Origin of the sequence: Brevundimonas sp. A19_0 (assembly GCF_017744255.1) — a bacterium.
Taxonomy (GTDB): Bacteria; Pseudomonadota; Alphaproteobacteria; order Caulobacterales; family Caulobacteraceae; genus Brevundimonas.
In genome coordinates, this window is sequence record NZ_JAGHQP010000013.1 from 1 (window position 1) to 55,093 (window position 55,093).

The following is a 55,093-nucleotide window of genomic DNA, read 5'->3' on the forward strand; positions in this document are numbered from 1 at the left end:
GAGTGTCGGCGCCGATGTGGTGCTGCCCGACTCGGCCGTGGATTCCGGCCGCGACCCCTATGCCACCGGCCCATCGCCCGTCGGGGTGCGCGTGCCGTCCGGTGCCCTGCCGCCGCCCCCGCCGCCGCCCTCGGGCAATGCCCCCATGCCGCCCATCGCCAGCGGCTCGACCGCGCGCAACGGGCCGCTGGACTGGCCGGTGCGGGGCGAGATCCTGCGTCGCTTCGGCCCCGTCGGCATGGGCGAGCGCAACAACGGCATCAATATCGGCGCGCCGCTGGGCGAGCCGGTCCGGGCGTCGGCCGCCGGACGGGTCGGCTATGTCGGCGACACCCTGCCGGGTCAGGGCCTGACGGTTCTGGTGCTGCACCGCGACGGCTGGCGGACGGTCTATGGCCATCTGGGTTCGACGCTGGTGCGTGAAGGGGACGACGTGGAGGCCGGCCAGCAACTGGGCACGGTGGGCGATACAGCCGGTGACGGACGCCCCTCGATCCACTTTGAGGTGTGGCGCATGCAGGGCGATCAGCCGGTGCCGCTGGACCCTGTGACGCAACTGCCGCGATAAGTCGCGTTCGCGGGCCCTCAGGTCCGTTGCATTCAGGCGTCCGGCCCCCTAGAGCCTGATCGGCTGAGGAGGAATCGCTTCGCGATCCCGCTGAAGCCGTGAATCAGGCTCCAGGAATTTCCGAGTGCATGATTCACGAACGCGTCGGAACCGCGAAGCGGTTCCATCTTATTCGATCATGCACTAGGTTCCGCGCCACATTCGAGACACGAGGCCGGACAACGATCCGTGCCGGGAGAAACCATGACAGCTCAAGACCCCATCCTGCTGATGGCCGTGGCGGCCGACGGCGGCATCCTGCCGCTGCTGGTGAACTTTCTGCCGTTCATCGCCATCTTCGTCCTGTTCTACTTCCTGCTGATCCGTCCGCAGCAGAAGCGGATGAAGGCGCACCAGGAACTGGTGTCCTCGGTCAAGCGCGGCGACACCATCGTGCTGTCGAGCGGCATGATCGCCAAGGTGACGCGGGTCGAGGCCGAGGAAGTCATGGCCGAGATCGCCCAGGGCGTGAACGTGCGGGTCGTCAAGACGATGATCACCGAGGTGCGCGACCGCACCGCGCCGGCCATCGAACGTAAGGCCAAGAGCGCCAAGGCCTGACCAGGGCCGGCCTTCGGGGAAGCGAACCATGATCCATCTGTCGCGCTGGAAGGTGATCCTTCTGGCTCTGTCCCTGGCGTTCGGACTGCTGTTCGCCTACCCCAATCTGCTGACGCCGGCCCAGCGCGACGCGCTGCCCGACTTCCTGCCCAAGAATACGCTGAACCTGGGCCTCGACCTGCAGGGCGGGTCCTATCTGCTGCTCGAGGTCGATGTGACCGAGATGCAGTCCAAGCGGGTCGGCAATACGGTCGAGGATGCCCGTCAGGCGCTGGGTGAGGCCGGGATCACCCCGGTCTCGATGCAGACCGAGGACACGGGCGTCGTGGTCACACTGGCCAGCGATGCGGACGTGGACGCGGCCTTTACCGCCCTGCGCGACGTGGTCGGACGCACCTCGGCCGGCGGCGTGCCGGACCGGCAGCTGAACCGTTTGTCGGGCAACCGCCTGCGGGTGGCCTTCACCGACGCGGCCCTGAACAGCATGGGCCCCGATGCCGTGACCCAGTCGATCGAGGTGGTGCGCCGCCGGATCGACAGCCTGGGCACGCGCGAACCTTCGATCACGCGCCAGGGTGCTGACCGCATCGTCATCCAGGCCCCCGGCGAGAGCGATCCCGCCGAGCTGGAGCGGGTGATCGGCCAGACGGCGCAGCTGACCTTCCAGATGGTCGACGAGGACAACAGCATCAACGACGCCCTGCAGGGCCGGGTGCCGCCCGACGCCGTACTGATGAATGACGAGCTGGGCACGCCGCTGCTGGTCAAGCGCCGCATTCTGGTGTCGGGCGAGAACCTGACCCGGGCGTTCGTCACGACCGACCAGAATGGCCAGACGGCTATCGGCTTCAACTTCGACAGCCAGGGCGCCCGTCGTTTCGGCGAGGCAACGGCCTCGAACATCGGACGCCGGTTCGCCATCATCCTGGACGGCAAGGTGATCTCCGCTCCGGTGATCCGCAGCGCCATCCTGGGCGGTTCGGGCGTGATCGAGGGCAATTATTCGATCGCCTCGGCCTCCGAGATGGTCAGCCTGCTGAACGGCGGGGCGCTGCCGGCGCCGCTGAAGGTCGAGGAGCGTCGGACCGTGACCGCCGAACTGGGCAAGGATGCCGTGGATCGCGGCATGCGGGCCACGGCGCTGGGCTTTGTCGTGATCGTGGTCTTCATGTTCCTGGCCTATGGGGTGCTGTTCGGCGGCATCTCGGTGATCGGCCTGGCCCTGAACGGCCTGCTGATCCTGGCGGCCATGTCGATGACCCAGGCGACCCTGACCCTGCCCGGTATCGCCGGTCTGATCCTGACCTTCGCCGTGGCCGTGGACGCCAACGTTCTGATCTATGAGCGGATGCGTGACGAGGCCCGACAGGGCCGCAGCGTGATCGCCTCGCTGGACGCCGGCTTCAACAAGGCCATGGGCACGATCGTCGATGCCAACCTGACGACGCTGGTGGCGGCGATCATCATGTTCTTCTTCGGGGCAGGCCCGGTGCGCGGCTTTGCCTGGACGCTGTCGATCGGCGTCTTCACCTCCATGCTGTCGGCCGTTCTGGTCGCCCAGGTGGGACTGGCCTGGTGGCTGAAGGTCGCCAAGCCCAAGAAACTGCCGGTCGCGGAGTAAGCCGATGCGTGGATGGCCTCTTATCAAGCTGCTGCCGACCAAGACGAACTTCAAGTTCGTCAAATACTCGCGCCTGTTCGGCGTGCTGTCGGTGGTCCTGTGTATTGCCTCGATCATCGGGTGCTTCACGCCCGGCCTGAATATGGGCATCGACTTCAGCGGCGGCGCGTCGCTGGAAGTGTCGAAGCCGGCCGGCCAGACCATTGACCAGGAAGAGGTGGCGTCGGCCGTCAGCGCCCTCGGCCTGCAGGACGTCGGGGTGCAGGGCATCGCGCGTCTGGACAATAACCAGGTCGACGGCTCGACGGTGCTGCTGCGCTTCCAGCTGCCGGACGGCGCCGACCAGACCGAGGTCGTGCGCGACGTCGAGGCCGCCATCACCCAGACGGTGGGCGAGGTGACCTATTCCGGCGTGTCCGTGGTCGGCTCCAAGGTTTCGGGTGAGCTGTTCCGCTCGGGCCTGATGGCGCTGGGCCTCGCGACCGTGCTGATGTTCCTCTACATCTGGTTCCGGTTCGAGCCGCAGTTCGGCATGGGCGCCGTGGCCGGTCTGGTGCACGACGTGATCCTGACGTTCGGCCTGATCGTCATCATGCGGCTGGAGTTCAGCCTGAACATGGTGGCCGCGATCCTGACCGTGATCGGCTATTCGATGAACGATACCGTCGTCGTGTTCGACCGCCTTCGCGAGAACCTGCGCAAGTACAAGAGCATGCCGCTGGGCGAGGTGATCGACCTGTCGATCAACGAGACCCTCAGCCGGACGGTGATCACCGGTGTGACCGCCGTCATGGTGCTGGCCGTACTGGCCTTCCTGGGCGGCGAGGTGCTGTTCGGCTTCTCGATCGCCCTGATGTTCGGCATCATCGTCGGCACCTATTCCTCGGTCTATGTGGCCGCGCCGATCATCCTGCTGTGGGGCGTGAAGCGGGGCGAGTTCGCCGAGGAAGCCAAGCCGATCAAGCTGGGCGGCGCCAGCCGCCCGTAAGGCGGAAGCGAGCGTGAGTGACTCTCCTGCGGTCGATCTGGACGCCCAGGTCCGGACGCTCGATCCGGACCGCTGGCTGGCCAGCCGGTTCGTCAGCGACGAGGCGCGGCGCGCGGACCTGATTGCCCTGTATGCGTTCGAGGCCGAGCTGATGGTCATTCCGACGCGGGTGACCCAGCCGCTGCTGGCCGAGATGCGCTATCGCTGGTGGGCCGACCAGATGGAGGGGGTGATCTCGAACACCCCCCGCATCGGCCATCCCGTTCTGGAAGCCCTGACCCGCGCCGTACAGCGGCACGGGCTGGACCGCGCGCCGCTGGACGCGCTGATCGAGGCGCACATCGGTCGGGTGCACGGCGAGCCCCACGATCTGGACGCCTTCTACGTCGGCCCGATGCAGGCGGCGGTGCAGATTCTGGCCGGGCCGGGCCATGAGGTGGCGGTGGTCGAGGCCGGACGGGTGCGGGGCCTCTCCCAGACCGGACGGACCGATGAGGCGCGGGCGCTGAGGCCTGCGGCCAATGCGGCCCTGAAGGCGCTGCCGACCGAGGCCTTTCCTGCCGTGGCCCCCGCGGCCCTGAGAGACCCGACGGCGCCCGAGCCGGTCAAGCGGCTAAGGCTCGTCTGGGCCAACCTGAGGGGGCGGATCTAGTCCGCCATGGGCAGCCGGGCGACGTGGGGCTCACCACTGACCAGCCAGACGAGGATGGGCGGCTGGCCTTCGGTGACCACCTCGACGCCGCGCTGGACCAGCGGATAGCGGGGGACGCAGGGCGCGACGTCCGCGCCCTGATCCATGTCGCAGGCGGTCAGATAGCGGTCGCGCTCGAGCGGGCGGATGCGGCGCTCCGCCAGAGGGCCAGTGGGCTGCTGGTTGGCGGTAATGACATTGAGGCTGCGGTTCGGGGTTTTCGCCAGCACGAACTCGACGTCATGGCGATAGCTGTGGGGCCGCAGGGCAATCAGGACGGTGTCGTCCTGGCCGTCATAGTCGACGTCCCAGCGGACCGCGTCGGCAGGCGCTGACAGGGCAGCGCTGGAGCCGGCCCCGGCGGTGGCTTCGGCCCGGGTGGTGACCACAGGCTTGTCATACAGGTACGGCGACCCCCGGCAGACGGCGTCGCTGATCAGGCTCTCGGCCGAGTGGGGGATGGCGTGGACCACTTCGTCGATCGTCGCCTCGCCCAGCATTCGGCCTTCGGCGTCGAAGACCTGAACCTGCTGCATGCGGATGCTGCCGTCGCAGTCGGTGGTGCCGGTGACCAGGGTCACGGCCTGATCGCCGACGACCGCGCCGTGGTTGACCTGGAGATAGCGGACGGGGCGCTCTTCCCGGCGCGAGGGGCTGCCCTGCGGCAGCATGTCGGCCTCGAGCAGAAACAGGGAGGTGCCGTCAGGCTGTTCTGCGGTCGGGACAAAGTCGATCAGCTGGCGCCAGGGCCCGTCCTGCGGGTCCGGAGCCGGGACAAGAAGGGCGAGGGCGGCCAGCACGCTGATCATGATCGTCACTCCGTAATTCCGGCCGCAAGCCTATGACCCGCAACGTCCTTTGCCTAGCCGCGATCAGGAACGGGAAGGACGCGGAAACCCGGTCGCCTCGCGCGGCCAGACCCGGCCGGTGGGCGACTGGTCGAAAGCCCAGCGGATGAAGCGGGCGGTGGTCAGGGCGCTGTTGCGGACGAATGGACGGGGCAGGGCGGGCCGAGGGCCATGCATCGCCTGGGCCCAAGGGGGCAGGAGGTCAAAGCCGGCCTGCATGATGACCCCGGCTGCCGCATCGACGGCGGGCGAGCCGATCCGCTGGCGCATGACCAGATCGGCGACCTCGCGGGTGCGGGCATCGGCGCGCAGCTGGGGGTGATACGACTGGATGAGGGCCTCCGCCTCGGCGCGGCTGCGAGGCAGGGGATCGGCGCCCAGGGCCTGACCGACGCGGGCCATTTCGTCGAAATAGGCATCCTGTTCGGCCAGCGGCATGTCGGGCCGGGCATAGCGGATCCAGGCGTCGAGGAAGCTGATCGTCTCGGTCACATGGACCCAGGCCAGCAGGGCAGGGTCGGACACGCGATAGGCCGTGCCGTCGGGCAGGGTGCCGCCCAGCTTCGCATGGATGCGGTTGACCTTGTCGATGGCGGCCTGACCGGCCTCCGCATGGTCATAGGTGGTGACGGCGATGAATTTGGCTGTGCGACGCAGCCGCCCGTGCATGTCCGCGCGAAAGTCCGAATGATCCCAGACCCCGGCCAGGACCGCCGGGTGCAGCATCTGGAGCAGCAGGCCCGACACCCCGCCGATCATCATGGTCACCACGTCGCCGTTGACCTGCCAGGCGACTGAGTCCGGCGGGAACAGCGCATCGCCCCGCCGCATAACCGGCCGCTCGCCCTTCTCCGCATCGTTGAACACATCGCTGATGCGCTTGCGGATGGCGGCGCGGACAGGGTGGAGCAGCATGATCAGGCCTGACCCGCGGGCGGCTGGAGGGCGAGGATCTTGCGGTCGAGGCGGGTGATCTCGGACTCGAGGCGCGCCTTTTCGGAGGCCATGTCGACCGGCGTGCCGTCGTCGTAGGTGATCTGCGCGCCCTTGGCGATCAGGTCGAGGCGGTGGATCAGGGTGACGCGGCGCTCGATCATGCGCGCCAGCTCGCTGTCGGTGCCGGTCATGCCGCGTCCCGCCACGCCTTGAGCGACTCCATGGCGCGGATACTCATCAGGCGTTTCTTGGCGCGGCCGCGATCCTTGGGCGGGATCTTCTTGCCGTCCTCGTCTAAGCGCGGCGCCTCGAGCGGCGGCAGCAGGCCGTAGTTGATGTTCATCGGCTGGAATTTCGAACCTTCCAGATGGCCGCCGGTGATGTGTTCGACCAGGGCGCCGATGGCGGTCTCGGGCGGCGGGGGCGCCAGATCGCGGCCCAGAGCCTGGGCGGCGGCGAGGCGACCGGTCAGCAGGCCGAGCGCCGCGCTCTCGACATAGCCCTCGACCCCCGTCACCTGACCGGCGAAGCGCAGGCGGGGCAGGGCCTTCAGCCGCAGCTGTCGGTCCAGCAGTTTCGGGCTGTTGAGGAAGGTGTTGCGGTGCAGGCCGCCCAGCCGCGCGAACTGGGCGTTCTGCAGGCCCGGGATCATGCGGAAGATGTCGGTCTGGGCGCCGTATTTCAGCTTGGTCTGGAAGCCGACCATGTTGAACAGGGTGCCGAGCGCATTGTCCTGACGCAGCTGGACGATGGCGTGGGCCTTGACCGTCGGATTGCGCGGATTGGTCAGGCCGACGGGCTTCATCGGGCCGTGACGCAGGGTCTCGCGGCCGCGCTCGGCCATCACCTCGATGGGCAGGCAGCCGTCGAAATAGGGGACGTTCTCCCACTCCTTGAACTCGGTCTTGGGGCCGGCCAGCAGGGCATCGATGAAGGCGTCGTACTGCGCCTTGTCCATCGGACAGTTGACGTAGGCCGCCGCGTCACCGCCGGGCCCGGCCTTGTCATAGCGGGACTGGCGCCAGGCGATGTCGAAGTCGATCGAGTCGGCGTGGACGATGGGGGCAATGGCGTCGAAGAAGCTGAGCGACTCCTCGCCCGTGGTCTTCAGGATGGCGTCGGCCAGGGCGGCCGAGGTCAGCGGGCCGGTGGAGACGATGACATTGTCCCAGTCCTCCGGCGGGATGCCGGCGATCTCCTCGCGCACGACGGTGATCAGGGGATGATCCATCAGCCGCGCGGTGACCGCTTCGGAAAAGCCCTCGCGGTCCACGGCCAGGGCGCCGCCAGCGGGCACCTGATGGGCGTCGCCGCAACTCATGATGATCGAATCCAGCGCCCGCATCTCGGCGTGCAGCAGGCCGACGGCATTGTATTCCCAGTCGTCCGACCGGAAGGAGTTGGAACAGACCAGTTCGGCCAGGCCGTCGGTCTGGTGGGCGTCGGTCTTGATGCCGGGCACGCCCCGCATCTCGTGCAGGATGACGGGCACGCCCGCGCGGGCGATCTGCCAGGCGGCTTCCGAGCCGGCCAGGCCGCCGCCGATGATGTGTACGGGAGAGGGGGAGGGAGAGGTCATCGCGGCTTTCTAGACACGCCAGGAGACTTCGTCAGCAACCGTCTGGTCGCACAGGCGGCAGGGACGCTAGAATGGGCCGTGGGGGAGGCAGAATGTCGGCACTCAGGGCATCGATGACGGACGCGCGCCGGTTGCAGCCGGGCCAGGCCCTGGCCACGGCGGTCAGAGGCCTGCCGCGTCTGTGGGCCGCAGGCTGGCCCGGACTGGTGCTGCTGGGCCTGATGATTCCGCTGGGTCGCTGGGCGGCCGGGTCGGCTGCGGCCGCCACCCTCGTCCATGCCATGGGGGCCGTGCTGACGCTGGCGGTGTGGACCGGCCTGACGGCGGTGGCGCTGGATCGCGACCCGCCTGCCGGAGGGGTCGCGCTGGGCGCCCGGCTGCTGCGCGTGGTGGCGGCGGCGGTGCTGAACCTGATCTTTCTGGCGATGATTGCGGTGGTACTGGCGCTGGTCAGTCTGGCGATCTTCGGCATGTCCGGACTGGATATTGAGGCCATCCAGGCCCGCGACTGGGCCCGGGTCGGGCCGGTCTGGCAGATGGTGGCGCTGGGGGCCGTCGCCCTGATCGTGCTGGTCGTGCCCCTCCTGCTGATCGTGCGGCTGTCGCTGTTCGTGCAGGCGACCGTCGGCCGGGGGCAGGTGGTGTCGCTGAACACCATGGGGGTGGCGCAGGGCAGTTTCTGGCCGCTGATGGGGCTGTTCCTGATTCTGGCCGTGCCGCCGCTCGCCCTTCTGGGGTGGGCGGGCGCCCACGGGTTGATCGGGCTGGCGCTCGCGGGACTGATCGCGCTATGGCTACCCCTGTCGGCGGGGGCGCTGGCGGCCGCCTACGGGCAGCTGGAATACTGGACGCCGGACTTTTCGGGCCACCTCGGGGGAGGGTGAGATGAAGACATTCGATATCACGGAGGCGCTGGCCGAGCCCTTTCGTCAGGCCATGCGGCGCCCGATGGCGACGCTGGTCTGGGGCCTGGTGAGTCTGTTGCCGAGCATCGGGGGCATCGCGCTGATGTTCCATCTGTTCGGCAGCGAGATGTTCTTCGAGCCGGACGTCCAGGGCGTCGAGGATTTGCAGGCCTTCTTCCAGTTCCAGAGCTGGTCGATGATGGTCAATCTGCTGGAATGGCTGGGTTCGATCGTCGTGATCACGGCCGTGACGCGGGCAACCTTTGCCGTCCGTCGCCGGGACAGCGCGTTTTTCCTGCGGGTCGGCTGGGACGAGCTGTGGGTTCTGGTCGCCAGTCTGGTCGTGGCGATTGTGGCGGTGATCGCGGTATTGATTCTGGCGGCCCTGGCGATCGGTCTGGGCGTGGCGATCTGGCAGTTGCCGGAGCTGGCGCGCGGGTTCGGCTATCTGATCCTGGGCGTTGCGGTGCTGCTGGCCATCCTGCTGGCGGCCGGACGCGCCTATCTGATCCTGCCGGCCTGTGTGTGGCACCACAAACTGGCCTTTGAGGAAGGCTGGAAGCTGGGACGGGGTAACACCTGGCGGCTGGCCGGGCTGCTGATCATGGTGGGGATTGTCAGCCTCGTCATGTCGCTGGTGCTGCTGGTGGTCGGGGTGATCCTGCTGATGATCGTCGGCGCTGTTCTGGGCGGCTGGTCAGCACCGGCCATCGACGACCCGGAGGCATGGTTCGAGAATATTTTCGAACAGCCGATGATCTGGGTCACCGTGGGCGTCATCATGCTGATACCGCTGGCCTGGGCGCAGGGCTTCTTCCAGCTGCTGGGCAATGCGCCCTTTGCCCATGTGGTGCGCGAACTGTCGACCGACACCGACATGGCTGACAGCTCATCCGAGTCCGTCTAGGGTCGGTATCTCATCGATCGGAGGGGATGACGATGTTCTCGGCAACTGACGCGGCCTTCGAGGGCTTTCGCGTGGTGCGGCGCAAGCCGGTGGTGCTCCTGTGGTGGGCGGGCTTCTACATGCTCAGCTTTGCCCTGATCTTTGCCCTGGCTGCGGGGCCGATCATCGGCATGATCAATGCGTTCGGCGATCTGGAGGCCATGGGTCCTGCAGCAACGCCCCAGGATTTTGAGCCTTTCATGGCCGCCTATATGGGGGTGATGCCGCTGATGGTTCCGCTCGGGATCCTGTTGGGGGCGGTGACGACCGCCGCCGTGGCACGCTCGGTGGTGGAGCCGGGCAAGTCAGCCTTCGGCTATCTGCGCGTCGGCATGGATGAAGTCCGCGTGGCCGTGGTGAGCCTGGTGCTGTCCATCGTTATCGGGATCGCCTCTTTCATCGCCTTCATGGTGGCCATCGGGATCGGGGGAGCGATGATCGCGGGTGATGTGCCCGGGGCCTGGCTGGTTGCCATTGTGCTGGGTATCGCCGCCGCCGCCGCGGTTGTCTGGCTTTCGGTCCGCCTGTCGCTCGCGGTGCCGATCACCGTGGCCGAGAAGAAGTTCGCCTTCTTCGAATCGTTCAAGATGACCGGAGGGCATGTGTGGGGCCTGATCGGAATGGCGATCATCGCCTTCGTCATGACGATCGTGGTGAGCATCCTGGCCTCGATCGTCTTCTTCCCGGTCAGCATGGGCCTGTTTGCGACCGTCGACTGGCAAGCGCTCGAGAATGCCGACATCGGCACCATCCTGCAGAGCGCGGGCCCGATGATCCTGGTCGCCATCGTGTTGCAGGCCATCAGCGCTGCCCTGCAGGCAGCGGTGACCTATGCGCCCTTCGCGGCGGCCTATATGGGCCTCAAGGGGACCGCCACTCACCTCTGAGACGGGCGAACCGCCCCGGGCGTCAGGCTTTCGCCCGGGCCTTTCGTCTGGCTGGTGCGGCCTCGGCCGTGAGGGCGGCCACGCGCGCCTTGCGGCGGTCCTCGTGGCGTTCGAGCACGGGCTTGAGGTAGCGGCCGGTCCAGCTGGCAGGATTGTCGGCCACCTGTTCGGGGGTGCCGGTCGCGACGATCTCGCCGCCGCCGTCGCCGCCCTCGGGGCCGAAGTCGAGCAGCCAGTCGGCCACCTTGATGACATCCAGATTGTGCTCGATCACGACAATGGTGTTGCCGGCCTCGACCAGTTCCTGAAGCACTTCCAGAAGCTTTTTGGTGTCCTCGAAATGCAGGCCGGTGGTCGGCTCGTCGAGGATGTAGAGGGTCTTGCCGGTGGCACGCTTGGACAGTTCCTTGGACAGTTTGACCCGCTGGGCCTCGCCGCCGGACAGGGTGGTGGCGGGCTGGCCCACCTTGACGTAGCCGAGACCCACGCGCTCCAGCGTCAGCATGCGGTCGCGGATCGGCGGCACGGCCTTGAAGAAGGTGGCGGCTTCTTCAACCGTCATATCCAGAACGTCGGATATGCTCTTGCCCTTGAAGACGATTTCCAGCGTCTCGCGGTTGTAGCGCTTGCCCTTGCAGACGTCGCAGGTGACGTAGACGTCGGGCAGGAAGTGCATCTCGATCTTGATGACGCCGTCGCCCTGGCAGGCCTCGCAGCGTCCGCCCTTCACGTTGAAGCTGAAGCGACCGGGGCCATAGCCGCGGGCCTTCGCCTCCGGCAGGCCGGCGTACCAGTCACGGATCGGGCCGAAGGCCCCGGTATAGGTGGCCGGGTTCGAGCGCGGGGTGCGGCCGATGGGGGACTGGTCGATGTCGATGACCTTGTCGAAATGCTCCATCCCCTCGATCCGGTCGTGCGGGGCCGGGGCGTCGGACGCATTGTGCAGGCGGCGCGCGGCGGCCTTGTACAGGGTCTCGATGGTGAAGGTCGACTTGCCCCCGCCGGACACACCGGTGATGCAGGTGAACAGGCCGACCGGGATCTCGCCCGTGACGTTCTTGAGGTTGTTGCCGGTGGCGCCCGAGATGCGCAGCATCCGCTTGCGGTCGACCGGGCGGCGGCCGTCCACGGGCAGTTCGATCTCGCGCTCGCCCGTCAGATATTTGCCCGTCAATGATTGAGGGTTGGCCATGACCTCGGCCGGGGTGCCCTGGGCGCAGATCTGGCCGCCATGGACGCCGGCGGCAGGACCCATGTCGATCACATGGTCGGCGGTCAGGATGGCTTCCTCGTCGTGCTCGACGACCAGCACGGAATTGCCGAGGTCGCGCAGCCCGCGCAGGCTGTCCAGCAGGCGGCTGTTGTCGCGCTGGTGCAGGCCGATGGACGGCTCGTCCAGCACATAGAGCACGCCGGTCAGGCCGGAGCCGATCTGGCTGGCCAGCCGGATGCGCTGGCTCTCGCCGCCCGAGAGGGTGCCGGAGTTCCGCGACAGGTTCAGATAGTCGAGGCCGACATTGTTCAGGAACCGCAGCCGGTCGGTGATTTCCTTGAGGATGCGTCGGGCGATCTCGGCCTGCTTCTCGGTGAGGGTCTCCTCGAGCGTCGAGAACCAGAGGTAGGCTTTCGAGATCGACAGGGCGCTGACTTCGGCGATGTCCTCGCCATTGATCTTGACCGACAGGGCCTCGGGCTTCAGGCGCTTGCCGCCGCAGGACTCGCAGGGGGTTTCGGACTGATAGCGGCCCAGCTCCTCGCGCACCCAGGCGCTGTCCGTCTCGCGCCAGCGCCGCTCCAGGTTCGGCAGCACGCCCTCGAACGGTTTGGAGACCTCGTATTTGCGGGCGTTGTCGTCATAGACGAACTTGATCTTCTCCTTGCCCGTGCCGCCCAGGATGACGTCGCGCGCCTGATGCGGCAGGTCGCGCCAGGGCTTGTCCATGGAGAAGCCATAGTGGCGGGCCAGGGCCTGCAGCGTCTGGGTGTAGAGGGGCGAGGGGCCGCGCGACCAGGGAGCGACCGCCCCCTTGTGCAGGGTCTTGTCGCCATCTGGCACGACCAGGCCGGCGTCGAAGGCCAGCTTGACGCCAAGGCCGTCGCAGGACGGACAGGCGCCGGTCGGGCTGTTGAACGAGAACAGCCGCGGCTCGATCTCGCTGATGGTGAACCCGGACACCGGACAGGCGAAGCGCTCGGAAAAGATGATACGGCGCGGCTCGGTCTCGCCCTCGGCGACACTGGCCCATTCTGCGACGGCGATACCGTCGGTCAGCTTCAGCGCGGTCTGCAGGCTGTCGGCATAACGACCCTCAAGGCCGTCCTTGGTGATCAGCCGGTCGACCACGACATCGATGTCGTGCTTGAACTTCTTGTCGAGGACCGGTGCGTCCTCGATGGGATAGAATTCGCCGTCGATCTTCAGCCGCTGATAGCCCAGTCGCTGCCATTCGGCGATTTCCTTGCGGTATTCGCCCTTGCGGTCGCGCACCACGGGCGCCAGCAGCAGGATGCGCTCGCCCTCGGGCAGGGCGGTCAGCTTGTCGACCATCTGGCTGACGGTCTGGCTTTCGATCGGCAGGCCGGTGGCCGGCGAATAGGGAACCCCGACCCGCGCCCACAGAAGACGCATATAGTCGTGGATCTCGGTGACTGTGCCGACGGTCGAGCGCGGGTTCTTCGACGTCGTCTTCTGTTCGATGGAGATGGCCGGCGACAGGCCCTCGATCAGGTCGACGTCGGGTTTGCCCATCAGCTCCAGGAACTGGCGGGCATAGGCCGAGAGGCTCTCGACATAGCGGCGTTGACCCTCGGCATAGATGGTGTCGAACGCCAGCGAGGACTTGCCCGAGCCGGACAGCCCCGTCATCACGACCAGCTGGCCGCGGGGAATATCGACGTCGACGCCCTTGAGATTATGCTCACGTGCGCCGCGCACACGGATGAAGTCGTGTTTTTCGATCATGCCTGTCCGGGAACGCAGAGAGGGCCGGACGGGTCCGGCGCGACGCCGGTATATGGGCATTGATTTGCCGATTTCAGCAAGAACAAATACGGAACTACGGGGTGTCCGTCAGGAAGGTGCCGGTTCTGAGGGTGATGTCGCAGCGCCAGTCGGTCGCGCCGTCCCAGCTGCAGCCGTCGGCGCCGAAGCGGTCGCGCTGGAGAGGTTCGGTCGTGCGCAGGGTGCGGCCATCGACGGCATATTCCGAACCCATGGCCTGGCTTCGGGTGGCGAGGCCGTCGTAGAAGGCCCTGGCCGGCTGGCCGGAGCAACTGAAGACCAGAAGCTCGGTGCCGGGGTCGGACGCCCGCGCATAGGTTCCGGCGTCGATGGCCTGACCGATGCAGTCGGCATAGAGGCGGGCGTGCGGCGGGGCGGCCAGTGTTGTGACCGGCCGAAGGTCCAGCGGATCGGGCGGCCCCGCCGGTGCGTGGGCACAGGCTGAAATCCCGGCCACAGCCATCAGAATCCCGCCCGCCGATCGCTTCATGGCCGCCTCCCGTCCGTTCGCCTGTGGCACGATCTCACGGCATCGTGCATCTGGCCAAGAGGGAATGGCGCTTGCGCCCATCGGCAATCCATCCCATTCTCCTGTCTTCGCGTGAGTAGTTTCTGGAGGCCAGACGATCATGATCAGCGCTGTGGAAATCGGTACCGCCCTTTCCCTCGTCGCCCTCGTGGTCGCCTATGTCTCGCTCCAGCCTCGCCCGAAACCCGTGCCCATCCGCGTTCGTGACGCTCAGCGGCGTCGCCGCCCGCACGCCTGACGGCCGCACCCTTTTTGACAATCTGAACCTGTCGCTGGGGCGCGAGCGCACCGGCATTGTCGGCCGCAACGGCACCGGCAAGACGACCTTGCTCGACCTGATCTCGGGCGACCGCGCCCCGGCCGAGGGATCGGTCGCGCGGGCGGGCAGCCTCGCGCGTCTTCGTCAGGAGGCCGACAGGGCGCCGGGCCGGACGGTCGCGGGTGTGCTGGGCGTGGAAGCGGCGCTGGCCCGCCAGCAGCGTATTCTGGCGGGGGAAGGCACGGCAGATGACCTGGCCGAGGCCGACTGGACACTGGAGACGCGGCTGGAGGAGGCGCTGGCCGCCGTCGGTCTGCGCGGGCTGGCCCTCGGCCGGGACGCCGCCCCCCTGAGCGGGGGTGAGCGCACGCGTCTGGAGCTGGCGGCGCTGGAGCTGGTCGGGGCGGATTTGATCCTGCTGGACGAGCCGACCAACCATCTCGATGAGGCGGGGCGCGCCCTGGTGGCCGAGCGACTGGCGACATGGCCGGGCGGGGCGGTGGTGGTCAGCCATGACCGGGCGCTGCTGCGTGGGATGGACCGGATCGTCGAGCTGTCGCCTCTCGGTGCGGCCGTCTATGGGGGGAACTACGACCTTTATGCCGAGCGCAAGGCCGTCGAACGCGAGGCCGCTGAACATGATCTGGCCGTCGCCGAAAGCGCAGTCGTTCGGACCGCCGCGGAGGCCCAACGCCGCGCAGAGAACAAGGCCCGGCGGGATCAGGTCGGGCGGCGCAAGGGCATGAAGGGCGACATGCCCAAAATGCTGCGCGACGCGAAGATTGAGCAGGCCGAGCAGTCCGGGGCCAGTCAGGTCCGTTTGGCGGCGAAGCAGGCGGAAGACGCGGAACAGGCACTGGCCGCCGCGCGTGAGCGGGTCGAACGGGCAAGGCGCATGAGCCTGCCCCTGCCGGCGACCGGACTGGCGACCGGGCGGCAGGTGCTGACCCTGGACCGGGTGGTCGTCGCGCCGGCCGAGGGCGTCCGCATCGGACCGGTCGATCTGAGGCTTGTCGGGCCGGAGCGGGTGGCCATCACCGGCGCGAACGGCTCGGGGAAGACGACGCTGCTGGACCTGATCGCGGGCCGGTCCGCGCCGTCAGAGGGGCAGATTGAGCGACCGGTGCCGCTGGCGCTGCTGGACCAGCACGCCAGTATCCTGCGCGATGAGGAAACCCTGATCGAGGCGTGGCAGAGGCTGAACCCCGGCGGCACCCTGAATGACGCCCAAGCGGCGCTGGCGCGCTTCCTGTTCCGCAATGTCGAGGCGCACAAGTCGGTCGCGACTCTGTCGGGTGGGGAGCGTTTGCGGGCCGCCCTGGCCTGTGTGATGACCGGCCCGGAACCGCCGCAGCTGCTGGTGCTGGATGAGCCCACCAATCACCTCGATCTGCAGGCCATCGAAGCGGTGGAGGCGGCGCTGGCCGCGTGGGACGGGGCACTGGTGGTGGTCAGCCACGACCGCGATTTTCTGAATGCGATCCGGATCGATCGCGAGCTCCGTCTGGACTGAGGCTCAGCCCCAGGACTCGACCGCGCCGCGGCGGCGAGCCGCGACGGGGGGCGCCGGGGGCTCCAGGCGGGGCCTGGGTTCGGGCTTGCCGTAGAACCAGCCCTGGCCGAGATCCACGCCGAGGCCGACCATCAGTTCGGCGACCTGTCCGGTTTCGACGCGTTCGGCCACGGTCTTGAGCTTGAGGCCCGCGCACATATCGACCAGGTGGCGGATCAGGGTGCGGGACTTTTCATCCTCGCAGGCGCGCATGACGAAGCCGCCGTCGATCTTCACCCCGTCGACGGTCAGATGGTTCAGATAGTCGAAGCAGGACGCGCCTACCCCGAAATCGTCCAGATAGATGCGGAACCCGGCCTTGCGGATCCGGGCCAGCCGCTTCTGGGCGCCCTCCAGATCGGCAATGTTAGCGGTCTCGGTGATCTCGAGGCTCAGGCGGCGGCGGATGTCGGGATCGTTGGCTGACAACCGCAGCAGGGCCTCGCCATAGGCGTCGGAATCCAGCGATCCGGCCGAGACGTTCACGGCGATATGGGTCAGGCCATAGCCCGGGCTCTTCATCTGCTGGATGGCCTTTTCGGCCACGACCAGATCAAAGCTGTCGATCAGGGCGAGGGTTTCGGCAAGGCGGATGGTGCTTTCGGGGCCGTCGCTGCCGGGGATGCGAGCGAGAGCCTCGAAATGGTGCACAGCGCCGGTGCGCAGGTCGACGATCGGCTGATAGTGCAGGGCAAAGTCGCGCGCCTTCACCATGGCGCGGAAGCTGTCCATCTGCACGAGGGTGCGGTCCAGCGTCTTGTGGAAGGTCACGTCGGGGGCGTCGAGCGCGCCATTGGTGATGCAGACCTCGAGCGCATGGCGCATGGCGCGCAGGGTGGCGTGGCGGTCCATGCCGTTGGTCAGATTGACCTGGCGGACGTCGGCGCCGACGTCGATGCCTTCCAGCGCGGCGACGTTGTGGATGGCATCCTCGACGACCGAGACGTCGCCGTCGCGGCGCAGCAGGGCATAGGCATTGCCCGCCAGATGCGAGGCGGAGGAGCCGTCGATCGACACGGATTGCAGGGCGTGGTGCAGATGGGCCTTCAGCCCATCTATCCGGTCCGGCTCGACGTTCTCGAGGCCCGTGACATCGACGAAGGCCAGATTGATCGCATCCGAGCCCGATGCCGCCAGCAGACCGCTTGTCTGACGCAGCAGGTCGTCGCGCGACAGCATCTCGGTGGGCTGGGGGGCTTCCAGGGCGAAGGGCTGGCCCAGCCAGGTGAGAGCGCACGACAGGTGAGGGGCCAGTTCGGGCAGGCTGAACAGGCGCAGGCGGACCCGGCGGAATGTGCCGCGGCCCAGGTCGTACATCAGATCGAGCGGCTCGCTGCGGGCGCCCGGCGTCAGGTCCGTCAGCGCGGCTTCAAGCCGCTCGACACTGCGGGCCTCAAACAGATCGGTCAGCGAGCGGCCGGTCCAGGTCGCCTCAGGGGAATGGCCGGCACAGGGAGCCGCCCCCATGGCCAGCACGATACGGCCCCCACCGTCGATCTCGACGAGGGTGTCCGCCGAAGCGAAGGCCAGACCCAGAAGACGACTGTTGAGAGGCATTGAGCCACTCTAGCGTGGCAGTCTTGAAGAAACCGGTGGCAAGTCTGGTTTACGAGAGGTTTCCGGGGCTCAGGCCGAGCGGTTGAAGGCCACCGCGCAGGCGTCGGTCGGGGTGGCCTGACCGGTGGCGCCATAGGCATTGGGGGCGCCGCGTTGCTGGCGGATTTCGGCGGCCAGGGTCTTCACCAGACCTTCCGAGATGATGCGGGCGGCCTCGACCGCGCGGGCGTGGCGACCGAGGATGACCTCAAACGCCTCGGTGGCCTTGATCAGGGCCGCGCGGTCGGCGGCCGGCGCATGGGCGAGGCCGGAGGGGTCGGCCTTGAGCTGGGCCGACTCGCGGCGATAGCGATTGGCCAGGTCCTGGGTCTCGGCCAGGCCTTCGGCGACGTCCTGCGGGCGCTGGGCCTCGAAGGCGGCCAGCTCGTCAGACAGGCGACGGGTCAGGGCCTGGGTCAGATCGATCAGCTGGCGCACGCGGGCCGAGGCATTCACGGTCAGGGCGGTGTCGATCATTCCGAAACTTCCTGCATCTGGAGCATGGTGGACATGACCTGATCGGCCAGGCCGATGCCGCCGGAGCGCGCGGTCTGCTTGGCCATTTCGTCGATCAGGAAGGACCGCCAGGTGCCCTCGGCCTCGCCGCCGCCGAACGGTGCCTCGGTCGAAATGCCCTCGAACATCGGGCGCAGCATCTGGGCGATGAAGGAGGCCTCGAAGTCGATGGCGGTCTCGCGCATGCGGTCCTGACGCAGGGCCGGGGTCTGGACCGGCCGAAGCAGGTCGGCGGGGAGAGAGATCGGATCGCTCATGCTCACATCACCTCGATGTCGGCTTGCAGGGCGCCCGCGGCCTTGATGGCCTGCAGGATGCTGATCATGTCGCGGGGCGTGACGCCCAGCGCGTTCAGGCCGGCCACCAGGCTGGAGAGGGAGGCCCCGCCGCCAACGATGCGCATCTGGGTGCCCTGATCCTCTTCGACCGTGACGGTCGAGGACGGGACGACCACGGTCTCGCCGTCGCTGAAGGGCGCCGGCTGGCTGACGAAGGGATCTTCCTGGACGCTGACGGTCAGATTGCCCTGGGCGATGGCGACGGTGGAGATGCGCACGGCATCGCCCATGACGATGACGCCATTGACCTCGTCGATGATCACCCGGGCGGGGGCATCGACCATGATCGGCAGGTTCTCGATGCGGCTGAGATAGCCGGCCATGCCCCAGCCCTGCGGCGCGCGGACGGTCACGACCGTGCCGTTCTCGGCCCAGGCCGTGCCGGGGTAGGCGTCGTTGATGGCCCCGGCCACCCGCTGGGCGGTGGTGAAGTCGGGATTGCGCAGGGTCAGGCGAACCTCGGGCTGGCGGCTGAGGTCAAAGCCGGTCTCGCGCTCGACGACGGCCCCGCCCGCAATGCGCCCGGCGGTCGGCACACCGCGCGTGACGGACGAGCCAGAGGCGCCCGAGGCCGACAACGACCCGGTCTGGATCGAGCCCTGGGCTACGGCATAGACCTCGCCGTCCGCGCCTTGCAGGGCGGTCACGACGACCGTGCCCCCCAGCAGGCTCTTGGCATCGCACAGCGTCGAGACCGAGACGTCGATGCGCGCGCCCGGCGTGGCGAAGGGCGGCAGTTCGGCCGTGACCATGACGGCGGCGATGTTCTTGGTGTTGGCGTTGGCGCCGCGAATGTTGACGCCCTGACGCTCCATCATCCCTTCCAGCGACTGGCGGGTCAGGGGGCAGTTGCGCAGGTTGTCGCCGGTGCCGTTCAGGCCGACGACCAGGCCATAGCCCACCAGCTGGTTGGAGCGGACGCCCTCGATCGAGACGATGTCCTTGATGCGCGACTGGGCCTGGGCGGCCTGCGGCAGGGCGACAAGCGCGACCGCACCGGCGGCGAGGCAGGAGGCGAGGCGGGCAAGAACTGACGACATGGGGGCGGTCCTGACAAACATGCCCGGAGGGATGCCAATTCTGTGCCGGAGCGAAAGTGTCGGAATTTCAGTGGTCTGATCTGTGAAGCTTGCACGCAGGTCTGCATTTTCTGCCGGGCCGTTAACCAAACCCTCACCTCGTGGCCCCAATCAGGAACCATGGTCCGGAGTGCCCGCACATGAAGATCACTGGTCCCCAGTCCAACACCCCCGCCGGTCGGCCCACGCGTACGGGTCAGGCCGCGGGCGGATTCAGCCTGGGCAGCACGGCGGGGGCGGCCTCTGCCAGCGCGAAAGCCGGTGTGTCCGGCCCGGCAGGTCCCACCAGTGTCGCCTCGCTGATGGCCCTTCAGGGCGTGGAGGGTGTCGATGGCCCGCAGGAACGGCGCCGGCGCGCCATCCGCCGCGGCAGCCGGCTGCTGGACCGGCTGGAGGCGCTGAAGCTGGCGCATCTGGCCGGGCAGGGCGGTGCCGAGGCCCTGTCCGCCCTGTCGCTGACCGGTCGCGAGGAACGCCCGGACGCCGAGGATGCAGGCCTGAATGCCGTGCTCGACCAGGTGGACCTGCGGGTGGCGGTCGAATTGGCCAAGGCCGCCGTCGCCGGGCGCTGACACCCGTCCAGGGTGCGGGGGAATTGTCACGGCTCACGGCATAGTGACCCGATAAAGCTGACCAAACCGGGGAATCGGCTTGAGACGACTCGTCGCCTTGCCTATAGGCCTGCATGCGCCACAGGGGGGCGTGAGAAGTGAGCGTGAGTGCGATGAACGCATTAGCGTCTGTGGTGACTGAAGGGACGGAAGTGTATCGCCCGTCCGACGACGAACCCTTCATGAACGAGCGGCAGCTGGCCTATTTCAAGGCCAAGCTGAACGCCTGGAAGGACGACATCCTGCGGGAGTCCCGCGGCACGGTCGTCAATCTGAAGGCCGAGACCGAAAACCATCCGGATCTGGTGGACCGGGCCTCGTCGGAGTCCGACCGGGCGCTGGAACTGCGGACCCGTGACCGGCAGCGCAAGCTGATCGCCAAGATCGACGAGGCCCTGCGCCGGATTGAGGACGGCTCCTACGGCTATTGCGAGGAAACCGGCGAGCCCATCAGCCTGGGCCGTCTGGAAGCCCGGCCGACCGCGACCCTCTCGGTCGAAGCCCAGGAACGCCACGAGCGCCGCGAGCGCGTCCACCGCGACGACTGAGGTCGCGGACGGGATGCGGGGCCTTGTCAGCATCCTGTTCGGTCTTCTTCTGCTGGCCACGGCGCCGCATGTCCGGGCCCAGCATGTCCCGGACATGCCCTTTCCGGCGGCGCTGCACGGCGATGCGTTCAGGCTGGACTCGCCCACCCTCGGTCGGGGGTTCGATATCTATGTCCGCCTGCCGCCGGAGTATGATCCGGAGGGCCCGGCCTATCCGGTCGTCTATCTGCTGGATGGCGACAGCCTGTTTCCCATACTGGCGGCCAATCACCTGTTCCTGACCTACGAGGAAGACCTGCCGGAAGTCGTGATCGTCGGCATTGCCTATGGCGGGTTCGACCCTTCGGTGAACCGCCGCAACATCGACTTCCAGTCGCCCGATGAGGGTGTTCCGCCCGAAGACGCCGGCGCCGGGCGCTTTCACACCTTCCTGACCGATGAGCTGATCCCTGTGGTCGAGGCGCGGTTCAACGTCGACCCCGACGGGCGCGTGCTGTTTGGCCAGTCCCGCGCCGGAAATCTCGTCCTCTATTCGGCGGTTGCCCATCCCGACGTGTTCCGGGGGCGGATCGCCAGCAATCCCTCCCTGACACCCGGCATGGGGTCGATCCTTGACGGGGCAGCTCCGGCCCGGCGGGACGACCTTATGGTCGTCATCACCAGTGGCGAGCGGGACAGGGCCGACCTGCCGGCGGAAGCGGCCCTCTGGGTCGACACCTGGTCCGGGCGGGATGTGCCGGATCGCCCGTGGGACATTCGCCTGATCCGGATCCCCGGTGGGACGCACGCCGCCAACTCGACGGATGCCTATCGGGCGGGCATGCTGTGGCTGTTCGCCGGCGACTACGCGGGCGATTGACCGCCCCTGTGCCTTGACTTCGACCGGGCGGGGCGCGACCTACGCGCCTCACGTTCAAGGTTTGTCGCTCCATGACTGTCAAAGTCCGTTTCGCCCCGTCGCCGACGGGTAAGCTGCACGTCGGCAATGTCCGCACGGCCCTGGTCAACTGGCTGTTCGCGAAAGGGCAGGGCGGGCAGTTCGTGCTGCGCATCGACGATACCGATCTGGCGCGCTCGACCGCCGAGTATGAGCGCGGCATCGAACAGGACCTGATCTGGCTGGGTCTGGTCTGGGACGAGCGGCACAACCAGTCCCAGCGCTTTGACCGCTACCGCGAGGCCGCCGAGCGGCTGAAGGCGGCCGGGCGGCTGTACCCCTGCTACGAAACGGCCGAGGAGCTGGACCGCCGCCGCAAGGTGCAGCTGTCGCGCGGCCAGCCGCCCATCTATGACCGGGCGGCCCTGCAGCTGACGCAGGTTCAGCGCGACGCCTATGAGGCCGAGGGGCGCCGCCCGCACTGGCGCTTCAAGCTGGACGGCCGCCGGGTTCACTGGGTCGATCTGGCGCGCGGTTCGGCCGAGGTCGACACGGCCTCGATGTCCGATCCGGTGCTGATCCGCGAGGACGGCCTGTTTCTCTATACCCTGCCATCGGTGGTCGACGATCTGGACATGGGCATCACCCATGTGATCCGGGGCGAGGACCATGTGACCAATACGGGGGCGCAGATCGAGATCTTCGAGGCGCTGATCGCCCTGGGCTGGACCGGCACCCTGCCGGGCTTTGCCCATATGCCGCTGCTGGTCGGGGCCGACGGGCAGGCCCTGTCCAAGCGGCTGGGGTCGCTGTCGATCTCGGACATGCGCGAGCAGGGCTATGAGCCGATCGCCATCACCAGCCACCTCGGCAAGATCGGCACGTCCGATGCGTTGGAAATCGCGCCGTCGATGGCCGAGCTGGGCGCGGGCTTCAGCTTCGACAAGATGGGCCGCTCGCCCGCCCGCTATGACACGGCGGACCTGGACCGGCTGAATGCGCAGGCGCTGCACGCCATGGACTATGACAGCGCGCGCGCGCGCCTGTCGGCGGCCGGCTGTGATCTGGGCGAGGATTTCTGGACCGCCGTGCGGCCCAATCTGGAGCGCTTCAGCGACGTCGAGGCGCTGGCGCGGATCGTCAACGGTCCCGTGACCCCGGTGATCCCGGATCCCGAGTTCGCCAGGGCGGCGGCGGAGACCCTGCCGGAGACCATCGATGGCGGAAGCTGGTCGGTGTGGACCGGAGAGATCAAGGCCCGGACGGGGGCGAAGGGCAAGGCCCTGTTCATGCCGCTGCGTCAGGCGTTGACGGGTCAGGACCATGGTCCCGATATGGCCGCCTTGATCCCGCTGATCGGGCGCGACCGGATCCTGAAGCGACTCTCCGGCGAGACGGCCTGACCGTCCCGCCGGAGGTCAGGATCGTCAGGCGTTGCAGGCGGCCAGTTCTTCGGCCGACAGGGTGGTGCCCTTCCAGGTGAAGGCGGTGACTTCGCCCAGACGGGCGACGGCGCGGCGGCACGCGCGCGTGGCCGGCTGGTTCGAGCCGCCGGTGGCCGTGCAGCTGTCACCTTCGCAGCGCCAGGTGGCGCCGTCGATGATCACGCGACCCGACGGGGCCGAGGCGGCGTCCGCCAGGGTGGCCGAGGTGTCGGCGACGGCGGCCGGGGTGGCCAGGGTGGGGGTGGCGACGGCCAGGATGGCCGCGATCAGAAGAGTGCTCATGGGGAGTGCTCCAGCTTGGACCGGGCAGGTCAGCCCGTGACGGCGCAATGTCCGTCTTTTTTGAAAACTGTCAAGGCTGGTGATCGCGGATTTGCGAAATATGACCGTCGATCACTTATCGATGATCATGTTTCATGTCCGGCGCATTGTCCATGCCCCCCAGAGCGTCCAGGGCCTCGTCGACCGTGCGGCATACTGTCCATGCCTGAAGGAAGGAAGGCGGGGTCATGCCTGCCTCGACCGTGTGCTCCATCAGTCGGAACAGGGTCTGCCAGAAGCCGTCGATGTCGAGGAAGATGACGGGCTTGCCATGCAGGTCCAGACGCTTCCACGACAGCAGCTCTATCACCTCCTCGAGGGTGCCAATGCCGCCGGGCGCCACGACGAAGGCGTCGGACTCGTCATACATGATCTGCTTGCGCTCGTGCATCGAGCCGACCACCAGGGTCTCGACATCATCGAACAGGCGTTCGCGGCTGCGCAGGAACTCAGGCATGACGCCCAGAACCCGGCCGCCGGCCGCATGGGCCCCGCGCGCCGAGGCGCCCATCAGGCCGACACCCCCGCCGCCATAGACCAGACGCCAGCCGCGCCCGGCGACGCCCTCGCCGAACGCCCGGGCGGCCTCGGTGTATTTCGGGTCCGCCGTCTCGGAAGAGCCGCAGAACAGGCAGACGGAACGGCCGGAGAAGGGCTGGATCTCGACGGAAGGGGCAGACATGAAACCTCGGGCAAGCGAACGAAGGAATGAAGGGTCGCGGCGACTGTCGGTCACCGGTTGTTTTTGCCATACAGGGCCTATGGCCCCGGCGAAACGCGCAATCGACACCCGATCTGTCCTGACCCCCCGCATCGGGGGCCTGCTCGGCCTTGGGCTGATGCTGGGGCTGGCCGCATGCGGCGGGGACGACAGCGCCGCCGGGCCCCCGGCCGCTCCGGTCACCAAGGCCGAGATGGACGGGGCCTCGCCCTGGATGATGCCCCCTTCGGTCAAGACCGTAGAGCGGGATGGTGCCGATCTCGTCATTTCAGGATTGGGCGACCCGGGGGGCCGCGTCGTGTTGAGGACGCCGGTCGGCCGCGCCTATGCGGCCGTGGCCGATGCCCGGGGCGTGTTCGCCGTGCGTCTCAGCGCGGCCGACGGTCTGGTGCTGACGCCCGAGGCCCAGCTGGGTCAGGACACGGTGCCGGCGGCCGGCCGGCTGGTGATCCTCGATTCGGGGGCGGGGACGGCGGTGACCCTGTCGCCCGGTGAAGCCAGCCGACGCCTCGGCCCGGCGCCGGCGCTGGCCGCAGTCGATCATGACGGGCGGGCGGTGATTCTGTCGGGCCGGTCCGATCCCGATTCGACGGTTCGCATCGACATGCCGGGCCGGGGACCGCTTCAGGTCCGCGCAGAATCCTCGGGCACCTGGCGCGTAACACTGGACGGGGGCACGCCGTCAGAGGTGCAGGTCGACGGCCATGCCTTTGCCCTGCCGGGGCTGGCGACGACCGGGCAGGGCGGGGCCAACTCGGCGGTGGCGGTGCTGACCCGGGAGGACGGCTATCTGCTGCAATGGCAGGCGCCGGACGGAGCGCCCCAGACGACCTGGTTGCCGCGCCGTTAACGACTTCTTAAGCCAATCGGCCGACCACGGGTTTCGGGATTCCTTTAGCGAGGCACCCACCATCACCAAGCCTTTTCAAAGCCCGGCGCGCTGCGTCGGGCTCTTTTTTTGTGCCGATGTCAGGGGAAGGGGAGTGGCTCCGCGGGTAGGATTCGAACCTACGACCAGCCGATTAACAGTCGGCTGCTCTACCACTGAGCTACCGCGGAACAGGAACTCAAGAGGGGGGCGCTATAGCAGCGGCCCGCCGGACTGTGCAACGATAAATCGACACCATGACCCCGATATTCCTGACCTCTTCCGACGATCCCCGCATCGCCGCCTTTCGCGATGTGCGCGAGCGCGACCTGACGGGCCGCGACGGCCTGTTCATCGCCGAGGGGGAGGTGGTGCTGAACGTGCTGACCTCGCCCTGGTCGCGCTGCCGGACCCGGGCGGTGCTGCTGGCCGAAAAGCGGCTGGAGAAGCTGGCCCCTGTGCTGGCGCGTCTGGATTCGGAGGTACCTGTCTATGCCGCGCCGCAGGACGTGCTGGATAGCATTGCAGGCTTTCATCTGCACCGGGGCATCCTGGCGCTGGGCGAGAAGCCCGATCCGATGGACCCGGACGCCTTTCTGGCCGCGCGGCCGGCGCGCTCGGTGCTGGTCGGCGCGGTCGGCATCGGCAATGCCGACAATATGGGCGGCATCTTTCGCAATGCGGCGGCGCTGGGGGCGTGCGGGGTGATGGTCGACCCCGGCTGCTGCGACCCCTTCTATCGCAAGGCCATCCGGGTGTCGGTGGGGGCGGTGCTGCGTACGCCCCTGATGGCCGGACTGACGGCGCAGGCGATGGTCGAGCGGGCCGAGGCGCACGGCTATGTGCCCCTGGCCCTGACCCCGGGCGAGGGGCCTGAGCTTGCGGCGCTTCCGGTGCCGGACCGGGCACTGGTGCTGCTGGGATCAGAGGGACCCGGCCTGCCGGCAGAGGTGCTGGCCCGGGCTCGCCCGGTCCGGATTCCGATGGCCTCCGGATTCGACTCGCTGAACGTGGCCGCGACCTCGGCGATTGTGCTGCACCACCTCACTCGCTCAGGAGGCGAATCACGGACTTGTTAGGGCGTTAACCCTTTGTACACCTTGATGGCCGGGCCGGAATGTGGCGTGAATAGGGCGTCCGGGGAGAGTGCCATGTTCAGTGAAGTCTTTGGTTTCGTCGTTCGCAATGCCCGTCTGGCCGTGACTGTCGGCGTGGTGACGGGGGCCGTCAGCGCGGCCACCCTGCTGGGATGGTTCACGGCGCCGATCGCCTGACCTTCGCCTGACAGACAAAACGCTCTAGACACGACCCCTACGGGTGGCATCGCGCCGCCGCAGGCTGAGGGTAGTTCGTGTCCGTCCAGACCATCCGCATCGATCCGTGGCAGGATCAGGAGCCCGGCACCTCGGGCCTGAGGAAGTCGACGCGCGACTTCATGCGTCCCGGCTATCTGGAAGCCTTCCTTCAGGCCGTGTTCGATGAGGCGGCACCCGCTGACGGCGATGCCCTGGTGGTCGGAGGCGACGGCCGCTTCTTTTGCCGTGAGGCGGCCGAAACGGTCGTTCGGATGGCGCTGGCCAACGGATTTTCCCGCGTGATTGTGGGGCAGGATGCCCTGATTTCGACGCCTGCGGCCTCGGCCCTGATCCGCAGGCGGGGGGCGAAGGGCGGGGTGATCCTGTCGGCCAGTCACAATCCCGGCGGCCCGGACGGGGACTTCGGCGTCAAATACAATACGGAGACCGGGGGCCCCGCGCCCACGACCTTCACCGCCGGTGTGTTCGCGCGCAGCAAGGCGCTGGAGGGCTATCGAATCCTAGAGGCCACCGCCCCCGACCTGTCGGTGATCGGCGAGACCCGGATGGGCGATGGCATCGTCGAGGTGATCGATCCGATCACGGATTATGCCGATCTGATGGAAACGGTGTTCGATTTCGACGCCATTCGCAGCCTGATCTCGCAACCGGGCTTCCGCATGGCCTTCGACGCCATGAATGCGGTCACCGGTCCCTATGCCACCGAGATTCTGGAGCGGCGGCTGGGTGCGCCTGCGGGTACGGTCATGCGCGGCCGGCCTCTGCCCGACTTTGGCGGCGGCCACCCCGATCCGCACCCGGACCATACGCCCGAGCTGACGGCGCGCATGTTCGGTACGGACCCGCTGGATTTCGCCGCAGCCTCGGACGGGGACGGCGACCGGAACATGATCCTGGGGCCCGTTACCATCGTCTCGCCGGGCGACAGTCTGGCCATCCTGGCGGCCCATGCCGATGTCGTGCCGCGTTATCGCGACGGGCTGAAGGGGCTGGCGCGCTCGCTGCCGACCAGCCGCGCGGCCGACCGGGTGGCCGAGGCGCTGGGCATCGAGATGCACCAGACGCCGACCGGCTGGAAATTCTTCACCAACCTGCTGGATGCCGGGCGCATCACCCTGTGCGGGGAAGAGAGCTTCGGTACCGGCTCGGACCACGTCCGGGAGAAGGACGGCCTGTGGGCGGTACTGTTCTGGCTGAATGTGCTGGCGGCGACCGGCAAGGGCGTGGGCGAGGTCGTGGCCGGCCACTGGTCCCGGTTCGGCCGGGACTACTACCAGCGGCATGATTATGAGGGGCTGGAGGTCGAACCGGCCCAGGCCTTCATGCAGGGCCTGCGCGACATGGCGGACGGGGCCGCAGGGCGCACCGTCGCGGGCTATGCCGTCCAGTCGGCCGAGGACTTTGCCTACACCGACCCGGTCGACGGCACGACGGTGACGAAGCAGGGCGTGACCGTGCATCTCAGCCCCGATGCGCGGATCACCTGGCGGCTGTCGGGCACCGGCTCATCCGGGGCGACGCTCAGGGTCTATCTGGAACGGTTCGAGGACCCGGCCGGGGACCTGCACCAGACGCCGGGCCAGGCGCTGGAGGCCGTGGCCGAGGTGGCCCGCGTGCTGTCGGACATAGAGGCCCGGCTGGGCCGCACCGCGCCCTCGGTCATCACCTGATCCCATCCGGATGGCGCAAACGAAAAGGCCCGGAGGGTGACCTCCGGGCCTTGCCGCGTCTGACAGGCGATGCCGTCAGTCTTCCTTGATGTTGTCGACCCCTTCGCCGAAGGCGGCGGCGGGCGAGGAAATGGTGGTCTCCTCGGTGATGTCGATGCCCTTGGCCAGCTTGGAGTGCCAGAAGCCGAAGGCGATGTAGATCACCGCGCCGACCGCCGCATAGCTGGCCAGCAGGATCAGCGGCAGCGGGTTGTCGTTCATGGCGTGCTGAATCATGGGCGACAGGTTGTTGTAGGCCAGGAACAGACAGGCGCAGATGCCGGCGAACGCCGTGTAGACGCCGCCCGGCACCCGGAACGGACGCTCCATCTCGGGGTGTTTGATGCGCAGATAGATCACGCTCAGACACACGATCGAGAAGGCCGTGGCCGTGCCCAGCGACACCAGATCCCCGAGGATCGAGATCGGCAGGAAGGCCGCCGCGATCGAGATCAGGACGCCCAGCACAATGGTGCCGATCCAGGGGGTGCGGAACTTGGGATGGATCACCGCAAAGGCACGCGGCAGCAGGCCGTCACGCGCCATGGTGTAGAAGATCCGCGTCTGGCCGTAGCAGAGCACCAGCATGACGGACGACAGGCCGGTGATGGCGCCGATCTTGATCAGGAAGCTGATCAGGTTCAGCTGACCGCCCGGCGCGACCGCCAGCGGCACATCGGCCCAGTGCAGGCCCATCCGGTCGATGGCAACCGCGATCGGGGCGGGCGAGGCCAGCTCCAGATAGGGGACCACGCCGGTCATGACGGCGGCCACCGCCATATAGATGACGGTACAGACGACCAGGGCGCCCAGGATGCCGACGGGCACGTCCTTGGACGGGTTGCGCGCCTCGGCTGCTGCGGTCGAGACGGCCTCGAAGCCCACATAGGCGAAGAAGATGATGGCCGCGCCGCGGAAGATGCCGCCCACGCCGAACTGGCCGGCCTGACCAGTCGGCTCGGGGATGAAGGGCACCCAGTTGTTCGGATCCACATAGGCGATGCCGACGGCGATGAAGGTCAGCAGCACCAGGATCTTGATGACCACGATGATGTTGTTGACGTTGGCTGATTCTGACACGCCCAGCACCAGCAGGCTGCAGACCGCGGCGATGCCGATGGCTGCGACCAGGTTGAAGGTGCCGGTCAGGGGGAAGGTCGTCGCCGCCCCGTCCTGGACCAGCTGCACCAGCGGCGTGGCCCATTGTGGCCCCTCGCCCCCGGCGTACTGGATCATGGGAAAGATGTTCTGGCTGATCCCGAAGTCAGACAGGATCGACACGACATAGCCGGACCAGCCGACCGCGACGGTCGAGGCGGCGACGCCGTATTCCAGCACCAGCAGCCAGCCCATGATCCAGGCGAAGACCTCGCCCAGGGTGCCATAGGCATAGGTGTAGGCCGAACCGGACACCGGCATGGTCGAGGCCAGCTCGGCATAGCAGAGTCCGGCGAGCGCGCAGGCAAAGCCCGCGATGACGAAGGACAGCATGATGGCCGGGCCGGCATTCGCCGAGGCCACCTGACCAGTCAGCACGAAGATGCCCGCGCCGATGATGGCGCCGATCCCGAGGCTCATCAGGTTGATGGGACCCAGGGTTCGCTTCAGCTCGCTCTTGGCGGCCTCATTCTGAATCTGGGCAATGGATTTCTTCAGGAACAGGCGGTTGCCGCCTCCTGAAACGGGCTGTGTACTCATGTTCGGAATGTTGCCTCCAGCGGGCGGTCCGAAGGGGCCACCACCGCTCCGAGGCGGAAGCTAGATCGGCCTCGAGTTTCGCGCAATCGTCATATTGCACGAGGCGAACGCCGGGATTCCGGGCATTAAGGGTTGATTCACCCGGTGGCCCCCGCCAAGGTCGCCGCCACAGTAAACAGATGACGCCGGGGCCACGGTCACCGGCGCGGGGGAGTAGATATGGCAGGAGCAGCACCTTCGGGGCAGGCTCACTGGTCGTCCAAGACGGCCTTCGTTCTGGCAGCGACCGGCTCGGCCGTCGGGCTGGGCAATCTGTGGCGCTTTCCGACGGAGGCCGGCACCAATGGCGGGGGCGCCTTTGTGCTGCTGTATGTGCTGTGCGTGGTGCTGATCGCCGCGCCGCTGCTGCTGTCGGAAACCCTGATCGGCCGTCACGGCCAGCGTTCGACCATCGGCAGTGCCGTGGCGCTGGCGCGCCAGTCCGGGGCCAGCCCGGCGTGGAGCGCGCTGGCGGTGATCGGCCTGATCGCCAACACCCTGATCCTGTCCTTCTACTGCGTGGTCGCCGGCTGGGTGGTCTACTTCATCGGCACCAGCGGCATGGGCCTGATCGAGGCGATCTCTGGCGGCCAGGCGCTGGCCGGGGCCTATCCCGAGCAGTCGCCCGATTCGATCCGGGACATGATGCCGACCCTGTTCGCCAATCCCGGCCTGCTGATCGGCATGCAGTCGATCTTTGTCATCCTCACCGTGCTGATCGTGGCACGAGGGGTGAAGGGCGGCATTGAGGCGGCGGCCGTGTGGCTGATGCCCGCCTTCTTCTTCCTGCTGATCGGCATCACCATCTATGCCGCCGTGACGGGTGACTTCGCCCGCGCGATCAACTTCCTCTTCACGCCGGACTTCAGCCGCATCACCGAACCGGGCGTGCTCAGCTCGGCGCTGGGTCAGGCCTTCTTCTCGCTGAGCCTCGGCGGCGGCGCCATGATCGCCTACGGCGCCTATGCCTCGAAGGACACCAATCTGGGCTCGACCTCGGGCACCATCGCCTTTGCTGACACGGCGGTCGCCATCATCGCCGGCCTGGCCATCTTCCCGATCGTGTTCAGCGTGGGCCTGCAGCCGGATGCCGGTCCGACCCTGATGTTCCAGACGCTGCCGACGGCCTTCCACCTGATGCCGGCCGGGGCGATCGTGGCCTTTGCCTTCTTCCTGCTGGCCTTCTTCGCCGCCCTGACCTCGTCAGTGTCGCTGCTTGAAATCTCGGTGGGCTGGATCACCGAGCGCTTCGGTGTCTCGCGTAGTGCGGCCTCATGGGGCATGGGTGTGGTGATCTTTGTGCTGGGTGTGCTGTCGGCCCTGTCGTTCAACCTGCTGGCGGACCAGCGGCCGATCCCGTTCATTCCGGGCTTCGAGAATGCCGGCTGGTTCGATGCCTTTGACGGCATCACGTCCAAGCTGTTCCTGCCGCTGTCCGGCCTGATCACGGCCGTGTTCGTGGGCTGGGTCGCCGACAAGAAGATCGTCAATGCCGAGACCGGCCTGACCGGTGGTGCCCTGTCGATGTGGCGTTTCCTGATTGCCTGGCTGTGCCCGCTGGCGGTGACCGCCATCCTGGTGATCGGCATGTTCCCGCAACTGCTGGGCTGACCCTGAGCCGGACGCCGTGACGACCACGCCTGGCCGCAATGCGGCGTCCGACCTGCCCATCCATGAGGTTCTGGACCGCCTGATCGCGGCGGTCCGGGACCACCCGGCCGTCGTGCTGGGCGCCCCGCCGGGCGCGGGCAAGACCACCGGTGTTCCCCTGGCCCTGCTGGACAGCGAAATCGGGAAGGCCGGCACCATCCTTGTGCTCGAGCCCCGCAGGCTGGCCGCCCGGGCCGCCGCAGAACGGATGGCCGATCTGCGCGGCGAGCCGGTCGGCGAGACCGTCGGCTATCGCACCCGCCTGCAAAGCCGCGTCGGTCCGAAGACCCGCATCGAGGTCATCACCGAGGGCATCTTCACCCGCAGGATCATCGGCGATCCGGGGCTGGAGGGGGTGGTCGCCGTCCTGTTCGACGAATTCCACGAGCGCAGTCTGGACGCCGATCTGGGTCTGGCCCTGGCCCGCCAGACGCAGGAGCTGCTGCGCCCCGACCTGAAACTTGTCGTGATGTCGGCCACCCTGAATGTGGCGTCCATGGTGCGGGTGCTGGACGGCCCGCCGGTGATCGAGGCCGAGGGCCGCGCCTTTCCGGTCGAGACGATCCATCTGGGCAGCAATCCTGCCGAGCGGCTGGAGGCGAGCGTCACCCGCGCCGTGCGTCGGGCGCTGGGCGAGACCGCAGGATCGGTGCTGGTGTTCCTGCCCGGCCAGCCGGAGATTCATCGGGCGGGGCGAGCGCTGTCGGAGGCCCGGTTGTCGCCCGATGTTGAGGTGGTGTCCCTTTACGGCGGGCTGGACCGCGCCGTGCAGGATCGGGCCCTGTCCGCGCCGCCACCCGGTCAGCGGCGTGTGATCCTGGCCTCCGCGGTGGCCGAGACCAGCCTGACCCTGCCCGGGGTCACGGCGGTGGTCGACAGCGGCCTGTCGCGGGTGCCCCGCTTTGATCCAGCCAGCGGCCTGACCCGACTGGCGACCGTGCGGGTCAGTCGCGCCTCGGCCGATCAGCGGCGGGGTCGGGCCGGACGCGTCGGGCCGGGCACCTGCTATCGCCTGTGGGACGAGGAGCAGAGCCGGGGCCTGATCCCCGGCCAGCCCGCAGAAATCCTTGAGGCTGACCTGACCGGGCTGGCGCTGGATCTGGCGCGGTGGGGCGCGCGCTCGGCGGAGGGGCTGGCCCTGATCGATCCGCCACCGGCGGGGGCGTTTGCCGAAGCGCGGGCGGTCCTGACCCGGTTGGGGGCGCTGGACGACAGGGGCGACCTGACCCCGCATGGCCAGCGGATGGCCGAACTGCCGATGAGCCCGCGGCTGGCGCATATGGTGGCGGTGGCCTCTGACCGGGGCGATGCCCTGACGGGAGCCCGCATCGCCGCCATTCTGGGAGAGCCGGGGCTGGGCGGCACCTCGACCGATCTGCGCGACCGGCTGGAGGCGCTGGAGCGGGATCGCTCCCCCCGCGCCCGCGATGCGCTGAAACTGGCCGATCGCTGGGCACGTCTGGCGGGGGGCGGAAAGGGGCAGGACGTGGATCCCGGTCTGCTTGTCGTCGAGGCCTTTCCCGAGCGGGTGGCCAGGGCGCGCGGCAAGCCGGGCGAGGTGCGGCTGGCCTCGGGCCGGGGCGCTTCGCTGGACCCGACCGATGCCCTGGCGTCGGAGCCGTGGCTGGCGGTCGCGGAGCTGAGCGGCGGGGTCAGCGGGGACCGGATCCGCCTGGCCTGTCCGGTCGATATCGAGGCCCTCGGCCACCGGATGGTCGAGGAGGAGCGGCTGGTGCGAACGCCTTCCGGCCGGATGGAGGTGCGCCGTCTCAAGCGGATCGGGGAGCTGGTGGTCGAGGAGGTCGCGCTGGGCGCGCCGGGCCGCGACCAGATCGGTGCCCTGTTGAAATCAACAGTTGATCGCGAAGGACTGAAGGGCCTGCTCTGGGGCGAGCGGGCGGCGGCGCTCCGGGCACGCCTGGCCTTTCTGCGCGGGCTGGACGACGGCTGGCCGGATGTGTCGGATGCGGGGCTGATGGAGGCGCGCGAGGTCTGGCTGTGGCCGCTGCTGGACGGCGTCCATGGCCTGGACGGCATTGCGGACGGCGCACTGGAGCAGGGGCTGCGTGCCCTGATCCCGTGGGACCGGGTGCGTGATCTGGACCGGCTGGCGCCCGCCCGGCTGGAGACGCCGCTGGGCTCAGCCGCCATCGACTATGCCGCTGAGGGCGGGCCGCGCGTCGATATCCGGGTGCAGGAACTGTTCGGCATGAAGAGCCATCCGACCGTTGGCGACGGGCGAGTGCCGCTCACGCTCGCCCTGCTGTCGCCCGCGCGCCGTCCGGTTCAGGTGACGAAGGACCTGCCCGGCTTCTGGACGGGATCCTGGGCGGCGGTGCGGGCCGAGATGCGCGGCCGCTATCCGCGGCATCCGTGGCCTGAGGACCCGGCCAATGCCGCGCCCACGAGCCGCGCGAAGCCGAGAGGGACCTAACGGTCCTCCGTCGCGGCATAGGCCATGATGCCCGTCGCGATGGCGAGGTTCAGGCTATCGGCGCGGCCGCGCATGGGGATTTTGACATTGACGTCGCAGGCGGCGGCGAGGGCGTCGGTCAGGCCGGCTTGTTCGTTGCCCATCAGAATCAGGCTAGGCCGGACGAAATGGGCGGAGGAGGGGGTGACGGTCGCATCAAGCCGCGTGCCGATCACACTGCCGGGCCAGCGCTTGCGCCAGTCGAGGAAGGCTGCGGGTGTGGTGCGCGTGATTGTCACCGCAAACACCGAGCCCATGGTGGCGCGCACGGCCTCGACCGAGAAGGGATCGACGCAGTCGCCGATCAGGATGACACCGCCACAGCCCGCCGCGTCGCCGGTGCGGATGATGGTGCCGAGGTTGCCGGGATCGCGCACCTGTTCCAGGGCGATCCATGCGGGGGCGCTGGCGGGGTCGAGGGCGTCCAAGGGGGTGTAGACCTGATCGAAGACGGCGAGCACCGTCTGCGGATTCTCGCGCCGGCTGATCTTTTCGAGGATGGGGTGGGTGACGGTGACCACCTCGCCGCCGGCCGCCTCGGTGGCAGCGCGGGCGCGGTCCAGCAGGGCGTGTGGGCGTGCCTCCATCCCGACCAGCAAGAGTTTGGGAGTATGCCCCATATCAAGGGCTTCACCGATAAACTTCAGACCCTCTGACAGGAACCGGCCGGTGGCCTCGCGCTCCTTGCGCATGTGGAGCGCGCGCACCGACTTGACGGTGTCATTGGTCAGGGAGGTGATCAGGCGGCCGCTCATGAGGCGGACCAGCGGGCAAAGAAGCTGAGGCCGATGGCGCGGGCGTCGTCGCCCTCTTCGGCCAGGGCCAGCTCACCCCAGTCGATCCGGCCCGCGCGTCCGGCGGTGGCCTGATCCATCAGATGGGCCAGCGACAGGCCCGAGATGCGCGCGGCATAGGCGTTGAGCAGCAGGAACTCGGCGTCGGGCTCCAGAATGGCCGCACAGTCCGCCAGCAGACCCGGCAGGTCCTCGAACAGGCGCCAGACCTCGCCCGTCGGGCCGCGGCCGTATTTGGGCGGGTCGAGGATAATGCCGTCATAGAGCGAGCCACGCTTGCGCTCGCGCGCGGCGTAGCGGCGGGCGTCCTCGACGATCCAGCGGATCGGCCGGTCGGCGAGGCCGGACAGTTCGGCATTCTCGCGCGCCCAGGCGACCGACTTCTTCGAGGCATCGACATGGGTGACCTCGGCGCCGGCGGCCGAACAGACCAGCGAGGCGACACCCGTATAGCCGAACAGGTTCAGGATGCGCGTCGGGCGCTTGCGGGCCCGGATGCGCTGGTCCAGCCAGGCCCAGTTGGCCGCCTGTTCCGGGAAGAAGGCCAGATGGCGAAAGGGCGTGAAGCGCGCGGTGAAGCGCACATCGCCCCACGACAGGGGAAAGGCCTCGATCGGCTTTCCACCGAAGCGCCAGCGGCCGTCGTCGTCCTCGCCCTGCGGGTCGAACAGGGCGTCGGCGCGGTCAAAGGCATCCGCATTGCGCGGCTCCCACACGCACTGGGGCTCGGGCCGGACCACGGTGTGGCGCCCATAGCGTTCCAGCTTCCGCCCCTGACCGGAGTCGACCAGGGCATAGTCGCCCCAGGCGCGGGTCATCAGGACATCAGGATGTTCGGACAGTCGTGTGGCCATGGGGGCTGCTTAAGCGCACCGCCGCCCCGGCGTCCAGCGCGGGCGCGTCGGTTTCCGGATCGGGGTCGGGTCGATGGTGGGTCTTGTCCCAGGCGAAGGGCTGGGTGACGAGCCGGAAGGCCGCGTGAACGAAGGCGAGGCTGAGCAGCGACCAGTAGGCCGGCGCCTGGATCATGTCGAAGAGGCCATAGGGCACACCCGCCCGCCGGGCGCCGATCAGGGCCGAGATCCAGGCCACGGACGCGCCCAGCAGCAGCACACTGAGCGCCGGGACCGGCGTGGCGGGCGTGAGACCGGCGTCGAAGGCGACCATGACTGCCGCCATGACCCAGGCGACCGAAGGCGCATGAACGGCCGCCGACGCCAGCGACACGCCCAGAGTCATGACCAGGGCGACCAGTCCTCGCAGACCCAGACCAAGCGGTCGCCGCGTATGCACGCCGAGGGTCTGCATATAGCCCTTCATCCACCGGTTCCGCTGGGGCAGCCAGGCGCGCAGGTCGCCGGGTGGCGTCTCCCATGTGGGCCGGGCCAGAACCCCGAGGCGATAGCCGTGCCGCCACAGGCGAAAGCCGAGATCGGCATCCTCGGTCACATTCCACGGGTCCCAGCCACCGACCCGACGCAGGATGTCGATGCGGAAATGGTTGCTGGTGCCGCCCAGCGGAAACGGCAGGCCAAGACGCGTCATGCCCGGCAGGGCCACCTCGAACAGGGCCGCATATTCGACGGCGAACTGGCGATCGAGAAAGGGCGAGGCGGCCGGGCTGGCGCTGCGTCGGCGGATGCGCAGCGGCGCCTGCAAACAGGCGAGAGTGCCGTCCGGATCGCTGGCAAACCGGCCGGCCGCCTCACGCAGCTGAAGGGGATCCGGTTCGTCCTCGGCGTCATAGACGGTGATCAGGTCGCCTGTTGCGCGGGCGAGGGCGTGATTGAGGGCGCGCGGCTTGGTTTGCGGCTTACCGGGCGGGACAATCAGGATCGACAGCCAGTCCGGCCGGTCCGCCGCCCAGGCGGCCTCGATGGTGTCGTGATCGTGGGCCTCGAGGGCCAGGAAGCCCTGCAGCCGGTCGGCGGGATAGTCGAGGGCCGCCAGGTTGGCGACCAGTTGGGGGAGGACCTCGGCCTCGTCGTGGAGGGCGGCGACCACAGTGTAGCGCGGCAGATCGGCGACCGCCTGGATCGGGGCTGCAGGGCGTCGGGACACCCCGATCAGCAGCAGGCGCCACAGGGCGGCGACCAGAAAGGCCCCCGGCACCACGATGGAGGCGGTGTGCCAGGCGCCGCCGGCGTCGCGCGACAGCCAAACGACAATCCCCACGAGCAGCAGCCCGAGAAACACCCCCTGGCGCGGCGTCAGCCAACGCTCGGCGGCGCTCAGATGCCGCGGTGGTCCGTACGGTGCCGCCGCACGATCCAGCCGCGCATTGTTGGCCCATGCGTCCATGCCCCCTCCCGTCCTTTCGGTTAACGACGGTGTGCGACGCGGGCAAGCCATGCCGTCAAACTGGCAAGGGGGAGGAAGACGGGGTAAGGCAGGACCTCGACGCCACGGAGAGCCCCGGCTTGCCCACCACCGCCACCCGACCGAAATCGCACCGCAAGCCCAAGGGCGAGGGCCATGTGCGGCGGGCGGAAATCCTGGCGGCGGCCGAGCGGATTTTCGTCGAGCGCGGCTATGACGGGGCCACCATCCGCAAGATCGCGGACGAGGTCGGCCTGTCGTCGACGGCCCTCTATATGCACTTTCCGGACAAGGCGGCGATCTTGCTGGAAATCTGCAAGGAAGCCTTCCAGTCCCTGGACCGGTCGATGGGACACATTGCCAATCTCAAGGCGGCGCCCGAGGTCCGGCTGCGGGCCCTGATCGAGGCCTATGTCGAGTTCGGCTTCGAAAACCCGAATGCCTATCGCCTGATCTATCTGACCCGACCGCAGGAAGCCGATGCCGGCGCCCAGACGGCCGCGCAGGAAGTCGGCAGCGCCCTGTTCGAGGCGTTCGAGACGGTGGTGCGCGAGGTCGAGGCCGCCGGCCGCCTGACCACCGATGCGCGCACGGCGGCCCAGGTGATCTGGGCCGGGGGCCACGGCGTGGTCTCGCTGATGATCACCAAGCCCTATTTCGGCTGGGTCGAGCGTGATCGTCTGGTCGGGACCATGCTCGACACGGTGTTCGGCGGCCTGATCCGCGCGTGAGAACGCCGGCCGCCGGGCTGACTGTTTGCCTCCTGCTTCAGGCCGGGTGCAGTGCTGCGCCGACCGGGCGGGCAGACGGCGCCCTGCGCGTCATGGCGCTGGACCAGTGCGCCGACCAGTATGTGCTGGCCCTCGGCGAGGGGCATGACCTGTCGCTCTCGCCGCGCGCCGACGATCCGGACTCGTATCTGCGCGCCGAGGCAGGGGGCCACCGAAAGGTCCGCCCGACGCTGGAGGCCGTGGTCGCCCGGGCCCCGGATGTAGTGGTCCGCTACTGGGGCGGGGATGCGCACCTGCTGGCCGCGCTCGAGAGACGGGGCATCACTGTGGTGACGATCGCCGATGCGCCGGACTATGCGGCGGTCGAGGACAACATCGCCCGCGTGGCCGAGGCCCTCAACCGCGAGGCGGAGGGCGAGGCTCTCATCTCCGACATGCGAGGCACATTGGGCCGTGGCGCGCCGGGGGCCGGGCAAGCGCCCGTATCCGCCCTCTATCTCACCAGTGGCGGCTTCACGACCGGCGGCGGGACGCTGGTGGATGCCAGCCTGAATGCGGCGGGACTCGAGAACGCCGCTGATCATGCGGGCTATGGCCCGGTCCGGGTCGAGCGTCTGGCGATGGATCCGCCCGAGCGGTTCGTGCTGGGCTTTTACGATCAGGTGCGCGCGGACCGGCGGGGTGCCGGGCGGCATCCGCTGGTGCAGGGGCTGGTCGAGGCCCGGCCCCATGCCCGCCTGCCCGCTGCCGTCCTGACATGCCCGGCATGGTTCATGGCCGAAGCCGTGCCCGCGCTGGCAGACTTGCGGGAGGCGTCATGAGCACCGCCCGCATCAGTCTCCTGCTCGGCGGTGCGCTCGTCATCGCCCTGATCGCCGGCTTGCTGGGCGGCGAGGTGCTGCTGTCCGGCGCACAATATGCCGCGGCCCTGCGCGACCCGGCCTCCGGCCCCGGGCAGATCCTGTGGCAGGTGCGGGCGCCCCGGTCCCTGTGCGCGCTGGTGGTCGGGGCCGCGCTCGGCCTGTCCGGGGCATTGATGCAGGGGCTGCTGCGCAATCCGCTGGCCGAGCCGGGGGTGCTGGGGGTTTCCGCCACCGCCAGTCTGGGCGGCGCCCTGGTGCTGGTCGCCGGAGCCGGTCTGGTGCCGGGCGCGGTCGAACTGGCGGCCATGGCGGGTGCCGGGCTGGGGGCTGCGGCGCTGGTCGCGTTCGCGGCGCGCATCCGGGCACCCGAGGCCCTGATCCTGTTCGGCGTGGCCCTGTCGAGTTTCGCGGGCGCGGCTACGGCCCTGATCTTCAACCTGTCGCCGTCCCCGATCGCCACCGCCGAGGTCATGGGCTGGCTGCTGGGCTCGGTGCAGAACCGGGGCTGGGGCGATGTGCTGTGGGTGGCGCTGGCGCTGGCGCCGGCCAGCCTGCTGGCCGTGTGGAGCGCGCCGGGGCTGAAGGGCCTGTCGCTGGGCGACGAGACCGCCCGCACCCTTGGCCTGCCGCTGGACCGGCTTAGGCTATTTGCCCTGATCGCGGCCAGTGTGGCGGCCGGCGCGGCCGTAGCGGCTGCCGGGGTCATCGGCTTCGTGGGACTGGTGGCGCCGCATCTGGTGCGGGCCGCCGTGCGGGCTGATCCGGGGCGGGTGCTGATGCCGTCGGCGCTGGCCGGCGGACTGATCCTCGTGGTGGCGGACCTGCTGACCCGGGTCACCCCGACGGACCAGGAGCTGAAGCTGGGGGTGTTCACGGCGCTGGTCGGTGCCCCGCTGTTCGCCCTGATCGCCTGGCGTGCCGCGCGCGCCTGGAGGGTCTGAGGATGGACCGGCCCCTGCTGCAGATCGACGGCCTGTCCCTTGCCCGGGGCAACCGGACCGTAGTGCACGATGTCAGCCTGACGGTGGGTCGGGGCGAGCGCATCGCCCTTGTCGGACCGAACGGCGCGGGCAAGAGCAGCCTGATCCAGGCGATCTGTGGCCTGCTGAAACCCTCCGCCGGCCGCATCCGCATCGAAGGGGCGGACCTGTCGACGCTCAAGCCCCGGGCCCGGGCTGCGGCCATGGCCTACCTGCCCCAGGACGGCACGGTCGCCTGGAACATGCCCGCGATCGAGGTGGTCGCCCTGGGCCTGCCGTTCCTGAACGCCGATGAGGTCGAGGCCCGGGCCAGGGAGGCGCTCGACGAGGTCGAGGCCGCTGCGCTGGCCGACCGGGGGGTCGCGGAATTGTCAGGGGGGGAGCGCGCGCGCGTGCTGCTGGGGCGGGTGCTGGCCTCCGGCGCGCAGATCCTTCTGGCGGACGAGCCGGTCGCGGGACTGGACCCGGACGGTCAGTTGCTGGCGCTGGAGCGGCTGGGCGCACGGGCCACCGCCGGTCAGTCGGTGATCGCCAGCCTGCACGACCTGTCGCTGGCCGCGCGCTTTGCCGACCGGGTGATTGTCATGCACCGGGGCCGGGTCGTGGCCGACGGGCCGCCCCGGCAGGCGTTGACGGCAGGCATTCTGCACGAGGTGTTCGGCGTGACCGGACGCTGGCTGGAGGAGGAGAGCGAGCCTGTGCTGGCCCTCAGCCGCCGTCAGTCCGCCAGCGAAAGATAGGGCTGGGGCCCGTAGCTGCCCCGGGCCAGATCGGACGACAGGGTCAAATCGCCGGTGCCGTTGCCCAGCCGCGCCTTGTAGATCTGCATATTCTCCATGACCCGCATCATATAGTTGCGCGTCTCGGTGAAGGGCGTGCACTCGATGAAGTCGATCGGATCGACGGTCGCTCCACGCGGGTCGCCACAGCGGGCGGTCCACTGGGCCGGGCGGGCAGGGCCGGCGTTGTAGCCGACGGCTGCCAGGATCATCGATCCGCCGTTCGCCTGCATCAGCTCGCCGAGGTGATAGCTGCCCAGCGTCATATTGTAGTCGGGGTCCCACAGGCGGTCAGCCGAATAGGGCATGCCCAGCCGCCGGGCGACGCCCGACGCGGTTGACGGCAGGAACTGCATCATGCCGCGCGCCCCGGCGCTGGAGACGACGAGCGGATCGTAGCTCGACTCCTGCCGGGTAATGGCGAGCGTGAAGGGCAGGGGGGCGGCGCCCTCCACCTCGGGCGGGATGCGGATCGGGTACTGGCGGTTCGGCATCAGCCAGCCGCGCTGGCTGGCCGCGCGCCCGACCATCATCGAACCGAACCGGTCGCCATAGCCGAGCACCATGTCCATCAGCTGGGCCACATCGACGGCCGCGGGCAGGGTGTCGTCGAGGTGATAGGCGAAGGCGCGCAGCAGGCCTGCCTCGCCGGCCTCGCCGACCATTCGGGTCGCCTGCACCACCTCATTGGCCTCATAGGCGGCGCGGGCGTCCGGTGTGATCTCGGGATCGGAGGGCAGGGTGATCTGCGTCACGCCTGCCTTCTCGGCGGCCAGCTGGCCATAGAAGGACTGGATGTGGACGGCCCCGGCGGCATAGTGGCTCTGTGCCGTGGCGGTATCGCCCATGGCCTCGTACGCGCGGCCCAGCCAGTAGAGCGCCCGGCCCTGGGTGATCGGGGTCTCCGACATCTGGCGCAGCGCCTCGAAGTGGCGCGCGGCGCGGGCGGGATCGTTCAACTTCACCAGCGCAACCCAGCCGGCAAAGAACTCGGCATCAACCATGCGCTCGCCGCCCGGGAAGCCGTGCCCGGCCATGGAGTCATAGGCGGCCTGCCAGTTGCCGACCTCCAGCGCGTCGAGGAAGTAGTTGCGGCGCTCACTCCACAGGCTGCCCTGACCGTCCGAATGGGTGGGGGCAGCAGGCAGGCCAGCCAGCAGGGCAAAGCCCTCCTGTTCGCGCCCCTGCGAGCGCAGGATGCGGACGCGCTCGAACACCACGGCGGGGTGGCCCGCCTGGGCCGGGGTCAGACCGGCAACGATGGCGTCGGGCGAATAGGCGGTGCGCAGCGCCAGCACGGCCTCGGCAATGGCGCGCTGTTCCGGACTCACGCGGTCGATCATGGCGCGCGTGGCCGGGCCGTGCGGGCCCAGCAGCAGCATGTTCAGCCGCGCCTCGTCGTCCGCGGGGGCGATCCAGTTCGGCCAGATCGACAGGATGCGGCTCTGGTTGTCGAAGTCGAACGACTGGTTCCGCCACCAGTCGCGGATGATGGGGCGGGCTTCGTCGGCGCGGCCGCTCGCTTCCAGCGCCAGCGCCAGGCCGATCGCTCCCTCAACCGTCAGGGGCGGGTGGCCGTCGAAGAAGGCGATCACGGCCTCGGGGCTGGCCGAACTGCTCGAGATGGCGCGTTCGCCCGCCATGACCCGGCTCTCGGCACGCGGCCAGTCGGCGAAGGTCACCCGGGCCCGGGCCAGCTCCTCGAAGCTCATCAGATCGGCCGAGGTGTCGACGAGCGCCCAGTCGACCAGCTTGCGCGCCACCGGGTGGGCGATGCCGGCCGCGATAGAGCGGGCGCCCTCAATGTCGCGCGCCCGGGCGGCCTCCAGCGCCTGATTCAGCAACCGCGCCTCGGCCTCGTTCAGCAGGCGGACGGTGGCGCCATAGGGCACAGCCTGATCGGACGATGCGGCGCCGCGGGCGGGGAACAGGCCGGTCGATGCAAGGTTGGACACGAGGACCTCGGGCGCAGGGGCGCTCAGGGCAAGGATCGTGCCCAGTATCGACGTCAGCATGATTTGTCCTATCCCCATCATCTCGGTTGCGGCGGCCGTTGGCGCCCCTTACGTTCGGAACCTTCCGCAGACACCCTAAAGCCTCCGCGAAGGACCATCGTTCCCATGACTGGCCCGACTTTCAAGGGCGTGATCACCGCCTTGATCACACCTCTTCGTGACGGAAAGGTGGACGACGCCGCGCTCACCGCCCTGGTCGAGCGCCAGATCGCCGCCGGCGTGCACGGCCTGGTCGCCATGGGCACCACGGGCGAGAGCGCGACCCTGACCGCCGAAGAGCATGAGCATGTGGTCGAATCCGTGGTTTCGACGGTCGCGGGGCGTATCCGGGTGATCGCTGGAGCGGGCTCGTCCTCGACCGCCAGGGCCATTGACATGGTCCGCCACGCCAAGACCGTGGGGGCCGACGGGGCCTTGGTCGTGACCCCCTATTATAACCGCCCTTCGCAGGAGGGCATGGCCCGTCACTTCGAGGCCATTGCCGAGGCCGTGCAACTGCCGGTGCTGCTGTACAATGTGCCCGGCCGCACCGGGGTCGATCTGGCGAACGAGACGATCGCGCGCGTGGCGAAGCATCCCAACATCGTCGGTATCAAGGACGCGACCGGCGACATGGCCCGGGTCAGCTGGATGCGCACCCATGTCGAGGGGCGATTCGATCTGATCTCGGGCGACGATCCCAGCTATCTGGGCTATCTGGCGCACGGCGGGCACGGGGTGATCTCGGTGACGTCCAACGTGGCCCCCGAGGCCATGGTCGCCCTGCATGATGCGGTTCAGGCCGGGGATCTGGAAAGTGCCCGCCTGTGGCAGGACCGCCTGATCGATCTTCACAAGGCCCTGTTTCTCGATAACTCGCCCGCACCGGCCAAATACGCCCTGGCGTCGCTGGGCCTGTGCTCGGAGGAGGTGCGCCTGCCGCTGGCGCCGACGGCGGATGCCGTGAAGCCCGCCATTGACCGGGCCATGAAGGCCGCAGGCGTTCAGTAATGGCGCAGGCACCGGCCCAAAGGCGTCCGCAGTCGGACAAGAAGAAGTACACGCCCAAGGTGATCGCCGAGAACCGGCGGGCGCGCTTCGACTATTTTCTGGATGCGCCGGTCGAGGCGGGGATTGCCCTCGTCGGGACCGAGATCAAGGCGCTGCGCGCCGGCCGGGCCAACATCGCCGAGAGCTATGCCGCCATTGAGGGCCGCGAGATCGTTCTGGTGAACGCGGACATCCCGCCCTATGCCCAGGCCAACCGCTTCAACCACGAGCCGCGCCGGCCGCGCAAACTGCTGCTTCACCGCCGTCAGATCGATCGCATGATCGGCGCCGTGCAGAAGGAGGGACAGACCCTCATTCCGCTCAAGCTGTATCTGAATGAATCCGGGATGGCCAAGGTCGAGCTGGCTCTGGCCAAGGGCAAGAAGCTGCACGACAAGCGCGAGACCGCGGCCAAACGCGACTGGGCGCGGGATAAGGCCCGGCTTCTGCGCGACCGGGGCTGATTGCCCCGCCGGTCGTCAGCCGATCGGCTGGGCCTCCAGCACACCCACCAGCTGGGTCGAGCCCATGTGGTCATAGGCGCCGAGCGAGGGGCCCTGGGCCCAGTCCCAGGCAAAACCTCCCGCCGAAAGGGCCACGACCGCCAGCGCCGCCCACAGGGCCGCCTTCCGCTCGTTTCGGGAAAAGAAGTGAGTATTGGTCCGCATAACAGCCTCCTGCGGTCCGAAACGCGGGCTGCTCTTCAGATGTTCCCGGCGAATTCCCGGTGCACGTCACGGGCGAAAACCTGTGTCCGTGAAGCCACGCGCTCGCCCCGCAGCGGGGGTCGTTCAGGTATCCATCAGGGTGCGGGCGCGCTCGAAGATGTCGCGGAACATGGCCGGCGTCAGGCGGCCCGTATTCGTGTTGAGCCTTGAGCAGTGATAGCTGTTCAGCAGCCAGTAGTTGCCGATCCGCGCCTCGGACCCGTGACCCGGGGCCATGGCCGAGGCGGGCTTGCCCAGCGCCTTGAGAATGTTCCGGCGCGAGACGTCGCCCAGCGTCACGATCACCCTCAACCGGGGCAGGGCGTCCAGCCGGGCCGTCAGGAAGGGGCGGCAGGTGGCCTCCTCGACCGGCAGGGGCTTGTTGCCGGGCGGGGCGCAGCGCACGGCATTGGTGATCATGCAATCGACCAGCGTCAGGCCGTCGTCCGGCCGCGCGTCATAGGTGCCGGTGGCAAAGCCGGTGTCGATCAGCGTCTGATACAGCAGCCAGCCGGCGTGGTCGCCGGTGAAGGGGCGGCCCGTGCGATTGGCCCCGGTGCGGCCCGGGGCCAGCCCCGCCACCAGCAGGCGCGCCTCGGGATCGCCAAAGGAGGGCGCGGCGCCGTTGAACCAGTCGGGCTCGCGCCGGGCATTCTCGGCGCGATAGGCGACCAGGCGCGGGCACAGCGGGCAGTCGGCGGGCGGATCCGCGACCGGAGCAGCGACCGTCGTCATGCGTCGTCGCGCGTCGTTCGGGGGCGACCGTACAGGGTCTTGAGGTCGGCCAGTTCGACGAAGTCGTCGGCCTGACGGCGCAGCTCGTCGGCGATGTGCGGGGGCTGGGTCTTCATGGTCGAGACCACGGACACCCGGCACCCTTCGCTTTGCACGGCCTGGACCAGCCGGCGGAAATCGCCATCGCCCGAGAACAGCACCGCGTGATCCAGCCGGGGCGCCAGTTGCATCATGTCGACGGCGATCTCGACGTCCATATTGCCCTTCATCCGGCTGTGCCCCGAGGCATCCGTGAAGCGTCGGACCGGCTTGGTCACGGTCGAAAAACCGTTGTAGCCCAGCCAGTCGACCAGCGGCCGCACGGGCGAGAACTCCTCGCCCTCGACCACGGCGGTGTAGTAGTAGGCGCGGACGAAGCGCGAGCGCTCGCGCACATCATCCAGCATGGCCTTGAAGTCGAGATCGAAATTCAGCGAACGCACGGCCGCGTGCAGGTTCGATCCGTCAATGAACAGCGCCAGCCGTTCGTCGGGGTACAGGTGCATGACAATGCCCTTTAAAAAATGCGCGGGCGCGCGAGGCACCCGGGAGACAATATGAATACCCCTGTCATCGTCGCACTCGGCAGCAATGACAAGGGGGCGTGGGCCGATATTCCGGCCCTGCTGGAGGCCGCCATGGTGGAACTGGCGGGCGCAGGAGTGGTGGTACAGGCTCGCTCGCGCTGGTGGCGGTCGGCCGCCTGGCCCGACCCCGCCGATCCGGCCTTTCTGAACGGCGTGGTCCAGGGCGAATGGTCGGGCACGGCCGAAGCGCTGATGGCCGCGCTTTCCAACATCGAGGACCGGTTCGCTCGACGTCGATCGGTGCGCAACGCCCCCCGTACCCTCGACCTGGACCTGATCGACTTCGGCGGGCAGGTGGCCGACGGGCCCGACCTGATCCTGCCCCATCCCCGGGCGGCCGAGCGGCTGTTCGTCATGGGGCCGCTGGCCGAGATCGCCCCGGACTGGCGCCATCCGGTGCTTGGCGTCACGGCCGGTGAGCTGGCGGCCGAGGCCGCCGTCGGTCGGGATGCGGTTCCGGAGTAGTCGCCAGGGACGCCTCATTCCTGCCGATGTGGCGTTGCACAATCGGCCTGAACCCTATATTTTGTCAGGTTCTCCCAGAGTTCGAGGAAATTCATGGCGCGCGTCACTGTCGAAGACTGCATCGAGAAGGTGCCGAACCGGTTCGGCCTGGTCCTGCTGGCCGGTCACCGGGCCCGCAACATCGCCAAGGGCGAGGCGCTGACCATCGATCGCGACAACGACAAGAACCCGGTCGTCGCCCTGCGCGAACTGGCCGACGACACCGTGTCGCCGGACGAGCTGTCGGAGCACCTGATCACCACCCTGCAACGGGTCGACGAGCGCACCGAGGCCGAGGATGAGGCCGAGACCCGCGCCCTGCTGGCCGAGCCGCAGCACATGAACATGGCCGAGGCCGAGCTGATCCGCGCGCTGCAAAGCGACCGCGACGGTGGCCAGGAGGAGCGCTACTGACAGCGGAACCGAACACAGTTGTTCCCCTCCGCCCGAAGCGGTCCCGTACCGCACCGGTAGCCAAACTTGCCGAAACTGAAATGCCCGCCACTGCGGCCCCCGAGCGGCCGCAGGGCGAGCGCATGCGCGTGCTTCGCCAGTTCGAACTGGTGGAGATGGTCAAGGCCTATGACCCGTCCGCCGACGAGGCCCTGATCAACAAGGCCTATGTCTATGCGATGAAGATGCACGGCTCGCAGCTGCGGGCCTCGGGCGACCCCTATTTCGCCCACCCCATCCAGGTGGCCGGCATCCTGACCGACTACCGGCTGGACACGGCCACCATCGTCACCGCCCTGCTACACGATGTGGTCGAGGACACCTCGGCCACCCGTGACGACATCGCCAGCCTGTTCGGCGAGGAGGTGGCCGGCCTGGTCGAGGGCGTGACCAAGCTGAGCCGTCTCGAGCTACAGGCCGAGCACACCCGCCAGGCCGAGAACCTGCGGAAATTCATCCTGGCCATCAGCCGCGACGTGCGGGTGCTGCTGGTCAAGCTGGCGGATCGTCTGCACAACATGCGGACGCTGCAATACGTCAAACCGGAAAAGCGGGAACGCATCAGCCGCGAGACCCTCGAGGTCTATGCGCCGCTGGGCCGCTCGATCGGCATCCACTCCATCGCGCTTGAGCTGGAAGAGCTGGCGTTCGAGCATCTGAACCCCATCGCCCACAACGCCATCAAGCGTCGCTTGGACGCCCTCAAGCAGGAACAGGGCAGTGCGCTGGAGGATGTGGCGCAGGAGGTCCAGGACGTGCTGGCCGACAAGGGCGTCGACGCCGAGGTGATCGGCCGCCAGAAGACGCCCTATTCGATCTGGCGAAAGCTGCAGCGCAAGTCGGTGGGATTCTCGACCCTGTCGGACATCTATGCCTTCCGCGTGCTCGTAGAGAGCGAGGACGACTGTTACCGCGCGCTGGGGGTGATCCACCGCGCCTGGCGGATGGTGCCGGACCGGTTCAAGGATTTCATCTCGACTCCCAAGTCGAACAACTATCGCTCGCTGCACACCACCCTGATCGGCAAGGGCGGGGTGCGGATCGAGATCCAGATCCGGACCCGGGAGATGGACCGCATCGCCGAGGACGGCGTGGCGGCGCACTGGCGCTACAAGAACAAGTCCTACGGCTTCGACCGCGAGGCGATGGAACGGTCGGGCGGGCGCGATCCTCTGGATAACCTCCGCCGGCTGGTACAGGTGATCGAGACCGGCGAGGGCGGCGACGACTGGGTCGAGCACGCCAAGCTGGAGATGTTCCTCGACCAGGTGTTTGTCTTCACGCCCAAGGGGCAGCTGATCACCCTGCCGCGCGGGGCCATGCCGCTCGACTTCGCCTATGCCGTGCACACCGAGGTCGGCGAGACGGCCGTCGGGGTGAAGATCAACGGCGAGCTCAAGCCGATGCGCACCCAGCTGATTAACGGCGATGTGGTCGAGATCATCCGGGGCACCAAGCCCGAGGTGCCGGTGGACTGGCGCTCGCTGACGGTCACGGGCCGCGCGCGGTCGTCGATCCGGCGCACCATCCGCAGCTCCGAGCGCGACGAGTTCCAGAAGCTGGGCAAGACAACGCTGGAACAGACCCTGTCCCGCGCCGGCAAGAAACTGGCCGATCTGGCGCTGAAGCCGGTGCTGGAAACCCTGTCGATCGAGACCGAGGAGGCCCTGTTCGAGGCGATCGGGCGCGGCCAGGTGCAGGCGACGCGCGTGGTCGAAATCCTGTTCCCGGCGCTGAAGGGTCAGGTGAAGCCCGCCCATGACCGCCGCCGGATCGAGGAGAGCGAGGCGTCTCTCTATGTGCGCGGCAGCGGCCTGACGCCGGGCATCAGCATCCATTTCGGCCACTGCTGCTCGCCTCTGCCCGGGGACCGGATCGTCGGCATCCTCGAGCCGGAGAAGGGCCTGACCGTTCACACCATCGACTGCGGCCGGCTGGTGGAGTTCAGCGACGACGACAGCCTGTGGCAGGACCTGCAGTGGACACCGCGCGCCGAGATGAACGCCACGGCGGCCTCGCGGCTGAAGGCCACCATTCGCAATGCGCCGGGCGTGCTGGGGCAGGTCGCGACCCAGATCGGCGAGGCGGGCGGCAACATCCTTAATCTGGTCATGACCCACCGCCAGCAGGACTTCTTTGACGTCGAGATCGATGTCGAGGTGCGCGATGCCCGCCATGCCACCACCCTGATGGCGGCCCTGCGCGCCAATGCCTTCGTCGATTCGGTCGAGCGCGTTCGCGGCTGATGACAGACGAAACGCCTGACAATACGGCCCAGATGGCCTCGCCGTCCTACCGGCTGCCGGCTCTGGATCAGGACTTCCTGCTGGGCGACTCCATGCGCGGGGTGCGGTTCCTGCTGGAATACGCCAAGGCCGAGGAGGCGCTCAGGGCCTGGGGCGTGCGCTCCACCATCGTTGTCTTCGGCAGTGCGCGGGTGAAGCCGGGCCAGCCCTGGTACGAGACGGCGCGGGCCTTCGGTCGGCTGGCGTCGGAACGGGGCGGGGCGCTGGACGGCGAGGTCGGCGATCTGCGCAATAATGTCATCGCCACCGGCGGCGGCCCGGGCGTCATGGAGGCGGCCAACCGCGGCGCCATGGAGATCGGCGCTCCCTCGGTCGGCTTCAACATCACCCTGCCGCATGAGCAGGAGCCCAATGCCTGGTCGACACCGGAGCTGACGTTCCGCTTCCACTATTTCGCCATGCGCAAGATGCATCTGGCGATGCGGGCCAATGCACTGGTGGTCTTCCCCGGCGGCTTCGGCACCTTTGACGAGCTGTTCGAGCTGCTGACCCTACGCCAGACCGACAAGGCGCCCCCCATTCCGATCGTGCTGGTCGATCGCGACTACTGGACCACGGTGATCAATTTCGAGGCCCTGGCCGAGCACGGCATGATCGCCCGCAGGGATCTGGACCTGATGGGCTTTGCCGACGATGCCGAGGGAATCTGGCGCGAACTGCTGGTCCGGGGGCTGAAACCGCACGAGAACCTCGAATAGGGCTCCGCTTCGCCCTTTCCTCGGCCCGTCGGTGGGGGCTAGAAACGGCCCATGAACACTGAAGACGTCCTCTCCGAATTTCGCGATGCCGGTGCCCTGCGCGAGGGGCATTTCGTCCTGTCCTCGGGCCTGCACAGCCCGGTCTTCCTGCAGAAGAACCTGGTTTTCATGGACGGGGACCGCTGCGAACGCCTGTGCAAGGCGCTGGCCGGGAAGATTACGGCGACGGTCGGGCCGGTTAATGTGGCCATCTCGCCGGCCGTGGGGGGCATCATCCCCGGCTATGAGACGGCCCGTCATCTGAAGGTCCGGTCGCTGTACGTCGAGCGCGAGGGGGGTGAGTTCAAACTGCGCCGCGGCTTTTCCGTCGAGCCGGGCGAGCGCGTCGTCATGGTCGAGGATATCGTGACCACCGGCCTGTCCTCGCGCGAATGCATCGCGGCGATTCAGAAGGCGGGTGGCGAGGTCGTGGCTGCGGCCTGTATCGTCGACCGGTCCGGGGGCAAGGCCGATGTGGGCGTGCCGCTGATCGCCTTGGCGACCCTGGATGTGCCCGCCTATCCCGCCGACGCCCTGCCGCCCGAACTGGCGGCCCAGCCGGTCGAGGATCCGGGCAGCCGCAGACTGGCGAAGGGATAGACCATGGCCGAGCGCATGCGTCTGGGCGTCAATATCGACCATGTGGCCACGGTGCGGAACGCGCGCGGCGGCCAGCATCCCGACCCGGTGCGGGCGGCCGAACAGGCGCTTGCGGCCGGGGCTGACGGCATCACCGCCCACCTGCGCGAGGACCGCCGCCACATCACCGACGCCGACATCGAGGCGCTGAGCGCGCTCTGCGCCACCGCAGGTCGCCCGCTGAACCTGGAGATGGCCCTGACGCAGGAGATGTTCGAGATTGCGATGCGCCATCGCCCGCACGCCGTCTGCATCGTGCCCGAGCGCCGCGAGGAGGTGACCACCGAGGGTGGGCTGAACGTTCGGGCCAACCTCAGCCAGCTGTTCTTTCCGGTGCAGCAGCTGAAGGAGGCGGGCATCCGCGTCTCCCTGTTCATCGACCCCTCGAAGGAACAGGTCATGGCGGCCACCGGCGTGGGTGCCCAGGTGGTCGAGTTCCACACCGGCCGCTACTGCCATGCGGAAGGGGACAGGCGTCGCGCGGCGTTTGAGGAACTCACCGCTGCTGTCGAGATGGCGGACGCGGTGGGCCTTGAGGTCCACGCGGGTCACGGGCTGGACTATGAGACCGCCGCCGAGGTCGCGACCTTGCCGCAGGTGCGTGAGCTGAACATCGGCCATTTCCTGATCGGCGAGGCCATCTTCATCGGGCTGGATGCCGCCATAGCGCGCATGCGCGAGGCCATCGACGGAGCGGCCCGTTGATCGTCGGCGTCGGCGCCGATCTGTGCGACATCCGCCGGATCCAGACCTCGCTGGACCGGTTCGGGGAGCGCTTCAAGAACCGCTGCTTCACCGATCTGGAACGCACCCGCTCTGACCGTAAGCCCGACCCCGCGTGGAGCTATGCCAAGCGCTTCGCGGCCAAGGAGGCCTGTGCCAAGGCGCTGGGCACCGGCATGCGCGCGGATGTCTACTGGCGCGACATGGGGGTGGTGAACCTGCCCAGCGGGCGACCGACCCTGAAATTAACCGGCCACGCGGCCGAGCATCTGGCCCGACTGACACCGTCCGGCCACACTCCGAATATCCATTTGACGCTCAGCGACGAGCATCCCTACGCACTCGCCTTCGTGGTGATCGAAGTCTTGCCCGTCACATAATCAGGCTATAGGCCTTGCACGCCTGTGCGCGCGCACACCGGGGGTTTCTGCCATGACTGAAGAAAACAAGACGACCGAAACGGACGATCACGCCTCGCACGAAGCGCCGCCCGCGCCGGTCGAAACCGACACGCCGGAGGCCGGCGCAGCGACCGGTGCCGAGGCCGAGCCGGCCGACGCCGACACCCCCGAAGAGGCGCACGATGCGCCGTCTCATGACGCGGCCCATGAAGAGCCTCACGAAGAGCCTGCGGTCGAGCCCGAGCCGGAAGTCGAACCCGAGGTCGAGCCCGTCGTCGTGCCGGCAGAGGCCGCCGAGCCGGCGGCCGCGCACGAGCCTGAGCCTGAGCCTGCGCACGAACATGCCCCTGAGCCGGAACACACGTCGGAACCGGCGCCCCTGCCGGCTGAGCCGATTGCGGCCGCCGCGGCCCTGGCTGCTGCCTCGTCCGGTGCCGAGGCCTCTTCGTCGCGCCGCCCGGTCTGGAGCGACGAAGGCGACGCCCCCGATCACAGCGGCGACGATGATGACGATAACGGCGACGATTCCGACGGCGGCAAGACCAAGAACGAGGGTCTGGAGATCCTGAAGACGGTGGTCATCGCCCTGGTCATCGCCATCCTGCTGCGGATCTTCCTGTTCCAGCCCTTCACCATCCCGTCGGCCTCGATGGAGCCGAATCTTTACGAGGGCGACTACATCGTCGTGTCCAAGTGGACCTACGGCTATTCGAAGCACGCCATCCCCTACAGCCCGCCGCTGTTCGAGGGCCGCATCATGAACAATGCGCCCGAGCGCGGGGACATCGTCGTCTTCAAGCTGCCGCGCGACAACAAGACCGACTACATCAAGCGGGTGATCGGCCTGCCGGGCGATCGGGTGCAGATGATCAACAATGTGCTGCACATCAACGGTACGGCGGTCGAGGACGTGCTCATCAGCTCTTCGGAAGTGTCCGAGATGTTCGACGGCCAGACCGCGACCCAGCTGCGCGAGACCCTGCCGGGCGGGCGTACCTTCACCATCCAGGACTTTGGTCCGAACTACAGCCTCGACAACACGCCGGTGTTCGAGGTGCCCGAGGGCTACTACTTCATGATGGGCGACAACCGCGATAACTCGATCGACAGCCGCGAGCAGTCGGCCATGGGCGTCGGCCTGGTCCCTGAGGAGAACCTGATCGGCAAGGCCGAGATGATCCTCTTCTCGTGGCATGAGGGCGCGTCGCTGTGGAATCCGGTCAGCTGGTTCAGCAAGGTTCGTCTGGACCGCTTCTTCACCGTCCTGAAGTAGGGAATGACGGATCGCCGCAGTGAAGCTGTCCAGGCACTGACCCGGACCCTGGGTCACGCGTTTCACGACCCCTCGCTGCTGGAGCGTGCCCTGACCCACCCCAGCGTGGGCGAGGGCGCGGCCCACGATGCCGTCGGTCGGCCCATTCTGGACAACCAGAGGCTGGAGTTCTTCGGCGACCGGGTGCTGGGGCTGCTGGTGGCCGAGCGGCTGATGCGCGACTTCCCCCAGGCAAACGAGGGCGAAATGTCCTCGCGCCTGCACGGACTGGTCGACCGGTCGGCCTGTGCTCGCGTGGGCGAGGCCGCAGGCGTCGGACCGGCCCTGCGCATGTCGGCGGGCGAGAGCAAACAGGGGGGGCGCCGTCGCGACGGCATCCTCGCCGATGCGGTCGAGGCCATCCTGGCGGCGGTCTATTTCGACGGGGGGATCGACGCGGCCCGTGCGGTGTTCGAGCGCCTGTGGAAGGCCGAGCTGGCCAACCCGTCCTCGCGCAGCCACAGCAATCCGAAATCGGCCCTGCAGGAGTGGTCTCTGAAGGTCGGCCGCGGGCTTCCGGCCTATCGCGTGGTGGACCGGACCGGCAGCGATCACGCCCCGACCTTCCGGGTCGAGGTGACGATCTCCGGCACCGATGGCTTGACCGCGGAGGGCCGATCGCGTCAGGAGGCGGAGAAAGCGGCCGCCCTGGCCCTTATGCAGCGTGAAGGCGTGATTTGACCCCCGATACCCAAACGGACTCCCCACAGACCGGAACGCGAGCCGGATTCGTCGCCGTGATCGGCGCGCCCAACGCCGGCAAGTCCACCCTGGTCAACCGGCTGACGGGCTCCAAGGTCTCGATCGTCACGCAAAAGGTCCAGACGACGCGCTTCCCGGTGCGGGGCATCGTCATGGATGACCAGACCCAGATGGTGCTGGTCGATACGCCCGGCATTTTCAATCCGCGCCGCCGGCTGGACCGGGCCATGGTCGCCTCGGCCTGGGAAGGCGCCGAGGAGGCCGATGCCGTGGTGCATCTGGTCGATACCTCTGCCCAGATGGCGATCGGTGAGGGCAAGGGCTCGGCGGCCGACCGCCGCTCGGTCGAGGATGTCGAGACCATCATCGAGGCCCTGAAGGGACGCGAGCGCAAGGCGATCCTGGCGCTCAACAAGATCGACGGCCTGAAGCGCGAGTCGATGCTGGCCGTCATGACCGAGCTGTTCAACACGGGCGTCTACAGCGACGTCTTCCTGATCTCGGCGGCGACCGGGGACGGGGTGCTGGACCTGAAGGCGCACCTCGCCGGCCTGATGCCCGAAGGACCTTGGCTGTATCCCGAGGACCAGAGCGCCGACCTGCCGATGCGCGTGCTGGCGGCCGAGATCACCCGCGAGAAGGTCTTCCTGCGCGTGCACGAGGAACTGCCCTATTCGGCGGCGGTCGAGACCACGTCGTTCGAGGAGCGTCAGGACGGCTCGGTCCGGATCGAACAGACCATCTATGTCGAGCGCGAGAGCCAGCGCCCGATCGTGCTGGGCCGTCAGGGCCAGACGCTGAAGTGGATCGGCCAGAAGGCCCGCGAGGAGCTGACCCTTCTGATGGACCGGCCGGTCCACCTGTTCCTGACGGTCAAGGTCGACCCGAAATGGCAGGACTCACGGGCTCTTTATGCGCAGTTCGGTCTGACATTCGATATCTAGGGCGGATGAAGCCCACCCCGATTCTCGCCGGTCTCGCTGTCCTCGTCCTTTTGGGAGGCGGCATATGGGGCGGCCTGTCCGGATTCGGCGCAGGCGCCGCCGCGCCGGAGGCCGAGCAGGGCCCCACGCTCCCGCCGCGCCCACCGGTGACCGTGGTCCAGTCGCTGCCCCGATTGCAGGCGACGCTTGAGGACATGGCCGAGCGGGGCCGGTTCACCGGCGGCGTGCTGGTCGCGCGCGGCGACGAGGTCCTGTTCCGTCAGGTCTATGGCATGGCCGACCGCGAGGCGGGACGCGCGTTCACGCTCGACACCCCGTTCCGCCTGGCCTCGGTCAGCAAGATGTTCACCGCCGCCGCCCTCCTGCGCCTGCAGGACGAGGGCGTGCTGAGCGTCGACGATCCGGTCTGCCGCTGGATCAAGCCGTGTCCCGAGGCCTGGGCCGACATCCGCGTGGGCCATCTGATCTCGCACCAGTCCGGCATCCCCGACCTGATGCAGCGCCCTGGCTGGGGCATTCGCCGAACCACCCCCGCCACCCTCGATGAGCTGACCTTCGACAGCAGCCAGTACCGGCTGGAGTTCGAGCCGGGCACCGACCTGCGCTACAACAATGCCGGCTTCAATCTGGCGGCAGCGGTGGTCGAGTCGGCGACGGGGCAGGACTTTCACAGCTGGCTGAGCCAGACCTTCTTCCAGCCTCTTGGCATGACCCGGACCGGCTACGACGTCGTTCCGGACCTGGCCATGGGCTATGCGGACTTCCCGGCCGGCATCACCCCCCAGCCCGAGGCCAATGTCAGCATCATCCCGGGTGCGGGCGCCCTGTCCTCCACCCTGGACGACCTGCTGGCCTGGGAATGGGCGCTGCATCGCGGCGGCCTGCTGAGCGAACGGTCCTATGCGGCCATGATCGCCGACCATGCGCCCCTCGACACGCCCGACGAGCGCCGGGGCGGGCCGCGTCGCCTGTGGGGCTATGGCCTGTTCAGCCGCTCGCTGGGGCATCAGGTCGAGCCGGCCTTCGAGGACCGCCAGATCTATCACACCGGCAGCTGGTCGGGGTTCCGCAACATGGTG

Annotated in this window: 56 protein-coding genes and 1 tRNA gene (1 of these 57 cut by a window edge); 36 read left to right on the forward strand and 21 right to left on the reverse strand. The window is 68.3% G+C overall.

Going from position 1 to position 55,093, the window contains the following annotated elements; genetic code table 11:
* The 5 genes from J7346_RS11430 to J7346_RS11450 form a co-directional block, all read left to right on the forward strand.
* The coding region (locus J7346_RS11430; RefSeq protein ID WP_209120069.1) for a peptidoglycan DD-metalloendopeptidase family protein at positions 1-568 on the forward strand (568 nt) is incomplete at its 5' end.
* A gap of 270 nt (positions 569-838) precedes the next feature.
* A complete protein-coding gene (gene yajC, locus J7346_RS11435) occupies positions 839-1,168 on the forward strand; it encodes a preprotein translocase subunit YajC (protein WP_209120138.1) in 330 nt (109 codons plus the stop codon).
* A 28-nt stretch (positions 1,169-1,196) separates the two neighbouring features.
* A complete protein-coding gene (gene secD, locus J7346_RS11440; RefSeq protein ID WP_209120070.1) occupies positions 1,197-2,789 on the forward strand; it encodes a protein translocase subunit SecD in 1,593 nt (530 codons plus the stop codon).
* Between the two features lie 4 nt (positions 2,790-2,793).
* A complete protein-coding gene (secF, locus tag J7346_RS11445) occupies positions 2,794-3,777 on the forward strand; it encodes a protein translocase subunit SecF (RefSeq protein WP_209120071.1) in 984 nt (327 codons plus the stop codon).
* A 13-nt stretch (positions 3,778-3,790) separates the two neighbouring features.
* Positions 3,791-4,429, forward strand: coding sequence for a squalene/phytoene synthase family protein (locus J7346_RS11450; protein ID WP_209120072.1), 639 nt, complete (start codon positions 3,791-3,793; stop codon positions 4,427-4,429).
* On the opposite strand, the gene J7346_RS11455 is transcribed toward J7346_RS11450, so the two are convergent.
* From J7346_RS11455 to trmFO, 4 genes are read right to left on the reverse strand one after another with little or no spacing between them, the layout of a single operon-like run.
* Positions 4,426-5,286 (reverse strand): hypothetical protein, encoded by an 861-nt coding sequence (locus J7346_RS11455; protein WP_209120073.1) that lies wholly within the window; start codon positions 5,284-5,286, stop codon positions 4,426-4,428. The genes J7346_RS11450 and J7346_RS11455 overlap by 4 nt on opposite strands.
* Before the next feature lie 54 nt (positions 5,287-5,340).
* On the reverse strand, positions 5,341-6,231 hold the full coding sequence (locus J7346_RS11460; RefSeq protein ID WP_209120074.1) for an oxygenase MpaB family protein: 891 nt from the start codon (positions 6,229-6,231) through the stop codon (positions 5,341-5,343).
* 2 nt (positions 6,232-6,233) lie between these two features.
* Entirely contained in the window at positions 6,234-6,443 is a 210-nt protein-coding gene (locus J7346_RS11465; RefSeq protein WP_209120075.1) for a hypothetical protein, read from the reverse strand.
* Entirely contained in the window at positions 6,440-7,831 is a 1,392-nt protein-coding gene (trmFO, locus tag J7346_RS11470) for a methylenetetrahydrofolate--tRNA-(uracil(54)-C(5))-methyltransferase (FADH(2)-oxidizing) TrmFO (protein ID WP_209120076.1), read from the reverse strand. Before trmFO ends, J7346_RS11465 begins: the two co-directional genes overlap by 4 nt.
* 92 nt (positions 7,832-7,923) lie before the next feature.
* Here trmFO and J7346_RS11475 point away from each other — a divergent pair, with 92 nt between their 5' ends.
* The 3 genes from J7346_RS11475 to J7346_RS11485 are packed head-to-tail and all read left to right on the forward strand — an operon-like array spanning position 7,924 to position 10,569.
* Entirely contained in the window at positions 7,924-8,715 is a 792-nt protein-coding gene (locus tag J7346_RS11475) for a hypothetical protein (protein ID WP_209120077.1), read from the forward strand.
* Between the two features lies 1 nt (position 8,716).
* Entirely contained in the window at positions 8,717-9,643 is a 927-nt protein-coding gene (locus J7346_RS11480; protein WP_209120078.1) for a hypothetical protein, read from the forward strand.
* 26 nt (positions 9,644-9,669) lie between these two features.
* The gene (locus tag J7346_RS11485; RefSeq protein WP_209120079.1) at positions 9,670-10,569 is read left to right on the forward strand and encodes a hypothetical protein; all 900 of its coding nucleotides are present in this window, start codon (positions 9,670-9,672) and stop codon (positions 10,567-10,569) included.
* 22 nt (positions 10,570-10,591) lie between these two features.
* Here J7346_RS11485 and uvrA read toward each other — a convergent pair whose 3' ends face one another.
* Both uvrA and J7346_RS11495 read right to left on the reverse strand, forming a co-directional pair.
* Positions 10,592-13,531: an excinuclease ABC subunit UvrA gene (gene uvrA / locus J7346_RS11490; RefSeq protein WP_209120080.1), complete on the reverse strand. Its 2,940-nt coding sequence runs from the start codon at positions 13,529-13,531 to the stop codon at positions 10,592-10,594.
* Between the two features lie 94 nt (positions 13,532-13,625).
* Entirely contained in the window at positions 13,626-14,060 is a 435-nt protein-coding gene (locus J7346_RS11495) for a hypothetical protein (protein WP_209120081.1), read from the reverse strand.
* Positions 14,061-14,302: 242 nt separating this feature from the next.
* Between J7346_RS11495 and J7346_RS11500 the strand changes: the two genes are divergently transcribed.
* Positions 14,303-15,871: an ABC-F family ATP-binding cassette domain-containing protein gene (locus J7346_RS11500; RefSeq protein WP_348521502.1), complete on the forward strand. Its 1,569-nt coding sequence runs from the start codon at positions 14,303-14,305 to the stop codon at positions 15,869-15,871.
* A 3-nt stretch (positions 15,872-15,874) separates the two neighbouring features.
* Here the strand turns inward: J7346_RS11500 and J7346_RS11505 are convergent, their stop codons facing one another.
* The 4 genes from J7346_RS11505 to J7346_RS11520 form a co-directional block, all read right to left on the reverse strand.
* Positions 15,875-17,467 carry an EAL domain-containing protein gene (locus J7346_RS11505; protein ID WP_209120083.1) on the reverse strand — a complete coding sequence of 531 codons (1,593 nt, stop codon included), beginning with the start codon at positions 17,465-17,467 and terminating at the stop codon, positions 15,875-15,877.
* Between the two features lie 69 nt (positions 17,468-17,536).
* Positions 17,537-17,983 carry a flagellar basal-body protein FlbY gene (locus J7346_RS11510; RefSeq protein WP_209120084.1) on the reverse strand — a complete coding sequence of 149 codons (447 nt, stop codon included), beginning with the start codon at positions 17,981-17,983 and terminating at the stop codon, positions 17,537-17,539.
* Positions 17,980-18,279, reverse strand: a complete 300-nt coding sequence (locus J7346_RS11515) for a rod-binding protein (RefSeq protein ID WP_209120085.1) — start codon at positions 18,277-18,279, stop codon at positions 17,980-17,982. Before J7346_RS11515 ends, J7346_RS11510 begins: the two co-directional genes overlap by 4 nt.
* Before the next feature lie 2 nt (positions 18,280-18,281).
* A complete protein-coding gene (locus J7346_RS11520) occupies positions 18,282-19,400 on the reverse strand; it encodes a flagellar basal body P-ring protein FlgI (protein ID WP_209120086.1) in 1,119 nt (372 codons plus the stop codon).
* Positions 19,401-19,579: 179 nt separating this feature from the next.
* Between J7346_RS11520 and J7346_RS11525 the strand changes: the two genes are divergently transcribed.
* The 4 genes from J7346_RS11525 to gltX all read left to right on the forward strand — a co-directional run bounded on the left by J7346_RS11525 (position 19,580) and on the right by gltX (position 22,878).
* On the forward strand, positions 19,580-20,011 hold the full coding sequence (locus J7346_RS11525; protein ID WP_209120087.1) for a flagellar assembly protein FliX: 432 nt from the start codon (positions 19,580-19,582) through the stop codon (positions 20,009-20,011).
* Between the two features lie 152 nt (positions 20,012-20,163).
* Positions 20,164-20,598: an RNA polymerase-binding protein DksA gene (dksA, locus tag J7346_RS11530; protein WP_209120088.1), complete on the forward strand. Its 435-nt coding sequence runs from the start codon at positions 20,164-20,166 to the stop codon at positions 20,596-20,598.
* 13 nt (positions 20,599-20,611) lie between these two features.
* The gene (locus J7346_RS11535) at positions 20,612-21,457 is read left to right on the forward strand and encodes an alpha/beta hydrolase-fold protein (protein WP_209120089.1); all 846 of its coding nucleotides are present in this window, start codon (positions 20,612-20,614) and stop codon (positions 21,455-21,457) included.
* Between the two features lie 71 nt (positions 21,458-21,528).
* Positions 21,529-22,878, forward strand: coding sequence for a glutamate--tRNA ligase (gene gltX, locus J7346_RS11540; RefSeq protein ID WP_209120090.1), 1,350 nt, complete (start codon positions 21,529-21,531; stop codon positions 22,876-22,878).
* 24 nt (positions 22,879-22,902) lie between these two features.
* Here gltX and J7346_RS11545 read toward each other — a convergent pair whose 3' ends face one another.
* Together J7346_RS11545 and J7346_RS11550 are read right to left on the reverse strand one after the other, a co-directional pair.
* Positions 22,903-23,202, reverse strand: a complete 300-nt coding sequence (locus tag J7346_RS11545) for a hypothetical protein (RefSeq protein WP_209120091.1) — start codon at positions 23,200-23,202, stop codon at positions 22,903-22,905.
* A gap of 115 nt (positions 23,203-23,317) precedes the next feature.
* Positions 23,318-23,923 (reverse strand): TIGR00730 family Rossman fold protein, encoded by a 606-nt coding sequence (locus tag J7346_RS11550; RefSeq protein ID WP_209120092.1) that lies wholly within the window; start codon positions 23,921-23,923, stop codon positions 23,318-23,320.
* 79 nt (positions 23,924-24,002) lie between these two features.
* Between J7346_RS11550 and J7346_RS11555 the strand changes: the two genes are divergently transcribed.
* Positions 24,003-24,812 (forward strand): hypothetical protein, encoded by an 810-nt coding sequence (locus tag J7346_RS11555; RefSeq protein ID WP_209120093.1) that lies wholly within the window; start codon positions 24,003-24,005, stop codon positions 24,810-24,812.
* A 134-nt stretch (positions 24,813-24,946) separates the two neighbouring features.
* Here the strand turns inward: J7346_RS11555 and J7346_RS11560 are convergent.
* Positions 24,947-25,021 (reverse strand) — tRNA-Asn (locus J7346_RS11560).
* Between the two features lie 66 nt (positions 25,022-25,087).
* Between J7346_RS11560 and J7346_RS11565 the strand changes: the two genes are divergently transcribed.
* From J7346_RS11565 to J7346_RS11570, 3 genes are all read left to right on the forward strand, one after another.
* Positions 25,088-25,909 carry an RNA methyltransferase gene (locus J7346_RS11565; RefSeq protein ID WP_209120094.1) on the forward strand — a complete coding sequence of 274 codons (822 nt, stop codon included), beginning with the start codon at positions 25,088-25,090 and terminating at the stop codon, positions 25,907-25,909.
* A 72-nt stretch (positions 25,910-25,981) separates the two neighbouring features.
* Positions 25,982-26,104 (forward strand): hypothetical protein, encoded by a 123-nt coding sequence (locus J7346_RS15140; RefSeq protein ID WP_264182097.1) that lies wholly within the window; start codon positions 25,982-25,984, stop codon positions 26,102-26,104.
* A 77-nt stretch (positions 26,105-26,181) separates the two neighbouring features.
* The gene (locus tag J7346_RS11570; protein ID WP_209120095.1) at positions 26,182-27,816 is read left to right on the forward strand and encodes an alpha-D-glucose phosphate-specific phosphoglucomutase; all 1,635 of its coding nucleotides are present in this window, start codon (positions 26,182-26,184) and stop codon (positions 27,814-27,816) included.
* A gap of 75 nt (positions 27,817-27,891) precedes the next feature.
* On the opposite strand, the gene J7346_RS11575 is transcribed toward J7346_RS11570, so the two are convergent.
* On the reverse strand, positions 27,892-29,553 hold the full coding sequence (locus J7346_RS11575; RefSeq protein ID WP_209120096.1) for an amino acid permease: 1,662 nt from the start codon (positions 29,551-29,553) through the stop codon (positions 27,892-27,894).
* 219 nt (positions 29,554-29,772) lie between these two features.
* Here J7346_RS11575 and J7346_RS11580 point away from each other — a divergent pair, with 219 nt between their 5' ends.
* Both J7346_RS11580 and hrpB read left to right on the forward strand, forming a co-directional pair.
* Positions 29,773-31,203, forward strand: a complete 1,431-nt coding sequence (locus tag J7346_RS11580) for a sodium-dependent transporter (RefSeq protein ID WP_209120097.1) — start codon at positions 29,773-29,775, stop codon at positions 31,201-31,203.
* Positions 31,204-31,219: 16 nt separating this feature from the next.
* Positions 31,220-33,676 (forward strand): ATP-dependent helicase HrpB, encoded by a 2,457-nt coding sequence (gene hrpB / locus J7346_RS11585; protein ID WP_348521503.1) that lies wholly within the window; start codon positions 31,220-31,222, stop codon positions 33,674-33,676.
* On the opposite strand, the gene J7346_RS11590 is transcribed toward hrpB, so the two are convergent.
* From J7346_RS11590 to J7346_RS11600, 3 genes are read right to left on the reverse strand one after another with little or no spacing between them, the layout of a single operon-like run.
* Positions 33,673-34,470, reverse strand: coding sequence for an RNA methyltransferase (locus J7346_RS11590; protein ID WP_209120098.1), 798 nt, complete (start codon positions 34,468-34,470; stop codon positions 33,673-33,675). The two genes, hrpB and J7346_RS11590, sit on opposite strands and share 4 nt — an antisense overlap.
* Complete coding sequence (locus J7346_RS11595; protein WP_209120099.1) at positions 34,467-35,363, reverse strand: class I SAM-dependent methyltransferase; 897 nt, start codon at positions 35,361-35,363, stop codon at positions 34,467-34,469. The genes J7346_RS11590 and J7346_RS11595 overlap by 4 nt, the downstream gene beginning before the upstream one ends.
* On the reverse strand, positions 35,335-36,810 hold the full coding sequence (locus tag J7346_RS11600) for a glycosyltransferase family 2 protein (protein ID WP_209120100.1): 1,476 nt from the start codon (positions 36,808-36,810) through the stop codon (positions 35,335-35,337). The genes J7346_RS11595 and J7346_RS11600 overlap by 29 nt, the downstream gene beginning before the upstream one ends.
* 119 nt (positions 36,811-36,929) lie before the next feature.
* On the opposite strand from J7346_RS11600, the gene J7346_RS11605 reads away from it, so the two are divergent.
* From J7346_RS11605 to J7346_RS11620, 4 genes are read left to right on the forward strand one after another with little or no spacing between them, the layout of a single operon-like run.
* Positions 36,930-37,559: a TetR/AcrR family transcriptional regulator gene (locus J7346_RS11605; protein WP_245157823.1), complete on the forward strand. Its 630-nt coding sequence runs from the start codon at positions 36,930-36,932 to the stop codon at positions 37,557-37,559.
* A complete protein-coding gene (locus J7346_RS11610; protein WP_348521504.1) occupies positions 37,556-38,380 on the forward strand; it encodes an ABC transporter substrate-binding protein in 825 nt (274 codons plus the stop codon). The genes J7346_RS11605 and J7346_RS11610 overlap by 4 nt, the downstream gene beginning before the upstream one ends.
* Positions 38,377-39,363 carry an iron ABC transporter permease gene (locus tag J7346_RS11615; RefSeq protein WP_209120102.1) on the forward strand — a complete coding sequence of 329 codons (987 nt, stop codon included), beginning with the start codon at positions 38,377-38,379 and terminating at the stop codon, positions 39,361-39,363. Before J7346_RS11610 ends, J7346_RS11615 begins: the two co-directional genes overlap by 4 nt.
* A 2-nt stretch (positions 39,364-39,365) precedes the next feature.
* Complete coding sequence (locus tag J7346_RS11620; protein WP_209120103.1) at positions 39,366-40,142, forward strand: ABC transporter ATP-binding protein; 777 nt, start codon at positions 39,366-39,368, stop codon at positions 40,140-40,142.
* On the opposite strand, the gene J7346_RS11625 is transcribed toward J7346_RS11620, so the two are convergent.
* Positions 40,121-42,196 (reverse strand): lytic transglycosylase domain-containing protein, encoded by a 2,076-nt coding sequence (locus J7346_RS11625; RefSeq protein WP_209120104.1) that lies wholly within the window; start codon positions 42,194-42,196, stop codon positions 40,121-40,123. The two genes, J7346_RS11620 and J7346_RS11625, sit on opposite strands and share 22 nt — an antisense overlap.
* A 105-nt stretch (positions 42,197-42,301) precedes the next feature.
* Here J7346_RS11625 and dapA point away from each other — a divergent pair, with 105 nt between their 5' ends.
* Together dapA and smpB are read left to right on the forward strand one after the other, a co-directional pair.
* Positions 42,302-43,186 carry a 4-hydroxy-tetrahydrodipicolinate synthase gene (gene dapA, locus J7346_RS11630; RefSeq protein WP_209120105.1) on the forward strand — a complete coding sequence of 295 codons (885 nt, stop codon included), beginning with the start codon at positions 42,302-42,304 and terminating at the stop codon, positions 43,184-43,186.
* Positions 43,186-43,689: an SsrA-binding protein SmpB gene (smpB, locus tag J7346_RS11635; RefSeq protein ID WP_209120106.1), complete on the forward strand. Its 504-nt coding sequence runs from the start codon at positions 43,186-43,188 to the stop codon at positions 43,687-43,689. Before dapA ends, smpB begins: the two co-directional genes overlap by 1 nt.
* 15 nt (positions 43,690-43,704) lie before the next feature.
* Here the strand turns inward: smpB and J7346_RS11640 are convergent, their stop codons facing one another.
* The 3 genes from J7346_RS11640 to J7346_RS11650 all read right to left on the reverse strand — a co-directional run bounded on the left by J7346_RS11640 (position 43,705) and on the right by J7346_RS11650 (position 45,212).
* The gene (locus J7346_RS11640) at positions 43,705-43,893 is read right to left on the reverse strand and encodes a hypothetical protein (RefSeq protein WP_209120107.1); all 189 of its coding nucleotides are present in this window, start codon (positions 43,891-43,893) and stop codon (positions 43,705-43,707) included.
* Between the two features lie 123 nt (positions 43,894-44,016).
* Complete coding sequence (locus J7346_RS11645; RefSeq protein WP_209120108.1) at positions 44,017-44,667, reverse strand: uracil-DNA glycosylase; 651 nt, start codon at positions 44,665-44,667, stop codon at positions 44,017-44,019.
* Complete coding sequence (locus tag J7346_RS11650) at positions 44,664-45,212, reverse strand: NYN domain-containing protein (RefSeq protein ID WP_209120109.1); 549 nt, start codon at positions 45,210-45,212, stop codon at positions 44,664-44,666. Before J7346_RS11650 ends, J7346_RS11645 begins: the two co-directional genes overlap by 4 nt.
* 51 nt (positions 45,213-45,263) lie before the next feature.
* Here J7346_RS11650 and folK point away from each other — a divergent pair, with 51 nt between their 5' ends.
* The 11 genes from folK to J7346_RS11705 form a co-directional block, all read left to right on the forward strand.
* Positions 45,264-45,758 (forward strand): 2-amino-4-hydroxy-6-hydroxymethyldihydropteridine diphosphokinase, encoded by a 495-nt coding sequence (folK, locus tag J7346_RS11655; protein ID WP_245157824.1) that lies wholly within the window; start codon positions 45,264-45,266, stop codon positions 45,756-45,758.
* A 93-nt stretch (positions 45,759-45,851) separates the two neighbouring features.
* Positions 45,852-46,211: a DNA-directed RNA polymerase subunit omega gene (gene rpoZ, locus J7346_RS11660; protein ID WP_209120111.1), complete on the forward strand. Its 360-nt coding sequence runs from the start codon at positions 45,852-45,854 to the stop codon at positions 46,209-46,211.
* 80 nt (positions 46,212-46,291) lie between these two features.
* Complete coding sequence (locus J7346_RS11665; protein ID WP_209120112.1) at positions 46,292-48,496, forward strand: bifunctional (p)ppGpp synthetase/guanosine-3',5'-bis(diphosphate) 3'-pyrophosphohydrolase; 2,205 nt, start codon at positions 46,292-46,294, stop codon at positions 48,494-48,496.
* A complete protein-coding gene (locus J7346_RS11670; protein WP_209120113.1) occupies positions 48,496-49,254 on the forward strand; it encodes an LOG family protein in 759 nt (252 codons plus the stop codon). The genes J7346_RS11665 and J7346_RS11670 overlap by 1 nt, the downstream gene beginning before the upstream one ends.
* Positions 49,255-49,305: 51 nt before the next feature.
* Complete coding sequence (gene pyrE, locus J7346_RS11675; protein ID WP_209120114.1) at positions 49,306-49,893, forward strand: orotate phosphoribosyltransferase; 588 nt, start codon at positions 49,306-49,308, stop codon at positions 49,891-49,893.
* 3 nt (positions 49,894-49,896) lie between these two features.
* Positions 49,897-50,637: a pyridoxine 5'-phosphate synthase gene (locus J7346_RS11680; RefSeq protein WP_209120115.1), complete on the forward strand. Its 741-nt coding sequence runs from the start codon at positions 49,897-49,899 to the stop codon at positions 50,635-50,637.
* Entirely contained in the window at positions 50,634-51,035 is a 402-nt protein-coding gene (gene acpS / locus J7346_RS11685) for a holo-ACP synthase (RefSeq protein ID WP_209120116.1), read from the forward strand. Before J7346_RS11680 ends, acpS begins: the two co-directional genes overlap by 4 nt.
* 577 nt (positions 51,036-51,612) lie before the next feature.
* Complete coding sequence (gene lepB, locus J7346_RS15045; RefSeq protein WP_245157831.1) at positions 51,613-52,329, forward strand: signal peptidase I; 717 nt, start codon at positions 51,613-51,615, stop codon at positions 52,327-52,329.
* A 3-nt stretch (positions 52,330-52,332) separates the two neighbouring features.
* The gene (gene rnc, locus J7346_RS11695) at positions 52,333-53,049 is read left to right on the forward strand and encodes a ribonuclease III (RefSeq protein ID WP_209120118.1); all 717 of its coding nucleotides are present in this window, start codon (positions 52,333-52,335) and stop codon (positions 53,047-53,049) included.
* Positions 53,046-54,014 (forward strand): GTPase Era, encoded by a 969-nt coding sequence (era, locus tag J7346_RS11700; protein ID WP_209120119.1) that lies wholly within the window; start codon positions 53,046-53,048, stop codon positions 54,012-54,014. Before rnc ends, era begins: the two co-directional genes overlap by 4 nt.
* A gap of 5 nt (positions 54,015-54,019) precedes the next feature.
* On the forward strand, positions 54,020-55,093 hold the 5' portion of the coding sequence (locus tag J7346_RS11705; RefSeq protein WP_209120120.1) for a serine hydrolase domain-containing protein. It continues 144 nt past the right edge of the window; only the first 1,074 of its 1,218 coding nucleotides appear in the window; its start codon is at positions 54,020-54,022; its stop codon lies beyond the right edge, outside the window.

Excerpts from the sequence above, each read along its gene's own strand:
- J7346_RS11485 (WP_209120079.1), top strand. The coding sequence starts at position 9,670 with ATGACGATGTTCTCGGCAACTGACGCGGCCTTCGAGGGCTTTCGCGTG.
- J7346_RS11520 (WP_209120086.1), bottom strand. The coding sequence starts at position 19,400 with ATGTCGTCAGTTCTTGCCCGCCTCGCCTCCTGCCTCGCCGCCGGTGCG.
- dapA (WP_209120105.1), top strand. The coding sequence starts at position 42,302 with ATGACTGGCCCGACTTTCAAGGGCGTGATCACCGCCTTGATCACACCT.
- secD (WP_209120070.1), top strand. The coding sequence starts at position 1,197 with ATGATCCATCTGTCGCGCTGGAAGGTGATCCTTCTGGCTCTGTCCCTG.
- J7346_RS11495 (WP_209120081.1), bottom strand. The coding sequence starts at position 14,060 with ATGAAGCGATCGGCGGGCGGGATTCTGATGGCTGTGGCCGGGATTTCA.
- J7346_RS11545 (WP_209120091.1), bottom strand. The coding sequence starts at position 23,202 with ATGAGCACTCTTCTGATCGCGGCCATCCTGGCCGTCGCCACCCCCACC.
- J7346_RS11460 (WP_209120074.1), bottom strand. The coding sequence starts at position 6,231 with ATGCTGCTCCACCCTGTCCGCGCCGCCATCCGCAAGCGCATCAGCGAT.
- J7346_RS11680 (WP_209120115.1), top strand. The coding sequence starts at position 49,897 with ATGGCCGAGCGCATGCGTCTGGGCGTCAATATCGACCATGTGGCCACG.
- yajC (WP_209120138.1), top strand. The coding sequence starts at position 839 with ATGGCCGTGGCGGCCGACGGCGGCATCCTGCCGCTGCTGGTGAACTTT.
- J7346_RS11550 (WP_209120092.1), bottom strand. The coding sequence starts at position 23,923 with ATGTCTGCCCCTTCCGTCGAGATCCAGCCCTTCTCCGGCCGTTCCGTC.
- rnc (WP_209120118.1), top strand. The coding sequence starts at position 52,333 with ATGACGGATCGCCGCAGTGAAGCTGTCCAGGCACTGACCCGGACCCTG.
- J7346_RS11650 (WP_209120109.1), bottom strand. The coding sequence starts at position 45,212 with ATGCACCTGTACCCCGACGAACGGCTGGCGCTGTTCATTGACGGATCG.
- folK (WP_245157824.1), top strand. The coding sequence starts at position 45,264 with ATGAATACCCCTGTCATCGTCGCACTCGGCAGCAATGACAAGGGGGCG.
- J7346_RS11525 (WP_209120087.1), top strand. The coding sequence starts at position 19,580 with ATGAAGATCACTGGTCCCCAGTCCAACACCCCCGCCGGTCGGCCCACG.
- J7346_RS11665 (WP_209120112.1), top strand. The coding sequence starts at position 46,292 with ATGCCCGCCACTGCGGCCCCCGAGCGGCCGCAGGGCGAGCGCATGCGC.
- J7346_RS11575 (WP_209120096.1), bottom strand. The coding sequence starts at position 29,553 with ATGAGTACACAGCCCGTTTCAGGAGGCGGCAACCGCCTGTTCCTGAAG.
- gltX (WP_209120090.1), top strand. The coding sequence starts at position 21,529 with ATGACTGTCAAAGTCCGTTTCGCCCCGTCGCCGACGGGTAAGCTGCAC.
- dksA (WP_209120088.1), top strand. The coding sequence starts at position 20,164 with ATGAACGCATTAGCGTCTGTGGTGACTGAAGGGACGGAAGTGTATCGC.
- J7346_RS11640 (WP_209120107.1), bottom strand. The coding sequence starts at position 43,893 with ATGCGGACCAATACTCACTTCTTTTCCCGAAACGAGCGGAAGGCGGCC.
- J7346_RS11625 (WP_209120104.1), bottom strand. The coding sequence starts at position 42,196 with ATGCTGACGTCGATACTGGGCACGATCCTTGCCCTGAGCGCCCCTGCG.
- J7346_RS11555 (WP_209120093.1), top strand. The coding sequence starts at position 24,003 with ATGGCCCCGGCGAAACGCGCAATCGACACCCGATCTGTCCTGACCCCC.
- J7346_RS11615 (WP_209120102.1), top strand. The coding sequence starts at position 38,377 with ATGAGCACCGCCCGCATCAGTCTCCTGCTCGGCGGTGCGCTCGTCATC.
- J7346_RS11565 (WP_209120094.1), top strand. The coding sequence starts at position 25,088 with ATGACCCCGATATTCCTGACCTCTTCCGACGATCCCCGCATCGCCGCC.
- rpoZ (WP_209120111.1), top strand. The coding sequence starts at position 45,852 with ATGGCGCGCGTCACTGTCGAAGACTGCATCGAGAAGGTGCCGAACCGG.
- J7346_RS11670 (WP_209120113.1), top strand. The coding sequence starts at position 48,496 with ATGACAGACGAAACGCCTGACAATACGGCCCAGATGGCCTCGCCGTCC.
- J7346_RS11465 (WP_209120075.1), bottom strand. The coding sequence starts at position 6,443 with ATGACCGGCACCGACAGCGAGCTGGCGCGCATGATCGAGCGCCGCGTC.
- J7346_RS11515 (WP_209120085.1), bottom strand. The coding sequence starts at position 18,279 with ATGAGCGATCCGATCTCTCTCCCCGCCGACCTGCTTCGGCCGGTCCAG.
- pyrE (WP_209120114.1), top strand. The coding sequence starts at position 49,306 with ATGAACACTGAAGACGTCCTCTCCGAATTTCGCGATGCCGGTGCCCTG.
- smpB (WP_209120106.1), top strand. The coding sequence starts at position 43,186 with ATGGCGCAGGCACCGGCCCAAAGGCGTCCGCAGTCGGACAAGAAGAAG.
- J7346_RS11475 (WP_209120077.1), top strand. The coding sequence starts at position 7,924 with ATGTCGGCACTCAGGGCATCGATGACGGACGCGCGCCGGTTGCAGCCG.
- J7346_RS11535 (WP_209120089.1), top strand. The coding sequence starts at position 20,612 with ATGCGGGGCCTTGTCAGCATCCTGTTCGGTCTTCTTCTGCTGGCCACG.
- J7346_RS11595 (WP_209120099.1), bottom strand. The coding sequence starts at position 35,363 with ATGGCCACACGACTGTCCGAACATCCTGATGTCCTGATGACCCGCGCC.
- J7346_RS11510 (WP_209120084.1), bottom strand. The coding sequence starts at position 17,983 with ATGATCGACACCGCCCTGACCGTGAATGCCTCGGCCCGCGTGCGCCAG.
- J7346_RS11590 (WP_209120098.1), bottom strand. The coding sequence starts at position 34,470 with ATGAGCGGCCGCCTGATCACCTCCCTGACCAATGACACCGTCAAGTCG.
- J7346_RS15140 (WP_264182097.1), top strand. The coding sequence starts at position 25,982 with ATGTTCAGTGAAGTCTTTGGTTTCGTCGTTCGCAATGCCCGTCTGGCC.
- J7346_RS11600 (WP_209120100.1), bottom strand. The coding sequence starts at position 36,810 with ATGGACGCATGGGCCAACAATGCGCGGCTGGATCGTGCGGCGGCACCG.
- trmFO (WP_209120076.1), bottom strand. The coding sequence starts at position 7,831 with ATGACCTCTCCCTCCCCCTCTCCCGTACACATCATCGGCGGCGGCCTG.
- J7346_RS11645 (WP_209120108.1), bottom strand. The coding sequence starts at position 44,667 with ATGACGACGGTCGCTGCTCCGGTCGCGGATCCGCCCGCCGACTGCCCG.
- J7346_RS11505 (WP_209120083.1), bottom strand. The coding sequence starts at position 17,467 with ATGCCTCTCAACAGTCGTCTTCTGGGTCTGGCCTTCGCTTCGGCGGAC.
- uvrA (WP_209120080.1), bottom strand. The coding sequence starts at position 13,531 with ATGATCGAAAAACACGACTTCATCCGTGTGCGCGGCGCACGTGAGCAT.
- J7346_RS11620 (WP_209120103.1), top strand. The coding sequence starts at position 39,366 with ATGGACCGGCCCCTGCTGCAGATCGACGGCCTGTCCCTTGCCCGGGGC.
- J7346_RS11480 (WP_209120078.1), top strand. The coding sequence starts at position 8,717 with ATGAAGACATTCGATATCACGGAGGCGCTGGCCGAGCCCTTTCGTCAG.
- J7346_RS11580 (WP_209120097.1), top strand. The coding sequence starts at position 29,773 with ATGGCAGGAGCAGCACCTTCGGGGCAGGCTCACTGGTCGTCCAAGACG.
- secF (WP_209120071.1), top strand. The coding sequence starts at position 2,794 with ATGCGTGGATGGCCTCTTATCAAGCTGCTGCCGACCAAGACGAACTTC.